Source organism: Anaerococcus kampingae (assembly GCF_046365475.1).
Classification (GTDB): Bacteria; Bacillota; Clostridia; order Tissierellales; family Peptoniphilaceae; genus Anaerococcus; species Anaerococcus kampingae.
Genome location: NZ_JBGMEF010000018.1, coordinates 173,014 through 230,684 on the forward strand (window position 1 = coordinate 173,014; position 57,671 = coordinate 230,684).

General features: G+C 31.7%; 59 protein-coding genes and 1 tRNA gene (2 of these 60 only partly in view). 9 read left to right on the forward strand and 51 right to left on the reverse strand.

The features are described 5' to 3' along the window. The 4 genes in view from priA to gmk are tightly spaced (at most 4 nt apart) and all read right to left on the reverse strand, a layout consistent with a single transcriptional unit that may run on beyond the window. On the reverse strand, positions 1 to 406 hold the 5' end (the start) of the coding sequence (gene priA / locus ACCQ42_RS04670) for a primosomal protein N' (protein WP_410035506.1). It extends 1,964 nt beyond the left edge of the window; only the first 406 of its 2,370 coding nucleotides appear in the window; the start codon lies at positions 404 to 406; the stop codon falls past the left edge of the window. A gap of 4 nt (positions 407 to 410) precedes the next feature. Then, the gene (gene coaBC, locus ACCQ42_RS04675) at positions 411 to 1,583 is read right to left on the reverse strand and encodes a bifunctional phosphopantothenoylcysteine decarboxylase/phosphopantothenate--cysteine ligase CoaBC (RefSeq protein WP_410035596.1); all 1,173 of its coding nucleotides are present in this window, start codon (positions 1,581 to 1,583) and stop codon (positions 411 to 413) included. Between the two features lies 1 nt (position 1,584). Continuing rightward, positions 1,585 to 1,776 (reverse strand): DNA-directed RNA polymerase subunit omega, encoded by a 192-nt coding sequence (rpoZ, locus tag ACCQ42_RS04680; RefSeq protein ID WP_296128444.1) that lies wholly within the window; start codon positions 1,774 to 1,776, stop codon positions 1,585 to 1,587. After that, positions 1,776 to 2,375 (reverse strand): guanylate kinase, encoded by a 600-nt coding sequence (gmk, locus tag ACCQ42_RS04685; protein WP_106460270.1) that lies wholly within the window; start codon positions 2,373 to 2,375, stop codon positions 1,776 to 1,778. The genes rpoZ and gmk overlap by 1 nt, the downstream gene beginning before the upstream one ends. Before the next feature lie 90 nt (positions 2,376 to 2,465). On the opposite strand from gmk, the gene ACCQ42_RS04690 reads away from it, so the two are divergent. Next, positions 2,466 to 4,211: an Rqc2 family fibronectin-binding protein gene (locus tag ACCQ42_RS04690; protein ID WP_410035507.1), complete on the forward strand. Its 1,746-nt coding sequence runs from the start codon at positions 2,466 to 2,468 to the stop codon at positions 4,209 to 4,211. 49 nt (positions 4,212 to 4,260) lie between these two features. On the opposite strand, the gene ACCQ42_RS04695 is transcribed toward ACCQ42_RS04690, so the two are convergent. From ACCQ42_RS04695 to rpiB, 9 genes are all read right to left on the reverse strand, one after another. Beyond that, entirely contained in the window at positions 4,261 to 4,536 is a 276-nt protein-coding gene (locus ACCQ42_RS04695; protein WP_106460272.1) for an HU family DNA-binding protein, read from the reverse strand. 82 nt (positions 4,537 to 4,618) lie between these two features. Beyond that, positions 4,619 to 5,527, reverse strand: a complete 909-nt coding sequence (locus ACCQ42_RS04700; protein ID WP_106460273.1) for a SurA N-terminal domain-containing protein — start codon at positions 5,525 to 5,527, stop codon at positions 4,619 to 4,621. Continuing rightward, entirely contained in the window at positions 5,499 to 6,581 is a 1,083-nt protein-coding gene (locus ACCQ42_RS04705) for a peptidylprolyl isomerase (protein ID WP_106460274.1), read from the reverse strand. Before ACCQ42_RS04705 ends, ACCQ42_RS04700 begins: the two co-directional genes overlap by 29 nt. Next, on the reverse strand, positions 6,582 to 10,073 hold the full coding sequence (gene mfd / locus ACCQ42_RS04710; RefSeq protein ID WP_410035508.1) for a transcription-repair coupling factor: 3,492 nt from the start codon (positions 10,071 to 10,073) through the stop codon (positions 6,582 to 6,584). Continuing rightward, entirely contained in the window at positions 10,066 to 10,653 is a 588-nt protein-coding gene (gene pth / locus ACCQ42_RS04715; RefSeq protein ID WP_106460276.1) for an aminoacyl-tRNA hydrolase, read from the reverse strand. The genes mfd and pth overlap by 8 nt, the downstream gene beginning before the upstream one ends. Next, on the reverse strand, positions 10,653 to 11,636 hold the full coding sequence (locus ACCQ42_RS04720; RefSeq protein ID WP_106460277.1) for a ribose-phosphate diphosphokinase: 984 nt from the start codon (positions 11,634 to 11,636) through the stop codon (positions 10,653 to 10,655). Before ACCQ42_RS04720 ends, pth begins: the two co-directional genes overlap by 1 nt. Before the next feature lie 2 nt (positions 11,637 to 11,638). Next, complete coding sequence (gene glmU / locus ACCQ42_RS04725) at positions 11,639 to 13,024, reverse strand: bifunctional UDP-N-acetylglucosamine diphosphorylase/glucosamine-1-phosphate N-acetyltransferase GlmU (RefSeq protein ID WP_410035509.1); 1,386 nt, start codon at positions 13,022 to 13,024, stop codon at positions 11,639 to 11,641. A 2-nt stretch (positions 13,025 to 13,026) separates the two neighbouring features. Then, entirely contained in the window at positions 13,027 to 13,746 is a 720-nt protein-coding gene (gene deoD, locus ACCQ42_RS04730; protein ID WP_265213241.1) for a purine-nucleoside phosphorylase, read from the reverse strand. A gap of 41 nt (positions 13,747 to 13,787) precedes the next feature. Beyond that, the gene (gene rpiB, locus ACCQ42_RS04735) at positions 13,788 to 14,231 is read right to left on the reverse strand and encodes a ribose 5-phosphate isomerase B (RefSeq protein WP_410035510.1); all 444 of its coding nucleotides are present in this window, start codon (positions 14,229 to 14,231) and stop codon (positions 13,788 to 13,790) included. Between the two features lie 144 nt (positions 14,232 to 14,375). Between rpiB and murC the strand changes: the two genes are divergently transcribed. Then, complete coding sequence (murC, locus tag ACCQ42_RS04740; protein ID WP_410035511.1) at positions 14,376 to 15,773, forward strand: UDP-N-acetylmuramate--L-alanine ligase; 1,398 nt, start codon at positions 14,376 to 14,378, stop codon at positions 15,771 to 15,773. Positions 15,774 to 15,847: 74 nt separating this feature from the next. Here the strand turns inward: murC and ACCQ42_RS04745 are convergent, their stop codons facing one another. Genes ACCQ42_RS04745 through ACCQ42_RS04805 form a run of 13 tightly spaced genes read right to left on the reverse strand, consistent with a single transcriptional unit; the run spans position 15,848 to position 29,725 of the window. Beyond that, positions 15,848 to 16,198 carry a type II toxin-antitoxin system PemK/MazF family toxin gene (locus ACCQ42_RS04745; protein WP_106460282.1) on the reverse strand — a complete coding sequence of 117 codons (351 nt, stop codon included), beginning with the start codon at positions 16,196 to 16,198 and terminating at the stop codon, positions 15,848 to 15,850. After that, positions 16,188 to 17,297, reverse strand: a complete 1,110-nt coding sequence (gene alr / locus ACCQ42_RS04750; protein ID WP_106460283.1) for an alanine racemase — start codon at positions 17,295 to 17,297, stop codon at positions 16,188 to 16,190. Before alr ends, ACCQ42_RS04745 begins: the two co-directional genes overlap by 11 nt. Positions 17,298 to 17,299: 2 nt before the next feature. Further along, positions 17,300 to 18,478, reverse strand: coding sequence for an NAD(P)H-hydrate dehydratase (locus ACCQ42_RS04755; protein WP_106460284.1), 1,179 nt, complete (start codon positions 18,476 to 18,478; stop codon positions 17,300 to 17,302). After that, entirely contained in the window at positions 18,478 to 19,740 is a 1,263-nt protein-coding gene (locus tag ACCQ42_RS04760) for an amidohydrolase family protein (protein WP_106460285.1), read from the reverse strand. The genes ACCQ42_RS04755 and ACCQ42_RS04760 overlap by 1 nt, the downstream gene beginning before the upstream one ends. 29 nt (positions 19,741 to 19,769) lie before the next feature. Then, complete coding sequence (gene gatB, locus ACCQ42_RS04765) at positions 19,770 to 21,188, reverse strand: Asp-tRNA(Asn)/Glu-tRNA(Gln) amidotransferase subunit GatB (RefSeq protein WP_106460286.1); 1,419 nt, start codon at positions 21,186 to 21,188, stop codon at positions 19,770 to 19,772. Beyond that, positions 21,178 to 22,590: an amidase family protein gene (locus ACCQ42_RS04770; RefSeq protein ID WP_410035512.1), complete on the reverse strand. Its 1,413-nt coding sequence runs from the start codon at positions 22,588 to 22,590 to the stop codon at positions 21,178 to 21,180. Before ACCQ42_RS04770 ends, gatB begins: the two co-directional genes overlap by 11 nt. A gap of 8 nt (positions 22,591 to 22,598) precedes the next feature. Next, positions 22,599 to 22,877, reverse strand: a complete 279-nt coding sequence (gatC, locus tag ACCQ42_RS04775) for an Asp-tRNA(Asn)/Glu-tRNA(Gln) amidotransferase subunit GatC (protein ID WP_265213255.1) — start codon at positions 22,875 to 22,877, stop codon at positions 22,599 to 22,601. A gap of 1 nt (position 22,878) precedes the next feature. Further along, positions 22,879 to 24,879, reverse strand: a complete 2,001-nt coding sequence (gene ligA, locus ACCQ42_RS04780) for an NAD-dependent DNA ligase LigA (protein WP_410035513.1) — start codon at positions 24,877 to 24,879, stop codon at positions 22,879 to 22,881. A 2-nt stretch (positions 24,880 to 24,881) separates the two neighbouring features. Next, on the reverse strand, positions 24,882 to 27,077 hold the full coding sequence (locus ACCQ42_RS04785) for an ATP-dependent helicase (RefSeq protein ID WP_410035514.1): 2,196 nt from the start codon (positions 27,075 to 27,077) through the stop codon (positions 24,882 to 24,884). A gap of 53 nt (positions 27,078 to 27,130) precedes the next feature. Continuing rightward, positions 27,131 to 27,445 carry a YerC/YecD family TrpR-related protein gene (locus ACCQ42_RS04790; RefSeq protein ID WP_106461115.1) on the reverse strand — a complete coding sequence of 105 codons (315 nt, stop codon included), beginning with the start codon at positions 27,443 to 27,445 and terminating at the stop codon, positions 27,131 to 27,133. Then, positions 27,420 to 28,085 carry a type 1 glutamine amidotransferase gene (locus ACCQ42_RS04795; RefSeq protein ID WP_410035597.1) on the reverse strand — a complete coding sequence of 222 codons (666 nt, stop codon included), beginning with the start codon at positions 28,083 to 28,085 and terminating at the stop codon, positions 27,420 to 27,422. Before ACCQ42_RS04795 ends, ACCQ42_RS04790 begins: the two co-directional genes overlap by 26 nt. 11 nt (positions 28,086 to 28,096) lie before the next feature. Continuing rightward, entirely contained in the window at positions 28,097 to 29,419 is a 1,323-nt protein-coding gene (locus tag ACCQ42_RS04800) for a MurT ligase domain-containing protein (protein WP_410035515.1), read from the reverse strand. Positions 29,420 to 29,455: 36 nt separating this feature from the next. Beyond that, the gene (locus ACCQ42_RS04805; RefSeq protein WP_106460293.1) at positions 29,456 to 29,725 is read right to left on the reverse strand and encodes an acylphosphatase; all 270 of its coding nucleotides are present in this window, start codon (positions 29,723 to 29,725) and stop codon (positions 29,456 to 29,458) included. 89 nt (positions 29,726 to 29,814) lie between these two features. Here ACCQ42_RS04805 and ACCQ42_RS04810 point away from each other — a divergent pair, with 89 nt between their 5' ends. The 3 genes from ACCQ42_RS04810 to ACCQ42_RS04820 are packed head-to-tail and all read left to right on the forward strand — an operon-like array spanning position 29,815 to position 33,090. Next, positions 29,815 to 32,346, forward strand: coding sequence for a heavy metal translocating P-type ATPase (locus ACCQ42_RS04810; protein ID WP_410035516.1), 2,532 nt, complete (start codon positions 29,815 to 29,817; stop codon positions 32,344 to 32,346). Then, positions 32,347 to 32,622 carry a metal-sensing transcriptional repressor gene (locus ACCQ42_RS04815; RefSeq protein WP_106460295.1) on the forward strand — a complete coding sequence of 92 codons (276 nt, stop codon included), beginning with the start codon at positions 32,347 to 32,349 and terminating at the stop codon, positions 32,620 to 32,622. 54 nt (positions 32,623 to 32,676) lie between these two features. Further along, positions 32,677 to 33,090: an Asp23/Gls24 family envelope stress response protein gene (locus tag ACCQ42_RS04820; RefSeq protein ID WP_199792145.1), complete on the forward strand. Its 414-nt coding sequence runs from the start codon at positions 32,677 to 32,679 to the stop codon at positions 33,088 to 33,090. A 42-nt stretch (positions 33,091 to 33,132) separates the two neighbouring features. Here the strand turns inward: ACCQ42_RS04820 and ACCQ42_RS04825 are convergent, their stop codons facing one another. Next, complete coding sequence (locus tag ACCQ42_RS04825) at positions 33,133 to 33,633, reverse strand: QueT transporter family protein (protein WP_410035517.1); 501 nt, start codon at positions 33,631 to 33,633, stop codon at positions 33,133 to 33,135. Between the two features lie 268 nt (positions 33,634 to 33,901). Here ACCQ42_RS04825 and ACCQ42_RS04830 point away from each other — a divergent pair, with 268 nt between their 5' ends. The 3 genes from ACCQ42_RS04830 (at position 33,902) to ACCQ42_RS04840 (ending at position 35,767) form a co-directional block, all read left to right on the forward strand. After that, positions 33,902 to 34,777, forward strand: a complete 876-nt coding sequence (locus tag ACCQ42_RS04830) for a C39 family peptidase (RefSeq protein ID WP_265213910.1) — start codon at positions 33,902 to 33,904, stop codon at positions 34,775 to 34,777. Between the two features lie 49 nt (positions 34,778 to 34,826). Further along, positions 34,827 to 34,902, forward strand: a tRNA-Lys gene (locus ACCQ42_RS04835). Positions 34,903 to 35,029: 127 nt separating this feature from the next. Further along, a complete protein-coding gene (locus ACCQ42_RS04840; RefSeq protein ID WP_106460299.1) occupies positions 35,030 to 35,767 on the forward strand; it encodes an ECF transporter S component in 738 nt (245 codons plus the stop codon). A gap of 72 nt (positions 35,768 to 35,839) precedes the next feature. Here ACCQ42_RS04840 and ACCQ42_RS04845 read toward each other — a convergent pair whose 3' ends face one another. The 14 genes from ACCQ42_RS04845 to nth all read right to left on the reverse strand — a co-directional run bounded on the left by ACCQ42_RS04845 (position 35,840) and on the right by nth (position 47,853). Further along, positions 35,840 to 36,142 (reverse strand): DUF4298 domain-containing protein, encoded by a 303-nt coding sequence (locus ACCQ42_RS04845; protein ID WP_106460300.1) that lies wholly within the window; start codon positions 36,140 to 36,142, stop codon positions 35,840 to 35,842. After that, positions 36,132 to 37,061 carry a serine hydrolase domain-containing protein gene (locus tag ACCQ42_RS04850; RefSeq protein WP_106460301.1) on the reverse strand — a complete coding sequence of 310 codons (930 nt, stop codon included), beginning with the start codon at positions 37,059 to 37,061 and terminating at the stop codon, positions 36,132 to 36,134. Before ACCQ42_RS04850 ends, ACCQ42_RS04845 begins: the two co-directional genes overlap by 11 nt. A gap of 139 nt (positions 37,062 to 37,200) precedes the next feature. Beyond that, complete coding sequence (locus tag ACCQ42_RS04855) at positions 37,201 to 37,635, reverse strand: GNAT family N-acetyltransferase (protein WP_106460302.1); 435 nt, start codon at positions 37,633 to 37,635, stop codon at positions 37,201 to 37,203. Between the two features lie 7 nt (positions 37,636 to 37,642). Beyond that, positions 37,643 to 38,086: an SsrA-binding protein SmpB gene (gene smpB, locus ACCQ42_RS04860; protein WP_106460303.1), complete on the reverse strand. Its 444-nt coding sequence runs from the start codon at positions 38,084 to 38,086 to the stop codon at positions 37,643 to 37,645. Next, positions 38,067 to 40,184 (reverse strand): ribonuclease R, encoded by a 2,118-nt coding sequence (rnr, locus tag ACCQ42_RS04865; protein ID WP_106460304.1) that lies wholly within the window; start codon positions 40,182 to 40,184, stop codon positions 38,067 to 38,069. Before rnr ends, smpB begins: the two co-directional genes overlap by 20 nt. Before the next feature lie 51 nt (positions 40,185 to 40,235). Beyond that, on the reverse strand, positions 40,236 to 40,463 hold the full coding sequence (secG, locus tag ACCQ42_RS04870) for a preprotein translocase subunit SecG (protein WP_106460305.1): 228 nt from the start codon (positions 40,461 to 40,463) through the stop codon (positions 40,236 to 40,238). A gap of 106 nt (positions 40,464 to 40,569) precedes the next feature. Beyond that, a complete protein-coding gene (gene eno / locus ACCQ42_RS04875; protein ID WP_265213896.1) occupies positions 40,570 to 41,862 on the reverse strand; it encodes a phosphopyruvate hydratase in 1,293 nt (430 codons plus the stop codon). Positions 41,863 to 41,904: 42 nt separating this feature from the next. After that, complete coding sequence (gene tpiA, locus ACCQ42_RS04880) at positions 41,905 to 42,657, reverse strand: triose-phosphate isomerase (protein WP_410035518.1); 753 nt, start codon at positions 42,655 to 42,657, stop codon at positions 41,905 to 41,907. Between the two features lie 10 nt (positions 42,658 to 42,667). Then, positions 42,668 to 43,864 (reverse strand): phosphoglycerate kinase, encoded by a 1,197-nt coding sequence (locus tag ACCQ42_RS04885; protein WP_106460308.1) that lies wholly within the window; start codon positions 43,862 to 43,864, stop codon positions 42,668 to 42,670. Positions 43,865 to 43,913: 49 nt separating this feature from the next. Then, the gene (gene gap, locus ACCQ42_RS04890) at positions 43,914 to 44,921 is read right to left on the reverse strand and encodes a type I glyceraldehyde-3-phosphate dehydrogenase (RefSeq protein ID WP_106460309.1); all 1,008 of its coding nucleotides are present in this window, start codon (positions 44,919 to 44,921) and stop codon (positions 43,914 to 43,916) included. Positions 44,922 to 44,986: 65 nt separating this feature from the next. Next, a complete protein-coding gene (gene trxB / locus ACCQ42_RS04895) occupies positions 44,987 to 45,913 on the reverse strand; it encodes a thioredoxin-disulfide reductase (protein WP_410035519.1) in 927 nt (308 codons plus the stop codon). Positions 45,914 to 45,922: 9 nt separating this feature from the next. Continuing rightward, positions 45,923 to 46,381 carry a tRNA (cytidine(34)-2'-O)-methyltransferase gene (locus tag ACCQ42_RS04900; RefSeq protein WP_106460311.1) on the reverse strand — a complete coding sequence of 153 codons (459 nt, stop codon included), beginning with the start codon at positions 46,379 to 46,381 and terminating at the stop codon, positions 45,923 to 45,925. Continuing rightward, positions 46,374 to 47,216 carry an HAD family hydrolase gene (locus ACCQ42_RS04905; RefSeq protein ID WP_410035520.1) on the reverse strand — a complete coding sequence of 281 codons (843 nt, stop codon included), beginning with the start codon at positions 47,214 to 47,216 and terminating at the stop codon, positions 46,374 to 46,376. Before ACCQ42_RS04905 ends, ACCQ42_RS04900 begins: the two co-directional genes overlap by 8 nt. Continuing rightward, positions 47,209 to 47,853 carry an endonuclease III gene (nth, locus tag ACCQ42_RS04910; protein ID WP_410035598.1) on the reverse strand — a complete coding sequence of 215 codons (645 nt, stop codon included), beginning with the start codon at positions 47,851 to 47,853 and terminating at the stop codon, positions 47,209 to 47,211. Before nth ends, ACCQ42_RS04905 begins: the two co-directional genes overlap by 8 nt. Before the next feature lie 102 nt (positions 47,854 to 47,955). Here nth and rodA point away from each other — a divergent pair, with 102 nt between their 5' ends. Continuing rightward, positions 47,956 to 49,122 carry a rod shape-determining protein RodA gene (rodA, locus tag ACCQ42_RS04915; RefSeq protein ID WP_410035521.1) on the forward strand — a complete coding sequence of 389 codons (1,167 nt, stop codon included), beginning with the start codon at positions 47,956 to 47,958 and terminating at the stop codon, positions 49,120 to 49,122. A gap of 25 nt (positions 49,123 to 49,147) precedes the next feature. Here rodA and ACCQ42_RS04920 read toward each other — a convergent pair whose 3' ends face one another. The 10 genes from ACCQ42_RS04920 to miaB form a co-directional block, all read right to left on the reverse strand. Then, positions 49,148 to 49,774: a V-type ATP synthase subunit D gene (locus tag ACCQ42_RS04920; RefSeq protein WP_410035522.1), complete on the reverse strand. Its 627-nt coding sequence runs from the start codon at positions 49,772 to 49,774 to the stop codon at positions 49,148 to 49,150. Beyond that, on the reverse strand, positions 49,764 to 51,140 hold the full coding sequence (locus ACCQ42_RS04925; RefSeq protein ID WP_410035523.1) for a V-type ATP synthase subunit B: 1,377 nt from the start codon (positions 51,138 to 51,140) through the stop codon (positions 49,764 to 49,766). Before ACCQ42_RS04925 ends, ACCQ42_RS04920 begins: the two co-directional genes overlap by 11 nt. A gap of 4 nt (positions 51,141 to 51,144) precedes the next feature. Next, entirely contained in the window at positions 51,145 to 52,887 is a 1,743-nt protein-coding gene (locus ACCQ42_RS04930; protein WP_410035524.1) for a V-type ATP synthase subunit A, read from the reverse strand. Then, complete coding sequence (locus tag ACCQ42_RS04935) at positions 52,871 to 53,476, reverse strand: ATPase (RefSeq protein ID WP_410035525.1); 606 nt, start codon at positions 53,474 to 53,476, stop codon at positions 52,871 to 52,873. The genes ACCQ42_RS04930 and ACCQ42_RS04935 overlap by 17 nt, the downstream gene beginning before the upstream one ends. 11 nt (positions 53,477 to 53,487) lie before the next feature. Beyond that, the gene (locus tag ACCQ42_RS04940) at positions 53,488 to 53,724 is read right to left on the reverse strand and encodes a V-type ATP synthase subunit F (protein ID WP_311531816.1); all 237 of its coding nucleotides are present in this window, start codon (positions 53,722 to 53,724) and stop codon (positions 53,488 to 53,490) included. A 1-nt stretch (position 53,725) separates the two neighbouring features. Then, positions 53,726 to 54,160: an ATP synthase subunit C gene (locus tag ACCQ42_RS04945; RefSeq protein ID WP_199792146.1), complete on the reverse strand. Its 435-nt coding sequence runs from the start codon at positions 54,158 to 54,160 to the stop codon at positions 53,726 to 53,728. Between the two features lie 17 nt (positions 54,161 to 54,177). After that, positions 54,178 to 55,542: a V-type ATP synthase subunit I gene (locus ACCQ42_RS04950; RefSeq protein WP_399525098.1), complete on the reverse strand. Its 1,365-nt coding sequence runs from the start codon at positions 55,540 to 55,542 to the stop codon at positions 54,178 to 54,180. Then, complete coding sequence (locus ACCQ42_RS04955) at positions 55,526 to 56,419, reverse strand: V-type ATP synthase subunit I domain-containing protein (protein ID WP_410035526.1); 894 nt, start codon at positions 56,417 to 56,419, stop codon at positions 55,526 to 55,528. The genes ACCQ42_RS04950 and ACCQ42_RS04955 overlap by 17 nt, the downstream gene beginning before the upstream one ends. 2 nt (positions 56,420 to 56,421) lie before the next feature. After that, on the reverse strand, positions 56,422 to 57,402 hold the full coding sequence (locus ACCQ42_RS04960) for a V0D/AC39 family V-type ATPase subunit (RefSeq protein WP_106460322.1): 981 nt from the start codon (positions 57,400 to 57,402) through the stop codon (positions 56,422 to 56,424). A gap of 121 nt (positions 57,403 to 57,523) precedes the next feature. Then, a protein-coding gene (gene miaB / locus ACCQ42_RS04965) for a tRNA (N6-isopentenyl adenosine(37)-C2)-methylthiotransferase MiaB (protein ID WP_410035527.1) crosses the window boundary here: on the reverse strand, positions 57,524 to 57,671 show its final stretch. The gene runs 1,205 nt beyond the window's last position; 148 of the gene's 1,353 nt are visible here — the last part of the coding sequence; its start codon lies off the right edge, out of view; its stop codon occupies positions 57,524 to 57,526.

The following is a 57,671-nucleotide window of genomic DNA, read 5'->3' on the forward strand; positions in this document are numbered from 1 at the left end:
ATTTTTTGTAAGTTAAGAATCTGAGAACTTCATCCTCTCCATTACTAACCTTGCTTTGGTAATAAGTATCGATCTTATCAATGTTAGTTGGTGGTAAAACCTGTTTTAAGGATAACTGTATCGGAGAAAGATATGTTTTTGACATATAAAAAGCTAGGTCGATCAATTCATCATCAATTAACTTATTTTCATCGATGATGGATATAATATCTTTTGTTTTAAATTCCTCATCAAGTTCATCAATTATTTCATAAACAAAAGCAACGCTAGTCTTATTACCCTTGCCGAATGGCACTAAAACTCTCATTGCTCTTTGTAATTTATTATTTAATTTTTCTGGAATATGATAGGTAAAAGACCTATTTAAAAATCGGCTCTTGCTATCAATAATTACTTTTGCGTACAATATATCACCTTAACAAGTCTAAAATTTTATTTGCTAGTTCACTTTTTGGCATTAAATCTAGATTTCTAATTTCATCCTTTGATATTATTGATGCAACATTTGTATCTACATCAAATCCTGCTCCCCATTTTGTTAAGTCATTAGCTATTATATAATCAAGGTTTTTTTCATTTAATTTTTTGTTGGCATTTTCAATTAAATTATCTGTTTCTGCAGCAAAACCAATTATTGTTTGCTTATCTTTTATTGAGCCAAAATATTTTATGATATCAGGATTTTCTATTAATTCAAGATTAAGGCCTTTTCCTGTTTTCTTTAGCTTTCTATCGCTTACATACTTAGAGCTATAATCTACAGGAGCGGCTGACATTATTAGAGCATCTGAATCAGCAAATTCTCTTTCAATTGCACTTTTTAACTCCAAATTAGTTTTTATTTCAATTCTCTTTATATCATTGACTTTAAAAGGATTGACAGGGCCAGATATGAGGACAACCTCAGCTCCACGCTTTCTTGCTTCATTTGCTATATTATAGCCCATTTTGCCGCTAGAGTTATTTGATATGTACCTTACATAATCTATAGGCTCAACTGTAGGACCAGCAGTAACTATTATTTTTTTACCTGCTAAATCTTTTTCTGTAAAATAAGAATCTAAGTAGTCGACGATTTCGGATGGTTCTTCCATCCTTCCATCTCCTACGGTATTACAAGCTAGAAGTCCTGGCTCAGGTTTTATTATCTTTACACCATCATCTTCTAGAGTTTTAAGATTTCTCTGTGTAGCTTTTGCCTTAAGCATATTGGTGTTCATAGCTGGAGCAATTATTACATCCTTATAACAAGCTAAATATGATGAGGTGAGAAAATTATCAGCAATGCCATTTGCCATTTTTGCTATTGTATTTGCACTTGCAGGGGCTATGAGCATTAAATCAGCCCATTTTACTAATTCGATATGGTGGACATTTTCGTGGTGGCCTTCAAATAGATCGGAATATACCAAGCATCTACCCATTGTTTCAAAGGATAAGGGACTTACAAACTCAGTAGCTGACTTTGTCATTATTATTTTAAGATTTACATCTTTCTTTTTTAATCTTGAGCAGAGGTCTAAAACTTTATAGGCTGCAATACCCCCGCTTATTCCTAAAAGTATATTTTTGCCCTTAAGCATCTTATCTATTTTTCTTAGTAACTTTGCCTTCAATTATCTCATGAAGTGCTTGGGTAACTGGTTTTGCTTCAACTTCTTTTGTAAGTGGAGCAGATCCATTTACTATTCTTCTTGCTCTTTTGGAGCACATCATACAAATTTCATATCTACTTGGGCTTACTTCTGATAATGTTTTAAATGATGGGTTTTTCATTAATTCTCCTCAAATTCTATATTTTCTTCTCTAAAAACTTTATGTTTTTCTGCATTAATTATTTCGTTTACCGATGTAATTGCTGAGTTTAAGTGATCGTTTACTACTAAGTAGTCGTAATCTTTGATATGTTCAAGTTCTTTTCTTGCATTAGTCATTCTGATATTTATATCTTCGTCTGTCTCTGTACCCCTACCTACAATTCTTCTTTTAAGTTCTTGCAAGCTAGGCGGTGCCAAAAAAATAAAGACTCCATTATCAGTATTCTTCTTGACATTAAGAGCTCCCTGGACATCTATTTCTAATATTACTATTTTTCCTTCGTTAATTTTATTTTCCACAAATTCTCTGGGAGTACCATAGTAATTGTTATGGACATGAGCGTATTCAAGGAAAGCACCTTTTGAAATCATATCTTCGAATTCTTCATGCGTCTTGTAAAAGTAGCTGACTCCTTCAATTTCACCATCTCTTTTTTTTCTTGTGGTTGCTGATACTGAATAAACTAAGTTACTTTGTGTATTCATCAAGTCATGAAGGACAGTTCCCTTTCCTACTCCTGACGGACCTGATATTACCAATAAAAATCCCTTTTTCATCGCTCCCCCTTGTTTAAATTATTTTACTTTTATATAGATTTACTTCAAGTATGATGTTATCTTAGTGTATAATATAAATGAGGTGAAAATATGAGTTTTGATGGAATAGTTACAAGAAAAATTGTAAACGAATTAAAAAAAGAGATTCTTGGAGGAAAGATTCAAAAAATTTCTCAGCCTTCTAGATATGATTTAGTCTTAGATATATATTCTATGGGTAAATCTTATAAACTATTGATAAGCGCTAATAATAATGAAGCAAGAATTAATTTTACAAATAAAAAATATGAGAATCCCGAAGTTCCTGATAATTTTTGCATGGTTTTAAGGAAACACCTAAAACAAGGCAAGATTCTAGATGTTAAACAAATAGGTATGGATAGAATTGTGGAAATATCTGTAGGATCTATTGATGAAATGGGATTTGACACTAGCAAGAAGATTATTGTTGAAATTATGGATAGACACTCAAATATTATTTTGACTAACGAATCCTATAAGATAATTGATGCAATAAAAAGAGTAAACCAGGAAATGTCTTCTATTAGAGAAATATTTCCGTCTTTAGAATATCAAAGAATACCTAGTGACAAGATTGATATAACCGATGATAACTTTAATCTAGATATCCTTAGCCTAGATAAAAATATTCCTGATAGCCAGGTGCCTTTTAAATTATTTTATCAAAACTACGAGGGTTTTTCTCCTATAGTTGGAAAAGAATTAATTTATAGGGCTGGTATTGACCCTAGAATAAATTGGGGTCTTGTAAGTGAAGATGAGAAAAGTAGGCTAAACACATTGTTTTTAGAGCTTAGAGACGATATTATTAGGGGAAATTTGTTAGCTTTTGATTATAGGGATGATAAAAAAATTAAAGAATTTCATTGCCTGAAATTAACACAATTAAATTTTAAAGAAAATGAATATGAATTTATGAGCCAAGCTATAGATGATTTTTATTCTTTAAATAAAGCGAATGATAGGTTAGATCAGATGAAGTCTGAATTGTTAAAGAAAGTTTCTAGTCATAAAAAATCAGTCAATAAAAAAATTAATATTCTGAATAATAATATCTCAAAGTTACAAAGTGCTGATGAAGCTAGGAAAAAAGCTGACTTACTAGCAGCTAACCAATATAGGATTGAAGAAAAATCTAAAGAAGTAGTCTTGGAGGATTTTTATAACGATAATAAAGCTATTAAAATTAGTTTAGATCCTATGAGATCTCCATGGGATAATATTAATGATTATTATAATAGGGCTAAGAAAATAAAATCGTCTGTAAGCTATGCAAAAAAAGATTTACCAAAACAAGAAGAATTATTAAATTATCTAGAACAACTTTATGATTTCATTAATAGAACTAGCTCAATATCTGACTTAAATGAAATCAGAGAAGAAATGATTGATAATAAACTTATTAAAAGAAAGACTAAAAAGAAGAACAAAGTTAAGTTGTCAAAACCTATGCATTTTAAGACTATAAATGGATCTGATATATATGTTGGTAAAAACTCTAAACAAAATGATTATATAACTCTTAAACTTGCTAGAAAAGATGACTTATGGTTCCACGTAAAAGACCTTCCAGGTTCTCATGTAATTTTAAAAGCTGATAAGATCAATCAAGAGGATATAATAGTTGCTTCCTACCTAGCTGCACTAAACTCCTCGGTTGCTAGTGAAAATAAGGTGGATGTAGACTATACTGAGAAGAAAAATGTTAATAAAGCTAAAGGTGCTAAAGAAGGAATGGTTTATTATGAAAACTTTAAAACTATAACAGTAGACATGAGTTTTGACATAAGTCAAAAAGTTGAAAAATTGGCATAAAAAAAGCGGTTCTTTATTTCAAGGACCGCTTTTTTAATATTAGATTTAATTAATTAACTGCTTCTTTAAGAGTTTTACCAGCTTTGAAAACTGGAGCTTTTGAAGCTGGGATTTGAATTACTTCATCAGGTTTTCTTGGGTTTCTACCTTCTCTAGCTTTTCTGTCTCTTACTTCGAATGTACCAAAACCAACTAATTGAACTTTGTCTCCTGCTACTAAAGCTTCTTGAACTGATTCTAAGAATGCGTTAAGTGCTTTTTCAGCTTCGACTTTTTTAAGCCCACTTTTTTCTGATATACTATTTAATAATTCTGATTTATTCATATTTCCTCCTATAAATCAACATGATATCTGTTTAACTCTAAGAATGATTATACATAACAAATTAAATAATTTCAAGCATTCATCAAATAAAAAGCTTTATTTTACTAGATTTAATTAATTTGTTTAGATATTTTCTGTATGCATCTTTTAAATAAATTTCTTTTGCTTGCATCAAGAGTTCATTTTCGTTCTCATTATATGAGTTAACCATTAAAATATTGTATTTTCCGTCATATTCAAATATTTCACTTACTTTATCTTTTTCTTTTACTTTGGATGCTAAAAGAATGGGATCATCTTCATATACAAAATCTGAGTTAAAAACATCGTAGGATTTTATAGAGTTTGTAAGAAGCTTTCTAAAATCTAACTGTGATTTTATTATAGATTTTATCCTTTCAGCTTCGATTTTATCATCAAATTTAAGCATATTATACTTATACATTTTGTGAAGTTGTTCATTCTCTTTGTAATGTTTAAGAATCTCAGAATCTTTAATACCGCTATTTGAAAGAAAGAAATCATAATGCATCCTTCTAATTGAATCATTAAAGATAATGTCAGAAAACTCACTATCACTCACATTTAAAGCTTTAATATTAGCTTTTAGTGAATCCTTATCTCCAAGTTTTTTCTCCATTTCACTTCTTATTTTATTTGCGGTATTATCATCTATTTCAATTTTATGTTTTTCAAGATCATTTAGCATTACCTGATCTTTAATCATTGATTCCAGAAGCTTTTCTTGAAGTGATTCCTTTTTTGTTTTACCAGCTTTATCTTTACTTTCAAGATAATTTGGACCGTATTTGTTGCTATAGTAATTTAAATAAAACTCAAGTTCACTATTATAAGTATCTTTATCAATAGCCTTATTATCAACAAGGGCAACTGCACTTGAAGTATCAGGGCCCTTGTTGCAAGAAGCTAATAAAAATGATATACAAGTTAGGTATAAAAAACTAGTTATTATCTTTCTTATCGGCTTCATCTTCTTTTGTTTCAGCTTCTTTTTCGTCTGATTTTGAGTCTTCTTTATTACCTTTTTCTGTAGCTTCTTCAGTATCTTTCTTATCTTCTTTGTTGGCCTCATTTAGCTTTTCTTCTGTAGATTTATCTTTAGCTAGGCTTGTCTCTGTTACAACATTTGCCTTTTCATTTAACTCTTTGATGTAATCGGAATACTTTTTATCTTCAAGGGTTTTCTTAATAGCTTCTTTATTATCTTCTAGAGAATCTGCAATTTTGTTTAGTTTTATTATGTGATATCCAAATTGAGTCTTTACTGGATCAGAAATCTCACCTTCTTTTAGTGCAAAAACAGCGTCTTCAAATTCTTTTACCATTTGACCTTTAGAAAAAGTTCCAAGTTCTCCGCCATTTGCTGCATTAGCAGTATCTGTTGAGTATTCTTTAGCAAGAGCTGCGAAATCTTCACCATTGTTTAGTTTTTCTTTGATTTCTTTGGCTGTGTTTTCATCTGCTACTAGGATATGAGCGGCATCTCTTTTTGCAAATTGATCCTTATTATCTTCATAATATTTCTTAATTTCATCATCTGTAACAGGGTGTTCTTTATTAAACCATTCTCTATGTTTTTGGTACATTAAATCTTTTTTTACAGTTTCTTTGAATTTTTCAACGTCCATATTATAGTCATCGAGCATTTTATCAAATTGTTCTTGACCACCAAATTGTTTTACAGAGTTCATAAATGAGTCATTTACATCTTTATCAGCAACTTCAATTTTATTTTTCTTCATATCGTCCGCTATAAGTTTATCTTGAACCATCATCTGAACTATTGAATTTTTAAGGTTTTGTCTGCTTGCTAGCATTGCTCCATAAAATTGCATTTCTTTTTTATAGTCGTCTTTGCTAATTTTTTCGCCATTTACGATAGCTATGTTATCTTTACCTAATTCTTTAGCTGCTTCTTGGCTACTTACTTTTTGATCTGCATTCTTTTCATTACTTGCTTGATTTCCGCAAGCTCCTAGCACCATTGTTGATGCTAACATAATTGTTAATAATTTCTTTTTCATTTAATTTCTCCTTATTTTGTTAATTGTATCTAAAAGTTCATATGTGTCAAGTAATTTACTTCTGCTTGATGGAATTTTGAAGGCTGGCTTATTTGATAAATCAAGACTCATTTTACCCTTATATCCTTCGTTAATTAACTTCAATTCATCAAAACTATAGTAATCTCTTGATTGGAAATACAAATTGATTTCGTTATTAACTTCCCTAATCTCTGTTATACCATTGTATGATGCTAAAGATTTAATCAAAGATACATACATTATATTATCCACTATTAATGGAATATCTCCATATACATCTATTAATTCTTCAACTAAAAGTTCATAATCTTCCTTATCAGAAATATTTGCTATTCTGTTATAAATTTCAATTTTTTGGCTGGGATCGCTTATATAGGAATTAGGTAGGTAAGCGTCGATTTTTATGTCTATATAAGTTTGGTTTATTTCTTTGATTTTTACTTCTTTACCACTTGCTTTTTCTACAGCTTCTTGTAAAAATTTAACGTATAGGTCATAACCAACCGCTTCAACATGACCTGATTGGCTTTCCCCTAGTAGGTTTCCAGCACCTCTTAGTTCTAGGTCTTTCATTGCAATTTTATAACCAGAACCAAAATCAGAAAAGTCTTTAATTGATTTGAGACGCTTTTCACCAATTTCTGTTAAGACTTTCCCCTGCCTATAAGTAAAATAAGCGTAGGATGACCTATATCCCCTACCTATTCTCCCCTTTAGCTGATAAAGCTGAGATAGACCCATTAGGTCAGAATCATATATTATTATGGTATTTACATTTTTTATATCCATACCAGTCTCAATTATTGTAGTTGAGAGCAATATATCAGTTTTACCCTCTAAGAAATCAAGCATAATATTTTCAATTTGTCTTGGACTCATTTGTCCATGGATGATGTCAATACTTGCTTCAGGAACTAAGTCCTTGAGCATTAAGTAAATTTTTTCTATATCATATACTCTATTGTATACGAAAAATACTTGACCATCTCTATTGATTTCTCTCAAAATTGAGTCTCTTATGATACTAGGGTCAAATTCTAAAACATAGGTATTGACTGGTAGCCTTTCCTCTGGAGGTTCATCAAGGGTCGATAAATCTCTAATTCCAGATAAAGACATTTGCAGGGTTCTTGGGATTGGGGTTGCTGATAAGGTTAAGACATCTATAGATGATTTAAACTTCTTAAATTGTTCCTTGTGCTTGACACCAAACCTCTGCTCCTCATCTATTATTAAAAGACCTAATTTTTTGAATTTAATGTCTTTTGACAAAAGCCTATGGGTACCGACAACTATATCAATTTTTCCAGTTTTTATACCCTTTAAGATTTCCTCATCTTTCGTTTTTGTATTAAATCTTGATAGGACTGCAGATGTGACTGGAAAGTCTTTGAACCTCTCGATCATTGTATGGTAGTGTTGGTTGGCAAGTATTGTAGTTGGGACTAAGAATGCTACTTGATAGCCATCCATAATAGCCTTAAATGCAGCTCTTAAAGCAACTTCAGTTTTTCCATAGCCTACATCACCGCATAATAGTCTATCCATCGGTAAGTCGCTTTCCATATCGGCCTTTATTTCATCTATACTTCTTAATTGAGAATAGGTTTCATCATAGGCAAATGAATTTTCAAATTCCTCTTGCCAGGTTGTATCCTTAGAAAAAGCATGTCCTTTTTGCTTAGCTCTTTCAGCGTATAATTTAACTAAGTCATCAGCTATCTCGTCAACAGCTTTCTTGGCTTTTAGCTTTGACTTCTGCCACTGGGTAGATCCAAGAGCGGATAATTTAGGTTTTTCTCCCCTATTTCCTATATATTTGCTAACAAGGTTCATCTGATCGACTGGGATATATAGCTTATCATTACCCCTATACTCTATTAGAATGAAGTCTTTTTCAACATCATTTCTTTCGATTTTTGTAAGACCCTTATAAATCCCTATACCGTTATTTTCATGGACAACATAATCCCCTATTTCAAGATCTGAGTAATTTATAATACTTTTAGAAGTGGTCTTTTTATTTGCTTTCTTCTTAGATAGGTTTGATTTGCCGAATATTTCCTTGCTAGTAAATACGTTTAGATTTATATCTTTAACGTAATATCCTTCACTAGCCTTTTTTTCTGATACTATAATCGGAATAGTATCAAAGTTAGGTTTGTTATTTTCATCACCAACTAGAGCGAATGAGTTTTCAATAAATGCTTTTAAAATATTATCTTTTTTAGTTTCAGATCCAGAAAATATGAAGACTTTGTTATCCATATTGACAAGCTCAATACAAGTATCTATAAAAGATTTAATATTTTTATTGAAACTTTCTGCTTCGATTGACTTCAATTCTATAATTTTTCGTGGTGAAAAAAGTTTTGATCTTTTTAAAATTGATGTGAAGTTAACTATTTCAAAATCTTCAATTTGCTTGTAAATGTCATTTGTGCTAATTGAATACTTTTCAAAAGTTCTAAAAACTTCACCATTTTCCATTTGATAGGCAAGATCGTAATCAAATTTTTCATCTAACTTTAATGTAGATTCATATACTCTTGATACATCATCAAAGATAAAAACTGTGTCCTTATCTAAATAATCAAGCATAGAAGAATAACTATTATCTCTATAGGCAGTGATTAAATCTTTATTTGCGATATACATGCTTTGATCTAGATATGAGATAATTTGTTTATATTTATCTACAAGCTTTTGATCTCTACTATCTTTTATTTTTTTCTTTTTGATATCGGAATTGATAAGATTTATTACTGATTTATAGTCGTCTTTATCATAAAGAAGCTCACTAGCTGGATAAATTTTTACTGATTCTAGCTTATTTATTGTCCTTTGGCTGTCATTATCAAAAACTCTTATAGAATCAATCTCATCGTCGAATAGCTCAATTCTAACTGGTTTTTCATAATTTATTGGCCATAAATCTATAATCGAGCCCCTTTTTGCAAAATCTCCCTTATCCTCAACAAAATCACTAGGATTATAGTTGAGCTTTATAAGTTTATTTATTAAATCATTTACACCAATTATAGATTCCTCGTTAATTATAACAAATGACTCATTAAATTTGTCTAAAGGTGTTAGTTTATTTTTTAAAGCTTCAATTGTTGTTGCAGTGATAAATTTTTCTTTATTAGCTAAGCTAATTAAGACATCAAGTCTTTTGTCTAGCTTTGAATCATCAATACTTTTTATATTATAAAAGTTAGTTTCAAGTCCTGGGTAGTTTTTAGCTATATCTTTTATTTCATTGATACTTGAGACAAATTTTTCGCTTGTTTTGTTATTTTCGCATATGATTACTATATTTTTATCTAATAATTCAAACAAAGCTAGGGCCAGGTGAGTTTTTATACCTTCACTTAGGCCCTGAATATATATTGGACTATTAAATCCTATATTGTCTTTTATGTTTTTTACTTGATCGAGATTAATTAATTTTTCAATTAATTTATTCATTATCTTCTTCCAATAGTTTAATAGAATTGAATTTATTCATTGACTTGTCAATGCTGTCAGCTAAGATAGTTTCGATTGCATCAGATGCAAGTCTTATCTCATCTTCTATTACACTTACTTCTTTTTGGCTAAATCCTGATAGGACAAAATTAGCCAGATTCATATACTCAGGTTTTTTACCAACTGCTATCTTAATTCTTGGAAAATTATCATCTTGAATTTGGTAAATTATAGATTTCATTCCATTATGGGTACCTGCAGAACCTTTTTTTCTAATTCTAATCGTGCCAAACTCTATATCAATATCATCATATATTACAATTAGCTTGTCACTATCAAATTTATAAAAGTTTTTAATTTCTCTTACGGCTTCCCCAGAGTTGTTCATGAAAGTTTGGGGCTTAATGAGCATAACTTTTTGGCCAGAGATTTCTCCCTGACCATATAAAGATTTAAATTTAGACCTTCTTACGTCTATATTGTATTTAGATGCGATATAATCTATTGTTAAAAATCCTGCATTATGCCTGGTATTTTCATATTGTAAACCTGGATTGCCTAGTCCTACTATAAAATACATTATTCAAGAACCGAAAATAGTCCGCTTATAGATTCGTAGGTGTTTATCCTATGAATGGCTTCTGCAAGCAAAGGCGCTATTGATAATTGAACTATTTTATCTATTTTCTTCTCTTCAGGCAATTCTATTGTATCTGTTATTATTACCTCTTTGACTGATGGTTTTTGAAGCTTCTTGATTGCATCTCCTGAAAATACCCCGTGAGTTGCAACTAAGTATACATCTTTTGCACCATGCTCAACTAAGAAGTCTGCAGCGTTTGTAATTGTTCCTGCTGTATCAATCATATCGTCGACAATTATAGCATGCTTTCCTTCAAAGTCACCGATTACTGACATTACTTCAGAAACATTTGGCATTGGTCTTCTTTTTTCTATAATTGCTATAGGAAGTTTTAGATAATCAGCAAATTCTCTTGCACGTCTTACTCCACCTAAGTCAGGACTTACTACAACAAATTCTTCTGGTTTATCATAGGCAAATGATTTAAAGTGAGTAGATAGGAGCCTGATTGCTGAAAAATGGTCTACTGGTATATCAAAGTATCCTTGGATTTGTCCAGCGTGAAGATCCATTGTTATTACCCTGTTAGCACCAGCTACTGTTAATAAATTTGCTACTAGTTTAGCTGTTATCGGCTCTCTTCCTCTGGTTTTTCTATCTTGTCTTGCATATCCATAGTATGGTATTACAGCGTTTATATAACCGGCTGAGGCCCTCCTACAAGCATCAATCATTATTAACAATTCCATGATATTATCGTTAGTTGGAGCTGAGGTTGGTTGCATTATAAATACATCTTTTCCCCTTATAGATTCGTTGATTTTGATGCTTATTTCTCCATCCTTGAATTTGTTAATATCTGCTTCAGTTAAATTTATTCCAAGATTTTTTGCAACACTTTGTGCAAGTTTAATATTAGAATTTCCAGATAATAGCTTTAGTTCTCCCCTTTGAACGTAAGTGTTTCTTGTTAGTGTCATTTCTACTCCTTATGATTTTTATCCCTTTGTTTCTTTTTTTCGACGTAGCCTTTTACATGCTTTTGTTCAGCTCTTTCAATTATTAATTCTCCAGAATCAACATCTTCAGTTATTGTAGAACCAGCCGCTACAAAGCCTTCTTTTTTGACATGAACAGGTGCTACAATGTTTGCATTAGATCCTATAAAAGCATCATCTTCTATTATTGACCTATGTTTATATTTACCGTCATAATTAACAAATACAACCCCACAGCCAATATTTATATTTGATCCTAAATCACTATCACCTATGTAAGCTAAGTGTCCAGCTTTTGTGCCCTTACCAAGGCTTGAATTTTTAACTTCTACGAAATTACCAATGTGTACGGCTTCCCCTATATGAGCATTTGGTCTTAATCTTGCAAATGGTCCGATGTTGCTATCTTTTTCCATATAAGCATCATCTAATATGGCATTATCAATTCTAACATTGTCTTCAATGATAGAATTAGTAATTCTTGAAGTTCCGTCTATATAGCAATTTTCACCGATTTTACTTTTGCCATATATTTTTACAAAACCAGATATTATAGTGTCCTTACCAATTTCAACTCCTGGCTCGATAAAAGTTGTTTCTGGAGATTCAATTATTACCCCATCAAGCATATAGGCCGTGTTAATTCTTCTTTGAAGGATTTTGTTTGCCTGATTTAGCTCAAATTTGTTATTTATGCCATAAAATTGATCGGTATCAGAATTTACATATGCACTTACTTTTTTTCCAGCTGATTTTAAAATCCCTATACAATCTGTTAAGTATAGCTCATTTTGATCGTTGTTTGAATCTATTTTTGCTAGAGATTCTTTTAAATCTTTTGCATTAAAGATGTATATACCAACATTTATTTCTTTGATATCTCTTTGCTTATCTTCAAGGTCCCTATCTTCTATAATTGCAGTAAACTCATTATTATAATTTCTAATTATACGACCATAACCTTTTGGATTATCTATGGTTGTAGATAGGATAGTACAAGCACTTTTATTTTGCTTGTGATATGAAATAAATTCTTCTAAAGAATCTTTTTTGATTAAGGGGATGTCACCATTAAGTATTAATACTTGGTCATTATCCTCTATTAGGTTCATAGCTAGGCCTACAGCATAGCCTGTGCCATAAGGTATGCCAGGACCGATTTTTTGTTCAACAATTTTAAAATCTGGAAAGAGACTTTCTAGTTTGGGCTTATTTTTACCTGCTATCAATATTGTTTCTGAGTCTTCAAAACTACTAGCATCAGTTACATATTTTATTATTTCTTTATTGAGCAGTTTGTGAAGTACCTTAGAAGTATTTGACTTCATCCTGGTACCTTCTCCTGCTGCCATTATTATTGTTTTAATCATTATTAATCTTCTGCTACTTCTAGGGCTAGTTCCATCATATTTGTATAAGATTTTTGTCTATTTTCTGCACTATCTGCTACATTTTCTATTAAGGAGTCAGATATTGTAAATATTCCAAGACCTTTTTTGCCATGTTTTCTAGCGGCCATAAACAAACCATATGATTCCATTTCTACACAAAGAATACCGTATTTTCTAAGGTTTTCAAAAACTTTTGGTTCCATTTCAGAATAGAATTGGTCTGAAGAATGTACTTGACCACAATGGGTTGTGTATCCAAGATCGATTGATTTATTATAAGCTTTCATTAGAAGCTCAAAATCAGGGGTTGATGAAAAATGTATGTTGCCAAATAAGTTATCATTTATGGATGATTCTGAACAAGCAGAGGTAGCAATTACAATGTCATGTAGTTTTACATCTTCTTGCATAGAACCAGCAGTTCCTACCCTAATGATGCAATCTACATCATAGAAATTGAATAATTCGTTGTAATAAATCATTGATGATGGTATACCCATACCTGAGCCCATCACAGAAACTCTTTTTCCCTTATAATAGCCAGTATATCCTAGCATCCCACGAGTTTCATTAAACTGTTCAACATTTTCTAAGAAGTTATCAGCTATAAACTTGGCTCTTAGAGGATCTCCAGGCATAAGTACAGTTTTTGCAATTTGGTCTTTGCTTGTTGCTGAAATATGAGGTGTTGGTATTGTCATTAATCTCTCCTTTATTAATAAAAATAGAGACTTCAAAAGTCTCAGTTATTCTCTTCTATTTTACTTATTTTATCTATACGTCTTTGGTGGCGATCGCCCTCAAAATCTGTAGTAGCAAATTCTTCTACTATCATCTTACATAATTCAGAACCTATTACTCTAGCACCTAAGCATAATATGTTTGCATTATTGTGTGCTCTAGACATTTTAGCTGAAAATGGTTCAGAAACACATGCAGCTCTTATTCCTTTGATTTTATTGGCAGAAATACTCATTCCTAGACCTGTTCCACATATAAGTACGCCAAAATCAGCCTCGCCGGCTTTGATTTTTTCGCAAGCTTTTACAGCAAAGTCACTGTAATCACAAGAATTTTTATCGAAAGTTCCAACATGAATGACTTCATGGCCTAGATCTTCAAGCTTTTCTTTAACCACTGGCTCTAAATCAATTCCCCCATGGTCATTGGCTAAAACAAATTTCATGAACCCTCCTTTTTTACTTTATATTCTATAATAAATATACGTCATCCTTTGATATATTCAAAGTATTACTTGACAAGATATCAAGATTAAATATGGTATAATATGATAAAATTACTTATGATTAGACTACTATAAGGAGAATATATGTTTGAATTTAATTTAAATGAACATGATTATAATCGTGTTCATTTTATCGGTATAGGTGGAATATCAATGAGTGGACTAGCTCACTTACTACTTGAAAAAGGATATGAAGTCACTGGTTCTGATAGAAGCCTTTCTGATTCTGTAAAGGGTCTCATTAAACTTGGAATAGAGGTTTATATAGGACAAAAAAAAGAAAATATCCAAAACCCTGATTTAGTTGTATACACTGATGCTATCGCAGATGATAACGAGGAATTAATAGCGGCAAAAAAGCTTGATGTTCCGGTAGTTACTAGAGGAGTTTTCCTTGGAGCTCTAATGAGAAATTACAAAAACTCTATAGCTGTATCTGGTTCGCATGGCAAGTCAACAACAACTTCTATGATTTCTAAGATCTTGCTTCATTCTGATGAAGATGCCACAATTTTATTAGGTGGAAATTTGGATGAAATGAAGGGTAATGTTAAAGTTGGTAGTGAAGATTATCTAGTAACAGAAGCTTGTGAATATAAGGGTAATATTAGATACTACTTTCCTCAAACTGTTATAATTTTAAATATAGATGAAGATCATTTAGATTATTATGAAGATTTGGATGATATAGTAAATACATTTAAGGAATATCTTAGAAATCAAGACAAAAACTCTAAAACAATACTCAACTTAAATGAAGAGAATAATAAGCTTATCCTAGATGCTGTTCAAGGTCAGCTTATAACTTATGGTCAAGAAAATCCAAACGCAGATTATAATGCAACAAATATAGTATTTGATGATATAGGAAGACCAAGCTTTGATCTTAAGCTAAGAAATGGTTCTGTTGAACATTTCTCCTTAGGTGTAATAGGTAGACATAACATAAACAATGCAATGGCAGCTATAATTTCAACATATGAAAATGGAATTGATATAGAGACTATTAAAGAAAATATTAAAAAATACAAGGGCCTTGATAGAAGGATGCAGATAATTGGACATGTAAATAATGTTACCATCATGACTGATTACGGTCACCACCCTTCTGAAATTCTAGTAACCCTAAATGCTATAGCAGAGCATACAAAAGGAAGGTTGATTTGTGTGTGGCAGCCTCACACTTATTCAAGAACAAAAACTTTATTTAATGATTTTTTAAATAGTTTTGATGCAGCAGATGAAGTTATTGTCACAGATATTTACGCTGCAAGGGAAAAATTTGATCCTAGTATACATTCAAAGGATGTCGTAGATGCCATGGTAAAAAAAGGCTTAAATGCTAAATATCTATCTACATTTGAAGAAGCAAGAGATTATATTTATGAGATTATAAGAGATGATGATCTAGTTATAACAACAGGATGCGGTAATCCAGACGAACTTGCTAAGATGATAGTGAATGACTTTCAAAATAAATAAGAGATAAAAAAGGACTTATGTTAATATAGCTATAAATTCTTTATAGCGTCATTTACAAAAGTCCTTTTTATGTATTAATCATTTTCTAAAGCTAAAGAAATAGATATCGCTTCATTTATTTTATTCATTATGTCATTTGAGAAGCTTCCAATTTTTTCCCTTAGTCTTTTCTTATCTATGGTCCTTAATTGCTCCATAAGGGCTACAGAATTTTTAGGAAGCCCATATTTATTTCCCTTAATTTTAACATGGGTTGGAAGTTTAGCCTTATTCATTTGACTTGTAACTGGTGCAACAATAATTGTCGGAGAATACTTATTACCAACATCATTTTGCACTACAATAACAGGTCTAACGCCACCCTGCTCACTTCCTACGACAGGAGATAAGTCAGCGTAATATAGATCACCTCTTCTAACTTTCATAAATTTCTCCTAAATCAATGTGCGTATTTAACTCTTTACCATTCCTAATATAGATTCTATTAACTCTTAGAGAGATATTAGTCATAAGCTCATAAGAAATTGTAGATGCCTTACTTGCTTCAAGGTCTATATCTTTGTATATTTCTACCCTATCACCAATCTTAACATCCAAACCACTTACATCAACCATAATTTGGTCCATACAAACTCTACCAAGAACCCTACATGGCTTACCATTAATATAAACTTCTCCTACATTGGAAAATGATCTTAAATATCCATCTGCATAACCAATAGTGACAGTAGCAATTTCCATATCCTTATCTGCTATGAAGGTTCTACCATAGCTTACACCAGTCCCTTTTTTTATCTTTTTGACAAAGGATACAGTTGAATAAAGATTAAATGATCTAGATAATTTTATAGTAGTATCTTTTTTCACAACATCCGATGGATATAAGCCATACATGGCAAGACCTACCCTTATCATATTCTTATAGATATGATGTTTAATAGCTCCTGCAGAATTTGAAATATGTACAAAATCGAAATTTAAATCAATAGCATCCAGCATTTGATTAAATACCTTATATTGTTCATCTGTATAGTTGGTGTCTTCTTCATCTGCTGTGGAGAAATGACTGAAGGCAGCTATTATATTAAGATTTTTTAAGTATTTTAGCTTATTAATTTTATCGATTTCAAACTCTCTAAATCCAAGCCTACTATGACCTGTATCTAGAGCTAGATGGCAATTGACTTTATAATCTAAGTTGTTAATTTCCTTAGCAAAATCTAAGTCATATATCGTTATATCAATATTGTAGTCATGGCAAAGTTTAATATCATCAATTCCTACATAGCCTAGAACTAGTATTGGTTTAGTAATATTGTTTTTTCTTAATTTTAAAGCTTCTTGTAATCTTGCGACAGCAAAATAATCAACAATATCTTCGATATTTTGGCTAATTTCAACAGAACCTAATCCATAAGCATTAGCCTTTACAACTGCGCAAAACAAAGAACCAGACTCATTTTTTATGTTAATTATATTTTCTCTTATTTTATCTATGTTAACAACTAAATAATTTTCTAGCATAACTACCTCATAAGCCTTATAGCTCTGGCTAAATAAGCTATTATATCGCTAGCAATAAGAGAATCTTCACATAAATCTGCTACTGCCAAATCTCCTGCTAGGGAATGAATATAAACACCAAGTTTTGCGGCATCAAATGGTTCTAATTTATGTAAAATGCCGCTAATGACACCAGTTAGGACATCTCCGCTTCCGGCTGTAGCCATGCCTGGGTTTCCTATTTCGTTTATATATAGTTTATTACCATCAGTTACAAGGGTATTTTCAGACTTAAGAACCAATATAACTTTATGTTCTTTGGCAAAGTTTTTTGCAATATTGACTCTGTCTTCATTTATTTTATTTATTGTTAGCCCAGTAAGTCTAGAAAATTCCTTTAAATGAGGAGTTAGTATAATATTTTTCTTATTCTTCAAAATACTCAAATCCTTGCTTAAGGCATTTAAACCATCTGCATCGATTATTATTTTCCCATTGAAATTATCTATCACTTCTGAAATTAATTTATTAAGAGACTCATCTCTTCCCATACCTGGGCCAATAGCAAGTACATCCTTATCTTCAAGTGAAGATAAGATTTGCTTAATTATGTTTTTATTATACTTTAATATATTAGAATCAATAGTTTTTATTATTTGCTCAACCGATTTTATCTCTAAGATATTAGAAATAGATTGTGGGACTAAAAGATAAACAAGTCCTGCTCCTGCTCTTAAACATGCAAGGGATGTAAGATAGCAAGAGCCAGCCATGCCGGGAGATCCTCCTAAAATTGCTATTTTTCCATAGTCTCCCTTATGACTTTGGTGGGGTCTATTTGGTAATAAGTTCTTCATTTTATTATCTATAGATATCATATTTTCTTTTTTATAGCAGACTCCAATTGCATATTCACCGTCGTGTGATATCGATAAACCTGAATTAAGTTTATTTCCATCAAGGTATGCAATTGGATTATTATTGCTTACAATTTCTATTCTTTTTTTAATAATATAGGACAATTTTAGGTCGTAAGCCTTGATAATTGCTTCTTTCAGAGCAAAAATACCTGCAAGGGTTTGGTAGGGATTTTCCTTACTATAAGCATAGGTAATTTCATTTTCTGTAAAAACTTTCCTTAGGAAATTACTTCTACTTTTATTTTTTATTTTTTTTATTGAAAGAATATCTATCCCAATCATTAGTCCATAATCCTTTGGGAAGTTTTTAATATATCATTTGATATTGTAGCTTGATCAATATTTAATATCTTTCCATCTCTTGCTACTATGTTTCCATTTACAATAGTACATTTAATGTCTTTTTCATAGGTTGAATATATTAGAGATGACAAAATATTGTTTGTAGGTGTGTGATTTACATTAGATAAATCTATTAGTATTAGATCAGCTTCTTTACCCACTTTTATACTTCCAATTTTATCATCTAAGCCTAGGGCCTTTGCACCATTTATAGTTGCCATCTCCAGTATTTCTCTTGCTGTAACTATCCTAGATGAATATAGCTTTGATACTAGTGCCGCAAGCTCCATCTCTCTAAGGATAGAAAGTTTGTTGTTACTAGCGGATGAATCAGTACCTAGACATACATTTATCCCCTTATCAAGTAATCTAGATAAGTTCATGAATCCTGATTTTAATTTTAGATTGGAAGAAGGGTTGTGAACTACTGATACCTTGTTTTCTTTTATTATATCTAGGTCATTATCTGTTAGGTAAATGCCATGGGCTGCAATGGTTTTATGCTTAAATATCCCAGCTTTTTCAAAGACTTCAGTTGGTGTCATACCAAAGCGCTCTATACAATCCTCATTTTCTTTTTTAGTTTCTGATAGGTGGATGTGGATAGGCATCTTATACTTATAGGCTAGATCAGATATCTTTTTAAGGTAGTCAAGATTTGATGTGTAGATGGCGTGTGGCCCAAGTCCAATATCTATTAGATCATAATCTTTATATTTCTTATATAGGTATATATTTTCTTTTAACCTATAATCATCATCATCTGGTACAGATAAGCCTCTTGAGATCTGGGCCCTAAGTCCAATTTCCTTGCAAGCTTTGATAGTTGCTTCAGAGAAAAAGTACATGTCAGCAAAGGTTCCTATGCCATTATTAGCCATTTCAATTAGAGAAAGCATTGATGCAAGATAGGTTTGTCTATTATCAAGCCTTTCTTCTAGTGGCCATATATAATCATTTAACCAGGTATAAAGGTCTACCTCTTCTCCATAATTTCTAAATAGACTCATTCCAACATGACTATGGCTGTTGATAAAGGCAGGCATAAGAACCATGTTACTTGCATCTATTGTTTGGTCGGCTTCATCGCTTATATTTTTTTCTATTTTTTTTATGTATTTACCTTCAATGAATAAGTCTGATGTAAATATATCAGCCCCATCCATTGGAAGTATTTTCGCATTTTTAATTAATATAGTCATTTGAAAAAAAGAAAGTGCTTTAACACTTTCTATTCTCCTATCTTTTCTTTTAGTAATTTGTTGATTTCTTGAGGATTACCCTTACCCTTGGTTTTTTTCATAGCTTGACCTACTAAAAATCCAAAGGCTCTATCTTTACCATTTTTGATATCTTCGATAGATTCTGGGTTTTCACTAAGAACCTCATCTACTATTTCTTCTAGGTATGAAGAATCAGATATCTGTAATAGATTTCTTTCTTGGGCAAGAACTTCAGGATCTTCATTAGAAAGGTAGATTTCACGCAACAATTTTTTTGCTACGTTGTTATTTATCTTATTGTCTTTAGCAAGATTTATTAATTTTGCAAAGTTTTCTACAGACAATTTCATTTGATCAGCAGTTTCTTCTGCCTCATTAAGTCTTCTTGAAAGTTCTGTTAATATCCAATTTGCACTGGTATTTGCATCTTTTACTAGTATGTTAGTTTCTTCAAATAATTTAGCTAAGTTTCTATCATGGCTTAGAAGGTTTGCATCATAAGCTGATAGACCATACTCAGCTATATATCTTTTTTCTTTATCTTTTGGAAGTTCAGGAAGCTTTTTTGCTACATCGTTTATATATTCGTCTGATAAATAGATGTCAGGTATATCGCCATCAGCAGAAAATCTATAATCATTTCCTACTTCTTTATTTCTCATATGAATTGTTTCAAGCTTTATATCATCCCATCTTCTTGTTTCTTTATCACCAGTTTGATTATTTTCAAGAAGGTCTCTTTGTCTTTTTACTTCAAATTCTAGGGCGTTTTCTATAGCTTTAATTGAGTTGATATTTTTAATTTCTGCAATTTCTGTTCTAAGGCCTGTATCTTCGTCTTTTAAGTTGACATTTACATCGACTCGCATTGAACCTTCAGCCATAATACAGTCACTTACCTTTAGGAATTTTAGAGTTGAAGCTAATGTTTCTACAAACTCTCTTGCTTCTTCTGGTGAAGAAATATCAGGATCTGTTACTATTTCTATTAGTGGAACTCCAGCTCTGTTGTAGTCCATTAGTACTGTGTCATCATCATTGTGGTTAGATTTTCCAGTATCTTCCTCCATGTGGATTTCCCTAATATTTATATGCTTACCGCTAGTTAGTTCAAGATAGCCTTCATAAGCGTATGGCTTATCAAATTGTGTTAGTTGGTAGCCCTTTACAAGGTCTGGGTAGAAATATTTCTTTCTATCTACTTTTTGATTGTTTCTAATCTTACAATTAAAAGCAAGGCCTGCCATTACAGCTAATTCTACAGCTCTTTCATTCATTGCTGGTAGGGTGCCTGGATGGCCAAGACATATTGGGCATACATTTGTATTTGGAATTGCTCCGAATTCATTTTTACAGGAGCAAAACATCTTTGTTTCAGTTGATAATTCAACGTGAATCTCAAGTCCTATTATTGTTTTAGTTTTCATTGATTCTCCTTAAAAATTCTTCGCTAGCATTTAGTAATTTTTTATCTTCATAACTATTAGCAATGAATTGACAAGCACCGGAGATACCTTTCCTTACTGGAAGGGATATACCACACATGCCTGCTAGATTAACTAATACGTTAAATCCGTCTGACTTAAAATCAGAAAGTGGGTCACTATAATCATCTTCTAAAAATGGTGGTAGATTTATTGTTGTTGGTGTAATTATTAGATCAAAGTCTTCAAATACACTCTCAAGCTCCTTCTTAATTAAGTTTCTTAATTTTAGACCTTGTCTATAAACTCTTTGATCATCATCAGCTGAGAGATACATGGTACCTAGTGCAATCCTTCTTTGAACCTCTTCTCCTAAGCCTTCTGACCTTGAATTTATAAATAATTCATCAACTGATGTATAAGTTTTACTTTGGTGGCCAAATCTTATTCCATCAAATCTTGACATGTTTGAAGAAACTTCTGAACTCATTACGACATTGTATACTTGGTTTGCATATTTAGAATATTTTAAACTTATTTCTGTAAGCTCAGCACCCATATTTTTAAGCATATCTAGACCAATCTTGTAGTCATTTTTAACTTCTTCTTCTATTCCTTTATTTAAGAAATCACTGGTACTGATATAGGCAATCTTCTTTCCCTCGAAATCATAATCTTCTCTACTGTAGTCATAATCATCTAACCTAACTGTCATGTCATTTTCATCAGGTCCAGCGATTATACTTGCTATATTTCTAAGGTCTTCGATGTTTTCTGCAAAAACAGATACTTGATCTAGGGTATTTGCCATCGATACTACACCATTTCTGCTTACCATACCATAGCTTGGTTTATAACCAAGAATATTACAATAACTAGCAGGTCCTCTTACAGAACCACCAGTATCTGTTCCAAGTGAAACTAAGACATCGCCCTTGCTTACTGCAGCCGCTGATCCTGATGATGATCCACCGGTTACTCTTTCTGGATCGATTGGATTTTTTACTGGACCAAAAACTGAGGTTTTACCTCTAGCTCCCATAGCAAATTCATCCATGTTTGTTTTTGCGATGATGATTGCATCTTCTTTGAGAAGATTTTCTATAACTTTTGCATCAAACATTGGTCTAAATCCTTTTAGCATATTGGAGGCGCAGGTCATATCCATATTTTTATATGATATATTATCTTTAACTGCTACAGCTATACCAAAAAGCTTGCCAAGTTTTTCATTATTTGCTAATTTTTTATCTAGATATTCCGCTCTTTTGATAGAGTCTTCTTCATCAAAAGCTATATATGCATTTGTTGTATCATTTTTTATCTTTTCTAGGACTTGTTTAGTGTTTTCAACAACGCTAACCTTACCCTCTTTATAAGCTTCTATTGATTTTTGTATATCCATTATTGCTCCTATAATTTCCAGTCTAATCTAAAGTAGCCATATTCAGTATCTTTAGCATTTTCAAGTGCCTTTTCCCTATCAAGCGATTTTCTTGGCTCGTCTTTCCTAAAAACCGCCTTGTGTCTACTGATATATTCACACATATCTACATCTGTAGTATCTTCATCAAAGATTACCTCAATAAAATCTAAGACTTTATTGAATTTTTGAGCTATAAGCTCTTTATCAGAATTTTCTAGGCTTAGATTACTGAGGTTATATATCCTTTCTACTTCTTTTATATTCATTTTATTCTCCTTTTAATTCAGATAAGAATTTGTTTAGCTTCTCACCTTCATATATCTCGATTTCAAGCTCTAGGGCTTTTTTCTTTTTTGAACCAGCCTTGTCACCAGCAAGAACAACATCAGTATTTTTTGAAACAGAACCTTTTACACTAGCTCCATTTTTTTCTAAAAGTTCCTTAATATCTTCTCTATTAAATCCGTCAATACTTCCTGTGATAACAAAGCTTAAATCTTTAAGCTTATCAGATTTATCGTTTGTTTGTGGATTATTGATGCTAATTCCTTTTGCCAGCAACCTATCAATTGATGAAGTTATATTTTCATCTGAGAAAAACTCTACGATGTTTTCTGCGGTTATTTCACCTATATCTTCAACTTCTATAAGTTCACTAGCTTTGGCCAATCTTAATTTCTCAAAACTTCTAAACTTATTAGCTAAGTCTCGTGCTGTTCTCTCACCAACATTGGGTATACCAATTGCATAGATGAAGCTATTAAGATCACAATTTTTACTAGCTTCTATTGCTGTTAACAAGTTGTTAGTTTTCTTTGGCCCAAATCTATCTAGGTTTATTAAATCATCATACTTTAAATCATATATATCATCTATTTCATTAATGCCTAATTCTTCTATTAGCTGGCCAATTGTTTTTTCTGAAAGACCTTCTATATCCATTGCATTTCTTGATGCAAAATGCTCCATTCTAGCAAGTAGTTGTGGTTTGCAGGAAATGGAATTAGGACAAATTATGTGGACATTTCCTTGTATCAGTTCGCTGTGACAATAAGGACACTTAGTAGGTTTTTCTATTTCTGTAGTTCCTTCTTGGTTTTCATCTACTACGCCGAGTATTTCAGGGATAACGTCATTTGACCTTCTAATGAATACTTCAGAACCAATTTTTACCTTTTTTCTTAGGATATCATCATAGTTATTTAAAGTTGCTCTAGAAACTGTTACTCCAGAAAAATCTACAGGCTCAAGTATGGCGGATGGTGTGACCTTACCTGTCCTTCCTACATTCCAAACTACATCTAATAGTTTTGTTGTAAACTCTTCTGCTTCAAATTTATAAGCTATCGACCATCTTGGGAATTTATTTGTGTATCCAAGGACTTCTTGAGTTTTTTTGTCATTAATTTTTATTACAACCCCATCAGTTAGGATATCTAATGTTTTTCTTTCTTTTTCTATTCTTTCAAGTTCTTCTATAATCTGATTAATGTTTTTGACTTTTTTATGATAAGGGTGTACATTTAGTTTCATTTCCCTTAAGAAATCTAGCATTTCTTCTTCAGTTTTAAAATCTAAAGAATTTGTAGGCACTGCATAGAAAAATGCAGTCAATCTTCTTTTAGCAGTTTCGCTAGTATCTAGGTTTCTGATTGCGCCAGCAGCAGCATTTCTTGCATTTTTAAGTTGTAGAGAGTTTTCTTTATTATATCTTTCTAGCTCTGATAAAGGCATCAGAGCTTCTCCCTGTATTTCTATTAGGGACTCTTCCTTAATTCTTAGTGGAATTGATCTTATCGTCTCTACCTGGGCCTTAACTTCTTCACCTACAGAACCGTTTCCCCTTGTTGCTGCAGTCTGTAGTAGGCCATTTTCATAGGTTAAATTTATGGTTAGTCCATCAAATTTATATTCCATGATGAATTCTAGTTCAGCTAATTTAACTGAGTTTTCTATTTCGTAATTTTCTTTAAGACGTTTACACCTATCTATCCAGTCCCTGAGTTGGTCATATGATTGGGCCTTATCTTGGCTTAAAAGTCTTGTAAGGTGGTAGTGCTTTTCAAACTTATCAAGAACTGCTCCTCCGACCCTATTTGTTGGTGAATCATCTGGTGTATAATCCAGTTCTTCTTGAAGACTTACAAGCCTATCATATAGCTTATCATATTCTCCATCAGATACTGAAGGCTTATCTAATGTATAATACCTATAGTCTAGTGTATTTATTTGCTCTATTAAATTTTCAAGTTCTTGTCTTCTATCCATATTTATACCTTTGTTATTGGTGCATAATCTTGGTTCAATTTCTTAAGGCCTTTTTTATCAAAAGCTATTACTAATTCATTGCCATCTTCGCTCTCTTTGATTTGAACGACCATTCCCTTTCCCCATTTGCTATGCATAACTGTATCTCCTACTTGATAGGTTGAATCATCCTTTTTGTAAGCCTTAGCCTTTAGGTTTAGGACAGATTGTCTAGCCTTTTCTCGCATGTAATCTTCATTTAAAGATCTTTCGTAAGTTCTAGAGTTAAAGTCAATAAATTCCTTATTTGTTTGCTTTTTTATTTGATCATCTATTTCTTCTATAAATCTTGATGGCTTATAATATGTTACTTTACCATAATTTCTTCTTACTTGAGAGCTGGTTAGGTAAAGTTTTTCCTTTGCACGGGTGATTCCTACATAAAAGAGCCTTCTTTCTTCTTCTAGATTACCCTCATCTAAACTTCTTTTGCTAGGAAACAGTCCTTCATCTAGGCCAACTATAAAAACTACTGGATATTCAAGACCCTTAGCCTGGTGCATTGTCATAAGAGATATTGAATTTTCTGAATCTTCGGTCTTATCTATATCAGATAATAGAGAAAGATTTTCTAAATAATCTCTTAAATTATCATCTGGATTATTTTCTTGGTATTCAGCAGCAGATGATATAAATTCGTTTATATTATCGATCCTTGCCCTATCTTCTACTGCTATAGATTTTTCGAGATTTTTAAGATAGTTGGATTTTTCAAGGACTTCATTGATTAAATCGACAATCTTATATTTATCTACATTTTCAAAAATATCTTTAAGTGGTAGGTAGAACTTATCAGCTAATTTTCTATACCTATCAGTTAGAAGAAGTGAAAAATTAGGATCTATTATCAAATCAAGCATTGAAATTCCATGACTTCTGGCTATATTTTCAATATTTTCTACTGATTTAGCACCGATTCCTCTTTTTGGTTCATTTATAATTCTCTTTAGACTTATATCATCCTGGTGGTTGACTAATATATTTAAATAGGATATTAAGTCTTTAATTTCTTTTCTATCATAGAATTTTAAACCACCTATAACTTTGTAAGCCATTAAATTTTTCAAAAGAATTTCCTCAAAAGGTCTTGATTGAGCATTTGTCCTATAGAGAATTACTATATCATTTTCCTTATATCCCTCGGATATGAGGTCTTTAATTGTTTCAATTACAAATTGGCTTTCTTCACTTTCTACAGAGGTTTCTTTATAAATTACATCTGCTCCCTCATTTTGATCAGTCCAAAGATTCTTTTCTTTTCTCTCGAGGTTATTAGCGATTAATTTATTTGCGGTATTTAAAATTTTTGAAGTAGACCTATAATTTTGCTCAAGTTTTATGGTTTTTGTTGCTGGAAAGTCTTTTTCAAAATTTAAGATATTTCTAATATCTGCTCCCCTAAATGAATAGATAGATTGGTCTGCATCTCCTACTGCAACAACGTTTTGATTTGCCCCTGCTATGAATTTTATTAGTTCATATTGAGAGTTGTTTGTATCTTGAAATTCATCTACAAATATATAATCAAATTTATTTTGGTAATAGGCAAGGGTTTCCTTATCTTTTGAAAATAAGTCCAAGACTTTTTCTATCAAATCATCAAAATCTAGCGCATTGTAATCAAATTTCTTTTTCTCATATTCTTTATAAATCTCAGCAATGGCATCTGCATCTTGCATATAGAAATTTAGCTTTAAGAACTCATCGGGTCCTATAGATTTATTTTTAGCATTTGATATTACATTTTGAGCAAGCCTGTAATTTATCTCATCTTTTAGGCCAAGGTCATTTATTATTTCTTTGATTAGGGTTCTCTGATCTGTAGTATCATATATTGTAAAATTACTAGAATATCCAATTTTTTCTATGTTCATCCTTAATATTCTAGCACAGATTGAGTGAAAGGTTCCTATCCATAAATAAGAAACATCCATATCTAGCAAATCAGCTATTCTTTCTTTCATTTCTCCAGCTGCCTTGTTGGTAAAGGTTATAGCTAAAATATGGCTAGGATTTATAGATTGCTCCTTGATTTTATAGGCTATACTTGTGGTTAAAACGGAGGTTTTTCCACTTCCAGCTCCTGCTAAGACTAATAAAGGGCCATCCTTATGTAAAACCGCTTCTTTTTGCCTATCATTTAACCTATCTAAGTTCATAAGACCTCACTTTCTCGACCTATATATTATACCACAAAAAAAGAGTAAGTAACTTACTCTTTTGATTCTTTAAGGTCTTTTTCAATTAGTTTTTCAAGAACTAAATCGTAACCACCTTCTCCATAGTTAAGTGATCTATTAACTCTAGAAATAGTAGCTGTAGAAGCGCCTGTTTCTTCTTCAATAACTGAATAGGTTTTTCTAATCTTTAATAATTTAGCCACATGTAATCTTTGTGAAATTGATTGAATTTCCCTTGCTGTACAGATGTCTGTAAAAAATTGATAGCATTCCTCAACATCTTTTAGCATTAAAATCGCTTCGAAAAGTTCATCTGCTTCTTTAGTTCTTAGTTTTGATTCTGACATCATAATTATTCTCCTTAAATATTTTTTCTATAATTTTTTTGCACAGGTTCTCGTTCCTAGCAAGAATTGGACCATGCAAATAAGTCCCTATGGTATTTTTATAAATAAAGCCTTCGCTATTATCTTCACCGTTATTACCGTTACCTTCCAAAACTTTTCCAAAAGCGTTTTGCTTGTCTGACAAAAATGTTCTACCGCCGTGATTTTCAAAACCTAGGCATATTTCATCAAAGCTTTCCACTTGTATTTTTATTTGGCCGGTAAACCTATTTTTAGAATCCTGATTGACTGTATAGTGATCGAAGATAGACAGACCATCTATTTTGTTTCCATAAGCGTCATTATAGTACTTGCCTAGCAGTTGATAACCACCGCAAATTGCTAAAAATAAGCCGTTATTTTCGATATATTTAACAATCTCATCTTTTTTCTTTATTAAATCATTTTTGACTATGGACTGTTCATAGTCCTGGCCACCACCAAAGAAAACAAAATCATAATCAGATTCTTTAAAATCATTACCTATAGAAACTATCTTCCTTTCTGTTTGTATACCCAACTTTTTAAGTTCATACTCAAAAGCCATTAAATTTCCTACATCGCCATAAGTATTCAATAGATTTCCATAAAGGTGGCATATTCTAAATTTTTCTATAAATCAAGCACCTCCCTTAGTCTTAGCATTGCTGTATATGTGGATAAAACATATATATCACTAGTATTAATCTTATCGATTACATCATAAATCTCATTTTCATAATCAAATTCGACTATTGGTTGATCAATAAGCTCTGCTATTTCAAGCCTTCTTTTCATATCCTTTGACCTCATACCAGATACATATATTTTTTTGATATTAAGATTTTTTAATTTCTCATAATTAGCATCATATATCCATGACACATCGAGTCCATCAGCATAATTATCATTGAGTAGACAAATTAAACTAATATCTTTATCTTCCAATAGCATAAGATCAATAACTTGATTGAGCCCTGTTGGATTTTTGACAAGGTTTATTATAAGATTCTTATCTTTGATTTTAATATTTTCTTGTCTACCAAATACATTCTTTTGTTTTTTTAGGCCTTCTTTTATCTTTTCTTGAGATACACCTAATTCTCTGGCTACAGATATAGCAGTAAGTGCGTTATAAATATTATATTTACCACCGACATTTACTTCATAATTGTAGCCATCAATAACAAATTCAGAATGATCCGGATTTTCCTCTGTTATTTTATCTATGCGATACTTTATCTTTGGTGACTTAAAGTCACAATTAGGACACGAAAAGTCTCCTAAAGATGAATAATTTACACTTTTGTACTTTAATACTGAATGACAATGAGGACACAAAATTCCATCAGAGTTAAATTCTGCATCTAAAACATAAGCACCTTCTTCATTTTCTCTAATAGCATAATATACTGGATAAAATCTACTTAAAGAATCATAGGAAAATAAGGGGAGATCACCATTTGCTATAATTTTTGAATCAGGCATCAGGTCAATTCCTTCTATTATCTTATCTAGGATATTATAAATCTCACCAAACCTATCCATTTGATCTCTAAAGATATTTGTAAGAGCTATATAATCAGCTTTTAGATAATTACCTATTCTTACTAAGTTAGCCTCATCCACCTCTAGGACAGCAATACTTTCTTTATCACTAGGATTATCAAGCAGGGATGTTATTATGCCCTGAACCATATTTGAACCAGATTCATTTGTAAGAACAATAGGGTACTCCTCTTTTAGGATACTTACAAGAAAGTGAGTAGTCATTGTTTTGCCATTTGTTCCGGTTACAAATATGAATTTAGTATTTTTTGATAATTCTTTAAGAATATCTTTATCTAATTTATAAGCAATATAGCCTGGTAGGCTCGTTGCATTTCTATTTAGTAATCTTAATGAAGACCTTATCGATTTTGCTAATACTTTAACTAGTTTGCTTTTTAAACTCATAATACTATTAAACCTTATTATGCTAATTTTTCAAAGTTAATAAATTATTTCAAATTCACTTTCATTGGGCTTAATATCAACTACTTCTACAAATTTATTCTCAATTCTTGCAAAATTAATATTTTCTAATCCCTCAAAAAATTTATATAAAGTAATTTTATCTGCTTGGATAAAGACTTCAACACTCCCATCGTATAAATTTTTAACTGTACCAGTAATATTTAGTGAGTCTGCAAGCATCTTTACCTGAAATCTAAAGCCTACTCCCTGAACCCTACCTTTAAAAATAATGTGATATCTTTTCATATATACTCCTTATGCCTTATTATACTTGACAATAACTCATGTAAAAATATAATGATTATACACCCCCTAGGGGTGGTAAAGGAGGTTTAATGAAACAAAGATTTGATATAGAAGGTATGACTTGTTCTTCATGCCAAGCAGCTGTCAGCAAGGCTGTAAGCAAGCTTGGTGTTACAGAAGTAAACGTCAATCTAATAAATGAATCGATGACCGTTGATTATGATCCTAGCAAATTAAATGATGAAAAAATTATAAAGGCTGTTGTAGATGCTGGTTATAATGCTAGGGTTAAGGGGAATAATGAGTCAGTATCAAAGGATTTGCTTAAAGAATCAGAAGAAGATAATACTAAGTTTAGGCTTAAGGTATCCTTTTTCTTTATGATAATACTCATGTATGTAGCAATGGGACCTATGGTAAATCTTCCCCTACCGAGGTTTTTAGAAGGAACTAGTGGAGCGATAAATAACGCTTTTGTTCAATTTTTATTAACAATTCCAGTTATATTTGTTAATAGAAAGTTTTTTATTTCAGGTTTTAAATCACTAAAAAATGGAAGCCCGAACATGGATACCCTAGTTGCTTTAGGTTCTTCGTCAGCTCTTATGTATGGTATCTTCGTGATAATGAGAATGGCCCATGCAGCAGGTCTATCAGAATTTGATGTGATTGATCATTATAGACATAACCTGTATTTTGAATCATCAGCAATGATTCTTACCCTAATTACTCTTGGCAAATTTTTTGAAGCAAGAAGTAAGGGCGAGACAAAAGCATCTCTTAAGTCTCTTATGGACTTATCACCAGATAAGGCAAATATCATAAGGGATGGTAAGGAAATAACTATAGATACTGCTGATATAAAAAAAGGTGATGTGGTAGTTATTAGGCCTGGTAACAGGATTCCGGTAGATGGTGTAATTATTGAAGGAAGCTCTCTTGTTGATGAGGCAGCTATTACTGGCGAGTCAATACCAATAACTAAAGAGGTTGGTGATGAAGTTATTTCTGCTACTATTAACAAACAAGGTTCTTTTAAGTTTGAAGCTACTAGGGTCGGTGAAGATACTACCCTATCCCAAATCATAAATCTTGTAAATGAAGCTAATGAAACTAAGGCTCCAATCGCACAATTAGCAGATAAGATATCAGCAATATTTGTGCCAGCAGTAATTATAATTTCAATCCTTACATTTATTGGTTGGTATTTTTATAGCAAAGACTTTGAATTTGCTTTAAATCTGATGATATCTGTACTTGTTATTTCTTGTCCTTGCGCACTAGGACTTGCTACTCCAATGGCAATAATGGTTGCAACAGGTAAAAGTGCTCAAATAGGCCTGTTATTTAAAAATGCAGAAAGTCTTGAAAACTTGCATAAGGTTGATACTATACTCCTTGATAAGACTGGAACAATCACAGAAGGAAAGCCTGTAGTAACAGATGTTATTACAGATATGGAATTAAATGAATTTTTACAGATAGCTTCTTCAATCGAGCACCTATCTGAACATCCTTTATCAGAAGCTATAATCAATAAAGCAAAAGAGAAAAATATAGAAAATATAGAAATTCATGATTTTACAGCTTATCCAGGTATGGGTATTGCAGCAAAAATTGATGGTCAAACTTATTTTGCTGGTAATCTTAGGTTGATGGATGAAAATAATATTTCTATTGGAAAATATGAAACAATTCATAAAGACCTATCAAAAGAAGGTAAGACTTCTATGTATTTTTCTGATTCTGATAAGGCCATAGGATTGATAGCTGTCCAAGATCAGGCAAAGGAATCATCTAAAATAGCAATTGACCTGCTAAAAAAAGATTCTTATAAGATAACCATGCTAACAGGTGATAATGAAAATACGGCTGAAGCTATAAGGGCAAAGCTAAATATAGATGAGAAATTTGCAGAAGTTTTGCCTCAAGATAAGGATAAAGTAGTTAAAAGACTACAAGCTGATGGCAAAAAAGTAGCTATGGTTGGAGATGGAATAAATGATGCTCCTGCCCTAGCCAGAGCAGATATAGGAATTGCTATAGGAAGCGGAGCAGATGTTGCTATAGATTCTGCAGATGTAATCTTAGTTAAAAATTCACTACTAGACATAGTCAAGGCCATAGAATTATCTAAGGCAACAATAAAAACTATAAAAGAAAATCTTTTTTGGGCTTTCTTTTATAATATATTATTAATACCTGTCGCAGCAGGTCTACTCTATCCAGGCTTAAATATAAGGCTTAATCCGATGTTTGCATCAGTTGCTATGAGTTTATCATCAGTATTTGTTTGTCTAAACTCTTTAAGGCTTAGAGGATTTAAGTCAAGTGCATCTGGATATGAAGAAAGTAAGAATGTCACTATCGAAGAAAATATTTTGGAGGATAAAATGAGTGAACTTAGAAAAGTAATCGTAAATGTTGATGGAATGAGCTGCAATAATTGTGCAAAACACGTTAATAAAGCTTTAAGTGAAATTGAAGGTGTAAAAGAAGTTGATGTAAACCTTGAAGGTAAACAAGCAGAAGTATCTTACGAAGGAAATATTGAAGAGGAAACTTTAAAGTCTGCAATCGATGAAGCAGGATATGAATACAAAGGAATCGAATATAAGTAAATGCATGCTGATAAAAGCAAAACTATAAGGAAGCTTAAAACAGTTGGTGGACAAATTGACGGTCTAATAAAAATGGTTGAAGATGATAGGTACTGTGTAGATATATCCACCCAACTAATGGCTTCAATTTCTATTCTTAAAAATATCAATAAGGATGTCTTAAGAGGCCATCTAGAACATTGTGTTTATGATAGTCTCAAGCAAAATAATGAAGAATCAATAAAAGAAAAAATTGATGAAATAGAGAAAATTATTGATAAACTTAACAAGTTATAGTTTCAATATTTACTAGCTGGGTATCTTTATAGTATAAAGATAAAGGAGATATATATGACAGAAAATAACATGAATCAACCATTTCAAGATGAAATTAGTGAATATACAGTATCAGATAAGGTTCTTGCAAAAATCACAAAGAAAGTTGTAGACAAGGTAGATGGTGTATTAGACCTTCAAGGTGGACTATTAAACTCAATTACATCAAGTTTTACTAACAAGGAAGAAGAATCTACATCTGGAATCTCTATTAATCAAGAAGAAAGACAATGCATTGTTGAAGCTTCATTAATATTAGAGTACGGAAAAAAAGCAGCGCTAGTTTTTAAAGAAATAGACTCTTTAATCAAGCAAGAAATATATGAACTTACAGGTATAAAAGTCGCAGCTGTAAAAGTTGATATAGTTGATGTTTTAACTAAAGAAGAATTTGCTAAAAAAAATCAAGATAAAAAAGAAGAAAGATAAATATTGAACTAAAAAGGGACTGCCCAGCAGTCCCTTTTAAAATTAAAAATTATTTATATATGACATGAATCCTTGGTTTTTTTCAAGAATTTTAAATATTCCTACACCAATGATTGATACCATGACAAATTCACTAAGCATAAATTGGAAAATCATTACAAGTAGGGCTTCGTTATTAGCAAGAATAAACCAGGTACCAAGTGCAGGAACGATCATTAAAAGCACTGGGAATAAGGAAGCTATAAATAAATTATTAGCTTTCTCCATTAGTTTAAATGCTACAAAAGATGCAAGAGTACCAAATATTACATCAAATGCAGCCATTGGGCTCATAACGTTAGCAAGGGCACATCCTAAAAGTAGACCTGGGATAAATCTCTTGTTATAAAATACTAATAAAACCAAGATTTCACTAAATCTAAATTGGATAGGTCCATAAGATGCCACAGGCATAAAGATTGTAAGCACTGCATAAAGGGCCGCTACTACTGCTGATTTCACTAAAAAGTTAGTGTCAGTAAAACTAAAATATTTCTCATTCATTTTTTCATCTCCTTGATTTTTTTATAATGGGTGCCAAGAAACATTACTTGTTTATTATAACATAAAATAAGGTTTTTTCAAGAAATATAAAAAGAGATATTCACATTATAATTAATCAGTCGATATTTTTATATAAAAATCCATTATATAGAAATAAATAATAGATATGACGATATTTAAAATGTTATAAAAATAAATCTACCCTTTTACATTTAGTTTTATATTTTATCATATTGAAGACTTAATCATAATCTAGTAAAATAGAGGTATGAAAAAGCTATGTATAATACTTCTATCAGCAATTGTTTTAAGTGCATGTCATAAAGAATCAGATAGTGACTTAAAAGGATTTATTGATGAAGAAAGTGTAAAAATAATTGAAGATTTAAAATCTTTGGCAAGTAATACCTTTAATACTAAAAGTTTACTAGATTTTAAATATGAAATAAAACCAAAATTAAAATCAGATGTAAAAGAGGATATCATAAAAAATGTGGAAGCTGAGGCAAAAAAAGACAAGAAAGCAGAATGGATATATAATAATTTTTACAATCTAAATAATGTTGATGCCTATCTTACCGGAAATGATCCAGACACCATAGAATTTATTTATAATATGAACCACGATATAAAAGATTTTGAATTTTATGAAGGAGAATCTGTTAATCTTAAAAGGGAAACCCCATATTTTTTACAATGGGACAATAGATGGGCATATGATAGCCTCTACCCTACAAACATTGGTATATCAGGATGTGGTCCTACTTCTGTGGCTATGGTCTTATCTAGATTTGAAAATAAACTAATATATCCAAAAGAAGTAGCCAAAGATGCCGCTAAATTTATGAATGATGGAGGAATGGATTGGGCTTTTATAGAGCATGAGGCGAAAAAATATAATTTGAAAGTAAAAGATATTGCTCTAGATAAGAAAAAAATGATTGAGGCTTTAAAAAATGGTCCTCTTATTGTATCAGTTAAAAAAGGATATTTTACACTCTATGGTCATATTTTGGTTATAGATTCTGTTAAGGGTGATAAATTTATAATAAATGATCCAAATAGTGTCAAAAACTCAGTTATAGAGTGGGATTTCGACCAGATTTCTAATCAAATTGCAAAAATTTGGGAAATTTCAAAATAAAATTTGACAAAAGCTATAAATGGTGTTATACTATAAAGGTAGTTAGCGAGCACCATTAGCTCAGTTGGTAGAGCACCTGACTCTTAATCAGGGTGTCCAGAGTTCGAGTCTCTGATGGTGCACCAAATTTTGAGGAGTATTTACTCCTCTTTTTTTATTACCTTTATCAAATCAATAAAATTTTAAATTTCTCCTTTACAATTTTCAAAAAGACGTATAATATCATAAAATATTTATTTCCAGGAGGAATATATGAAATTTGATACAAGAAACCTAACTAGTGTTGGAATTTTAGGAGCTATTGTAATAATGCTCGGTCTTACACCGCTAGGATTTCTACCCCTAGGAGTCCTTACCGTTACAACCTTACATATACCTGTAATAATAGCTGGTATTTTGGAGGGTCCTTTGGTTGGAGGCCTGGTTGGATTAATTTTTGGTTTATTTAGTATTTTTAATGCTATTACAAGACCAGGTCCTATATCATTTGTATTTTACAATCCACTAATATCTATCATACCAAGGATTTTAATTGGTGTAGTTACAGGACTTGTTTATAGGGCTTTAAAAAATAAGGATAACTCAAAATTAAGACTCTTTATGAATGTTTTTTGGTCAGTTGTTGCCATAGTTTTAGCGGTAGTGACTCTTAAATCTTTTGTTGGAGATGTTAAGCTTGTAAATAAGATATTCTCATTAGTATTTTTAATTCTTGCAATAGTTATGCTTTATTTATCTGTGAAGAATAAAAAAGCTAATTTTGCTATTGCTGTATCATCTTTTATGGGAACTTTGACAAATTCTGGACTTGTTTTGGGTTTGATATATCTCATCTATGCTAAATCATATGCAGAAGCTATTGGAATCAGCCCAGATTTAGCTATGAATGCTATATTCTCAGCCTTCATAACCAATGCTATTCCAGAAGCTATAGTTGCAATCTTAATAGCAAGTGCTGTTGTAACATCTTTATCAAAGAGAAGAAAGTAAGAAAATTAAAAATGCACACTCCCAAGATTTGGGAGTGTGCATTTTTAATTTGGAAAATATTATAATAATAAGTTATTTTTGTTGGATCATCCTGTTAGCTAAGTCTAAAAATCTTAAGGCAAGATAATAATCATCCCCCATAAGGTCATATATAGCATCTTCTGTCAATATTCCTTGATTTATTGATGGGTCAATCTTGCCTTCATTTGAGTCATCAAAATCTTTTTTAAACTGCTCGCTATAATAATATTCTACCAGTTTATCAAAATCTTCCCTATCCTTATCAAGCTGATCTAGGATTTCGTTAATCTTTCCTAAGAGCTCTTTATAGTTTTCATAAGTTTGAGTGTATTTTTCAATGTGTTTATAGTCCATTTTCTTCCTCTTTCAAATTTTTAATTATTTCATCTAATTCATTCTTAATTAGATATGCCTTGTTTACATTGCTTTTATTTGTACTTATTATTATTATACCCAAATCTTTTAGAAAAATAATGTATTGTCCACCAGTTCCGCTGGCATATTTTATATTATCCTTTCCAGTCCAAAGGCTATAGCCATAATAGTCATCTGATAATAAATTTGTACTTTCATAATCTTTGTTTGATTTATATAAATTTGCCTGCATCTTTTCTATCCAAGAATTTGATACTATTTTTTGGTTCCTGTAATATCCATCATTAATTATTATTTTCCCTAATTTAAGCATATCATCAGCAGATAGATATAGCTTAGTAGCTCCTGCCAAGTACTTTCCATAATAGTCCCATCTTGGAATTTTTATATCAATTTTGTTAAAGATATTTTCATCGATAAAAGTGTATAAGTCATAGCCTAGGTATTCTTGCATAGCAGCAGCTAGGACATAATAACCAGCATTGGAATACAAAAATTTTTGACCAGGATTAAAATATATGGGATATGATAAGGCATAATCAAGGAGATTATCCTTATTAAGTTCAGCTATATCTTTACTCATTAAAATTATATCCCTATAGCCCATGGTGTGGGTTAAACAATCTCTTACCCTAATTTTCTTAAGTTTTTCTATATTTTTTGTATTAAAAATTCTTATCTTATCTTTTAAAATATCATATATTAAAGTATCTTCATTAAAATTCCCATTCGATTTATCAATCAGTATCCCACAAGAAAGGCTTGTTACAAATTTTGCAATAGATCTTATATTTATAATATCATCACTAGCATCTTTATATAAAATCCCCCTTTCCATTGAATATATTATCAAAGAATCAATATTGTTTTTTTTAATATTTAGTAATTTATCAATCATATCCACCCTCAATTTTACTATACAAGTCTACCTTAAGAAATAAAGATTAGTTCATATGATAATATTAAAATGTTGTATTTTAATGATTTGTTTATATAAGAAAATTCCTCTTTTTAGATTAACTAAGAAGAGGAATTATTTATATAAACTTACTCATAATTCTTAAATTAGAAGAATTTTTAAATTCTAGGTCGCCATAAAACTTATCGTGTTTTTTATCATTTATAGAGAGTAATTCTATAAGGCTAACATTTTTATATAATAATTGTTCTTCTAATTTTTTTATAAACAATTTTCCAAGCCCATTATTTTGAAATTCTTTAAAGATAACTATTTCTTCTAGCATATATGATTTTAAGTCGTCATATTCTTTTATATATCCCATTAAAAAACCTGTATACTCATTTCCATTATTTTGTATAAGGCAAAGAGAATCGGGGGTTATGAAAACTTGCCTAATCCTCTTATAGGCTTTTTCATAAGTCCAAGATCCATCTTCATTTTCGTTATAATATTTAACATAAAGACTTGTAATTATATCCAAATCTTTTTCAGTCATACTTATATAATTCATAAGCTTACTAATAATTTTTAAGAGCTCTTTCGATTTTTCTCTTATCTTCTTTCTTCTTCAAGCTATCTCTTTTATCATATAATTTCTTACCTTTAGCAAGGCCTATTTCAAGCTTAATTAGCCCGTCACGCTCATAAACTCTAAGGGGTACTATTGTATAGCCTGTCATGGTTTTCTTGCCTATGAGCTTATTTATTTCCTTTTTATGAAGGAGTAGTTTCCTAGTTCGTGTTGGATCTATATTTTGATCTGTTGCTTGGCTATAAGGGGTAACGTGCATGCCATATACGAACATTTCCCCTTTCTTGTCGGAAATAAATGATTCTTTAATTGATACATTACCAGCCTTTATGGATTTTACTTCGCTACCTATTAGGGCCAGTCCTGCTTCGTATTTTTCTTCTATAAAATAATCATGGTAAGCCTTCTTATTATTGGCTAAAAGTTTCATCTCTTTCCTCCAAATAAAAATCTATATCTTTCTTGTATAGGTCTACATTAGTCACCATTACCCTTACTTCTTGACCTATTTGGTAATATTTTTTAGTATCGACATTAAAAGTTTGTAGGCTATCTTCTATATATTCGTATCTATCATCAGAAAACTTGTACATAAATAGACCTTCAACTGTATTTTCAAGCTCTATGAACATACCGAATTCTGTAATTGAAGATATTCTACCTGTAAATATTTCTCCAATATATTTTTTCATGTATTTACATTTATAGAAATCTTCTACTTCTCTTTCAGTTTGCTCACTTCTTCTTTCTGTTATGGAAAGGTGGTCTGCAGCATCTTCTAACCTATTTGTTAATGATATTTGATTTTTACCCATAAGTTTGTTTTCTATATAAGCCTTTAATAGTCTGTGGACTATTAGGTCAGGGTATCTCCTAATAGGGGCTGTAAAGTGGGTGTAAAAGCTCGTAGATAGTCCAAAGTGTATGTCGCTATAGTTTGCATACTTAGCTTTTTTCATGGTCCTTAGCATCAAAATATTGACAATTTGCTCTTCTTTTTTACCTTCTACTTCTTTTAAGATATTTTGAAAGTCTTTTGGGTGAAGTTCTGAGCCTCTGATATTATAGCCCATAGCATTTAATGCTTTTTTAAAAGCTTCTATTTTTTCATCAGCAGGCTTTTCGTGAATTCTGTATATAAATGGAAAATCCATGTAGGCAAAAAGTGTGGCGACAGTTTCATTTGCTATAAGCATGAACTCTTCTATCATCTTATTGCCTGGACCCCTATCTAGGGCTTCTATATTTAAAACCTTGCCTGTATCTGACACATCTATTTGACTTTCTTCAAAATTAAAATCTATGGAACCTCTTTTATCTCTAGATTTTTTTAAGATTTTGTGAAGCTTATTAAAGTCCTTTAGTTTTTCTTTTAATAGATCATCATCATATACTCCATCATCACCTTCTAAGAAGTTATTTACATCATCATAAACTAGCCTCTTATCAGACTTAATATATGATTTATAAAATTCGTAATCTAAAACCTTGCCTTTAGGATCTATGGTCATCCTTGCTGTTAGTGTTAGTCTAACTTCTCCTGGATTGAGTGAGCAAATTCCATTTGATAATTTCTCTGGGAGCATTGGAATTACAATATTATAAAGGTAGGTAGAATTTCCTCTATCGTAGGCATCTTTATCAAGGGCTGTACCTTCTTTTACATAATGACTTACATCTGCTATATGCACATATAGGTCATAATTATCGTCAGATTTTTCTATTGAGATAGCATCGTCAAAATCTTTAGAATCCCTACCGTCAATTGTGACTGTGTAAAGCTCAGACAAATCTTTTCTATCCTTAAGTTCATTTTCACTAACTTGATCAGCTATATATAAGATTTCTTTTTTTGTTTGCTTTGAAAATTCTGTAGGAATTTTATTTTGCCTGATTATTGATAAGACATCAATATTTTTATCATTTTTGCTGCCGATTATTTCTGTAATTCTTCCCTCAGGGTTGTTATTTTTAGGATAGGAAATAATTTCAACAACTACCTTATCCTTATCTTTTGCACCCTTGGAATATTTTTGATCTACATATATATCATCAGAAAATCCCTTATCTGCAACAACAAAACCAAAGCCTTTGTTGGCCTGATAGGTCCCTATGATTTCCTCATTGGCTCTTTCTAAGATTTCTATAACCTGGCCTTCAGCATTCTTGTCATCTTCCTTATCTCTTAGGATTTTGATTTTTACCTTATCATTATTATGAGCACCACTTAGTTTATCTTTTGCAATATATACATCATCAAAGTCTTTATTGTCGGATATAAAAAATCCATATCCACCAGAGGCTAGTGAGATTGTACCTTTAAGATTTATTTCTTCTTCAGTTAAAGGCATTATCCTTTTTTTATTTGATATACGAATCTTGTCATTTTTTTCTAGCTCGTCTACTATGTCCTTTATTCCCTTTTTAGTATACTTATCTGCTTTAAGATAGGTTTCAAGTTCTTTTAAGGTCATTGGTATATAGTCTTCATCATATACTAAATTTAGGATTAATTCTTTTATATTCATAAAATCTCCTTAGGATTTAATAAAAAAAGAGTCAAATTTCTTTGACCCCTCTTAGTTTAATGCTATAAATACTATACTTCCTAAAAATAAAAGTACTCCTCCAAAAATTACAACTTTGTCAAGCATTTCATTTTTTGATTTATGTGCACTTTTACCAAAAACATTAGTCTGTGTACCAGATAATGCTCCTAGTCCGTCAGTTTTAGGATCTTGTAGTGTTACTGCAACTATTACAATTGCAGATGCAATCATCATTATTACTGCAAGAAAATTAGACATATAGACACCTCCGTTCATACTTTTTTATAATACCGCAAATGGGCTATTTTTTCAATATTTATTATAAAAAGACTTGCTCATTATATAAGCAAGTCTTTTAAAGATATTATTTTAAGTTGTATAGTGCGTCAAGACCTTTAAATCTTGCATCTTCCCAAAGCTCATCTTCTATTCTTAGAAGTTGGTTATATTTAGCAACTCTATCTGTTCTTGAAGGTGCACCTGTTTTGATTTGTCCTGCATTTACAGCTACTACAAGGTCAGCTATTGTAACATCTTCTGTTTCACCAGATCTGTGAGAAACTATTGCTGTGTAACCAGCTTCTTTTGCCATTTCTATAGCATTTAGTGTTTCTGTTAGGGTACCGATTTGGTTAACTTTGATTAGGATTGAGTTTGCAACGCCTTCAGCTATACCTTTTTCAAGTTTGCTTGTATTTGTTACAAATAGGTCATCACCTACAAGTTGTACTTTCTTGCCAAGTCTTTCTGTAAGTTTTGCCCAACCTTCCCAGTCATTTTCATCTAGACCATCTTCAATTGAGATAATTGGATATTTGTTAACTAGTTCTTCTAACCAGTCGATCATTTCATCTTCTGTTTTAACTGTTCCTTCTCCGTCAAGGTGGTATTTACCATCTTCCTTGTTGTAGAATTCAGATGAAGCACAGTCCATTGCTATATAAACGTCTTTTCCTGGTTCATATCCAGCTTTTTTGATTGCTTCACAGATGATTTCAAGAGCTTCTTCGTTTGATTTTAGGTTTGGCGCAAATCCACCTTCATCACCTACAGCTGTGTTGTAGCCTTTGCTTGAAAGTACTGATTTAAGGCTGTGGAATACTTCTGTACCCATTTGTAGAGCGTGTGCAAAGCTTTCAGCTCCTAATGGGAAAATCATGAATTCTTGGATATCTACTGAGTTATCAGCGTGTTCTCCACCATTAAGGATGTTCATCATTGGTGTTGGAAGAAGTTTAGCGTTTGTTCCACCGATGTAGTTATATAGTGGCATACCTAGTTCATCTGCTGCTGCTTTTGCTGCTGCTAGTGATACACCTAGGATTGCGTTAGCTCCGAAGTTTCCTTTGTTTTCTGTTCCATCAAGTTCGATCATTCTGTTATCAATACCGATTTGATCTGTTACATCATAGATGCCTACAAGTTCATCAGCTATTTTATCATTTACATTTTCAACAGCTTTAAGAACTGATTTTCCAAGATAATAATCTTTATCTCCATCTCTAAGTTCTACTGCTTCCCATTCACCTGTAGATGCACCTGATGGTACTGCTGCACGACCGAAGCCGCCTAGTTCTGTTTCTACTTCAACTTCTACAGTTGGGTTTCCTCTTGAGTCAAGGATTTGTCTTGCATATACACTTGTAATTAAACTCATAAATATCTCCTTTTTATTTATAATATTTTTAAATAATTTAAACTATTTTGCGAAGTTTACTAAAGCAGCAAAGTCGCTTGCTTTTAGGCTCGCTCCGCCTACTAGGGCTCCGTCTATATTTTCTTTAGCCATAAGCTCAACAACATTATTTGGTTTTACTGATCCACCATATTGGATTCTTACTTTTTCAGAAGCTTCTTTTCCAAACATATCAGCTATTAGGCTTCTAATATAGCCGCACATTGCATCAGCATCATCACTAGATGCAGTTTTGCCTGTTCCTATTGCCCAGATTGGTTCATATGCTATGATTACTTTTTCTATATCTTCAGCTGAAACATCTTTTAAATCTTTTTCTATTTGAGATTTAACTTTTACTTCGTGTTCATTTGCTTCTCTTTCTTCTAAAGTTTCACCACAACAAAGAATTGGTACTAGGTCATGAGCGAGAGCAGATTTAACCTTTTTGTTAATTAGGCAATCACATTCTTTAAAATATTCACGTCTTTCTGAGTGACCTAAGATTACATATCTTGCTCCGATATCTATAAGCATTAGTGGAGAAATTTCTCCAGTATATGCACCACTTTCTTCGTAGTACATATTTTGTGCACCGAAAGCAACATTAGTACCTGCAAGTTTTTCTTTTGCAATTACTAAGTCTATAGCAGGTGTACAAACTCCAGCTTCTACATTTTCATCTAGGTCTAAATTTTTGATTTCTTCAAGTAGCTTTTCTGCTTCAGAAACTGTCATATTCATTTTCCAGTTTCCTACTATAACTGGTTTGCGCATTTAAGACTCCTTATTTGTTTTCTATTGCTGTTATACCTGGTAGGTCTTTACCTTCTAGGAATTCTAAGCTTGCTCCACCACCAGTAGATACGTGTGTAATCTTATCTTTTAGGCCAGCCATCTCTATAGCTAGAGCACTGTCTCCACCACCTACAATTGTTATTGCATCTGATTCAGCTAGAGCTTGGGCAACTTTGTTTGTACCATCTGCGAATTCTTTTATTTCAAATACTCCCATTGGTCCGTTCCATACTACTGTCTTTGCTTCTTTAATTTTTGATGCAAATAGTTCAGCTGTCTTTGGCCCTATATCTAGGGCTTCTTTATCTGCTGGAATATTATCTATATCAACAACTTCTGTATCTACGCCTGCTTCTATCTTATCTGCTATTACAACATCAACTGGTAGTAGGATTTCTACGCCATTTGCTTCAGCTTTTTTGATTAATTCTAGAGATAGATCCATCTTATCTTCTTCAAGAAGTGATTTTCCTATTTCTTTACCTTGAGCTTTAAGGAAGGTGTAAGCCATACCACCACCGATTAGGATTGTATCAACTTTTGTTATAAGATTTTCTATAACACCAATCTTATCTGATACTTTAGCTCCACCAAGGATTGATACAAATGGATGTTCTGGTGCTTCTAGAGCCTTGCCCATTATGTCAATTTCTTTTTCTATTAGAAGACCTACAGCTGATGGTAGGATGTTTGCAACTCCAACATTTGAAGCGTGTGCTCTGTGGCTTGTACCAAAGGCGTCATTTACATATAAATCTGCAAGTGAAGCTAATTCTTTTGCAAAATCTTCACCATTTTTTGTTTCTTCTTTTCTATATCTAGTGTTTTCTAGTAAGGCAATTTGTCCATCTTCGAGTTTATTAACTTCTTCTTTTACTTTTTCATCAACTACTACTGGTGATGGTAAAAATTTAAATTTATCGCCATAGACATTTTCTAAGTAATCTGCTACTGGTTTTAATGCGAATTCAGGATTTGCCTCTCCCTTTGGCCTACCTAAGTGGCTCATAAGTATAACTTTTGCACCATTTTCTGAGAGGTAATCTATAGTAGGCATAGCTGCTTTTATTCTTGCATCATCTGCTATTTTACCTTTTTCTTCTTTTGATAAAGGTACGTTGAAGTCTACTCTTACTAAAACTTTTTTTCCCTTTACATCTAAGTCTTTTACTGTTTTTTTATTCATTATTCACCTCGAAAAAAAGGCGAGATTGTATCCCGCCTATTTAATAATCTTAAAGATTTGCTAGATAATCAAGTGTTCTAACTAGGTTAGATACGTATCCCATTTCGTTATCATACCAAGCAACTGTTTTAACTACTTGTGTGCCATTTGCACCTTCAACTATTTTTGTAAGTTGTGAGTCAAATACAGATCCTGCTGGGTATCCAACTATATCACTTGATACTATATCATCTTCTGTATATGCAAATGCATCAGATTCGTATTTTTTCATTGCTGCATTTACTTCTTCAACTGTTACTTTCTTTTCAAGTACAGAATAAAGTTCTGTTATAGATCCTGTTATTGTTGGAACTCTTAGAGCTGAACCATCGATTTTACCTTCTACTTCAGGAAGTACTTTACCTACAGCTTTTGCTGCACCTGTTGAAGCTGGAATTGTGTTTTGAGCTGCTGCTCTTCCGCCTCTAAGGTCTTTTTTAGAAGCTGGTGTATCTTGGATAGCTTGAGTTGCTGTATATGCGTGGATTGTTGACATTTGTCCAGAAACAAAGCCAAATTCTTTAGCTAATACATTTACCATTGGTGCAAGGCAGTTTGTTGTACAGCTTGCGCCTGAAACTACTGTTTCTGATCCATCAAGTATGTCGTGGTTTACACCAAAAACGATAGTTTTCATATCACCTTTACCAGGTGCTGAAATAAGAACTTTCTTAGCTCCGGCTTTAAGGTGAGCTTCTGCTTTTTCTTTTTCTGTAAAGAATCCTGTACATTCAAGTACGATATCTACGTTTAATTCTCCCCAAGGAAGATCTTCAGGATTTCTTTCTGCAAAAACTTTGATGTCTTTACCATTGATTTTGAAGCCTTCGTCTGTTAATTCAGCTTCTCCATTGAATCTGCCTTGTGCAGTATCATATTTGAAAGCATATAGTAGACCTGCTTTATCAATAAGGTCATTGATTGCTACAACTTCGATGTTGTCTTCTACTTCTGCGATTCTTCTTAAGGTAAGACGTCCTATTCTACCAAATCCGTTAATTGCTACTCTTGTTGTCATTATTTCCTCCTAAATTCTTTCTACATATTAAATATACTGACTTGTTATTTGCTTGTCAATATTATTTACCAGCTTTTGCTTTCAATATACCTATTTGCCATTACAGCAGCTATACATCCGTCGCTTGCAGCAGTCACTGCCTGTCTAACTGATTTCTTTCTTGTATCGCCTACTGCAAAGACACCTTCTATATTGGTTTTCATGTCTTCATCTGTTATAATATAGCCCTTTTCCATATCAAGTTTACCTTCAAATATTTCTGTTGAAGCTACATTACCTACAAATATAAATACCCCAATTGGTGAATTATTATCACCTTTTATGATTTTTTCTTCATTTGTTTTAACATTTTCTAAAACTAATTCTTCGACTTCCTTAGAACCACGGATTTCCTTTAGTACAGAATTTAATTCAAATTTAATTTTAGGATTTTTCTTAACATTTTCTATTACTACACCGCTAGCTCTAAATTCATCTCTTCTATGCACAATTGTTACAGATTTACCATATTTTGTTAGGAAATTTGCCTCTTCTAGGGCACTATCTCCCCCGCCTATAACGTATATATCAAGACCTTGGTAAAATGGTCCATCACAAGTAGCGCAATATGACACTCCCCTATTTGCAAACTCTTCTTCACCAGGCACACCAAGGTGTCTATGTCTTGCACCAGTTGAAATTATAATAGTCTTTGCCTCATAGGTGTTAGAATCAGTTGTTACTTTTTTTATTTTACCTTCAAGCTCAACTTCTTTAACATTTTCAAAGACAATCTCAGCATATTCCTTTGCTTGTTCTTCCATTCTTTCTGATAGAGCCATTCCTGTTGGATCTTCAATTGATCCTGGATAATTTTCTACAAAAGCTGTTCCAGAAATTTGGCCGCCAGCTATATCTTTTTCAATTATTAGTGTCTTTAGCATACTTCTACCTGCATAAAGACCAGCAGTAAGTCCAGCTGGACCTCCACCTATTATTATTAAATCGTACATATATCTCCTTTAAAAATTAAAATCTACTTGTCTTAAGGCTTCATAGACCACTATTGAAACTGAATTAGCAAGATTAAGCGATCTATTAAGCTTTTTTGTCATCGGTATAGTTATGATTTTGTCCTGATATCTCTCAAGTAAGTTAGAATCAATCCCTTCCTTTTCCCTTCCAAATATCAAAAAATCACCATCCTTAAAATTTATATCGGTATATTTTTGCTTACTTGGTGTTTCAACTAAATAAAAGTTTTTTCCATCAAGATAGGATAAAAATTCTTCCAAACTGTCATGAATAACTAAATCTACCTTATCCCAATAATCTATACCAGCCTTTTTAAGGTATTTATCTGATAAGTTGAATTTGAATGGCCTTACTAAATGCAATCGTGACTCTGTTAAGACACAAGTTCTTGCTATGTTACCAACATTACCAGGATGCTCTGGCATTAATAAAACGACATTATACATTTTTATTTAACCTCAGAACATAATCACAAGCCTCTACAATTCCTGAGGAGTCATTATCTCCTACAATTATATCAGAATATTTTTTTAGAGTTTCATTGGCATTGCCCATAGCAAAACCAAGCTTAGCATTTTTTACCATAGGAATATCGTTGTATGAATCGCCTATGGCAGCTACCTCTTCTATACTTATACCCAAGATCTCACAAATCTCACTTATTGAATTCCATTTGCTAGAATTTTTATTTGATAGCTCGAGAAGGTTTGAACCGGAAGATGTTATATAAAGTTTATCAGCAAACTTCTCATTCACCTTTGAAACGATTTCTTCTTTACTAAGTTTATTTTTATCTATACCTGAAATTTGGAATTTATTAGCAGACTTACCTTGAGATAATAGATAAGAAACTGGGTCTTCTTTTATTATCAAATCCACTTGGTAATTCATTCCATAATCATTATCAATTTTAAGATGTTTGATTCTATCCAAATTTACCCTATTTGTATAATAATTTTCTTCATCATAAAAATGAAATTCAAGTTTTAGTTCTTTGCAAAATTCGAATAATTCTTTTAAAATATCGTCATCAATATAATATGTTTTATAAATATTGTTAGATGCAAGAGCAATCATAGAGCCATTTGTAGCAACAATTGGATTATCATAACCTATTATCTTTTGATAATATCTTATAGATGATAAGACTCTTCCACTAGCAAAAATTGTCTTGATACCTGAATCATTTAATTTTCTAAGGGCTTTTATATTATTATCTGGCATTTTAATAGAGGAATCTAGCAAGGTTCCATCTATATCGAAAGCAAATAATTTAATCATTTTGCCTCCTGTAATATTCGCATAATTTATTTAATTGGCATTCTTCACATAGTGGATTTCTAGCCTTGCATAAGGCCCTACCATGAGTAATTATTTGATGGTGAGTTTTTGTCCACCTTGACTGATCTATATTTTTTTCTAATTGGTCTTCTGTATTATCAACATTATTAGCATTAGCAAGACCAATCCTATTAGAAACCCTAAATACATGTGTATCTACTGCAATAGCTGGAATTCCATAAGCATTTGATACAACAACATTAGCTGTCTTTCTACCTACTCCAGGTAGTTTTTGTAATTCTTTTTTATCTTTTGGTACTATTGAATTATAATCATTAATAAGAATTTTGCTTGCAGCTTGTATATTTTTCGCTTTATTTCTGTATATACCAATAGATCTAATATAATTTTCTAGTTTCTTTATATCCATGTTTGCAAAATCTTCTGGTGTATTTGCCTCTTTAAACATTTCCTTTGTCACTTTATTTACACTAACGTCTGTTGCTTGGGCAGAAAGTATCGTTGCCACCAAAAGCTCAAAGGGTGTTGTAAAGTCAAGCATCGAATGATCCACATCTGGATACATTATATCTAGAAGATCTAATACTTTTTTTATGTCATTTTTAGATAAAATAATATCACCAACTTTCCCAATTATTATACTTTACTTATTTTTGCCTGCTAAGAATTGTTTTTGTTCATCATCTGCTATATAATAAATAAGAATTGGAGTGATAATATGTTTAATTTAAAAAAGAAAAATTTTAAAGACTTTGATATAATTTTACTATTGGTAACGATTTGTCTTTCTGTCTACGGATTAGTAGTTTTGTACTCAGCTTATGGCGGCAATCTGAGCGCTATTAAAACTCAGATTTTTGCTACAATATTGGGATTTTTGATTATAGGTGCACTTTGTACAATTGATTTAGATGTTATTAAGAAGCCCTATATGATTATGTATGCTGGAATGATTATAATGCTAATATCAACGCTATTTTTAGGTAGAGGACTTGATGAATGGGGAGCTAGAAGCTGGATATATATTGGATCTTTTTCCTTTCAGCCAGCTGAAATAGCTAAAATTATTTTGATATTTTGCCTAGCAGCCTTTCTAGATAAATATAAATATTCGATAAACTCTATAAAGACTCTAGTTTTGACTATCTTATTTGCCGGCTTTCCAATATTCCTTATACTTTTGCAGCCAGATTTTGGAACATCCATGGTATATTTGTTTTTTATAGCTGCAATGATATTTATAGTAGGAATCTCTTGGAAGTGGATTGGAATTTTACTTGCTATTGGTCTTGTGGTAGGAATAATACTTCTTACAAATCTGAGTGGCTTTAGGGCTGATAGGATTGAAAACTTCCTAAATCCTAATAGAGATACATCAGGATCGAACTGGCAGCAACAACAAGGTATGATAGCTATAGGATCTGGTATGATTGGTGGAAGAGGATACCTTAACGGAAGCCAATCTCAATATGGTTATATACCCGAGAAGGAAACAGACTTTATTTTTTCAGTCTTAGCTGAAGAACTTGGTTTTGTTGGATCAATTATCATGCTAGTCCTTTTTACAATCTTGATACTTAGACTTGTATTAATCGCAAAAACTTCAAATAATACTTTTATAAGCCTGCTTGTAACAGGAATTGCTGGATTAATCTTCATACACGTTTTTGAAAATATCGGAATGACTATAGGACTTATGCCTGTTACGGGTATACCTCTTCCATTCTTTTCAAATGGAGGTACCTTCCAGTTAATTATCTTATCTTGTGTGGGACTGGCGCTTTCATCATCTATGCAAAAGACCCAGTATGATGATGGTATTGTTGATAATAATCGAGTTTCACCTCTTGAAGTTACAATGGTTAGACCATCTAAAAGAAAATAATAAAGTAAAAAGCCATCGTAATATTTTACGATGGCTTTTTTTCTTTATTTCTTTTAACAATTTTTGTTTTAGAGAATTCTTCTCTTTCTTTTTCTTCAATACTTTGAGAAATATTTTTGATAAGTTCTGACTTTTGTGGTATCTGTATTTTTTCCAAAGAATTAACTTTTTTATTTGATTTTCTTATTTCTATTTCCAAGTTATTTATTGTACTATCAAGCTCTGCTAATTTAAAAATATCTGCTTTTAATTTATTAAAAGCTATTAAAGCTTCATCAAATAGAGAATTTGTCTGATAAAATGAATAAGATAAAGATAATTTCTTAGGAGTAAATCTTATTTCTGCTATGTCAGTCTGCATGAATTTTGTATTTTTTGTTTCTATTGAATTATCAATCGGTATAAGACCGGCTAAATTTTCTAGCTTAGCCTGGCCTATACTTGTCATAGCTTTATTGAAATTATGACTTACTTCATTCATTGTTTGGTTTACTTTTTTATTTAAAGCATCCCTATCCTTAATTTTACTCTCATGAGCATTCATTAAGGCCTTTCTTTTTTTATCTAGAATATCAAGACCAACATCTAATAGCTTAAGTTCTTCCTTAGCTTTTATTAGATTGGCTTTACTTGCTATTTGTTCATTGTTCATCAGTCTTACCTATAAATTTATCAAGATTTTTCTCAGATACCCTGTGAAGTTCGTTTCTTGGTAATATTTTTAATATATCCCAAGCTAAATCTAAACTTTCTTCAAGTTCTCTATTTTCACTTTGATCTTGTGATAGAAATTTGCTTTCAAATACATCACCGAATTCTAGGTATTTCTTATCAACTTCTGACAAATCATCCTCACCGACAATTTGTGCAATGTTTCTAACATCTATGACCTTGGAATATGATTCATATAATTGGTTCATTACATCTTCATGATCACTTCTTGTATAGCCCTCACCAATGCCATCTTTCATAAGTCTTGATAAAGAAGGCAAGACATTTATTGGTGGGTAGACTCCCTTACTTGAAAGGTTCCTATCTATTACTATTTGTCCTTCTGTAATATAACCAGTCAAGTCTGGAACTGGGTGAGTGATATCATCATTAGGCATGGTTAGGATTGGAATAAGGGTTACAGAACCTTTCACTCCCTCAATCATACCTGCCCTTTCATAAAGACTAGCTAGATTTGAATAAAGGTAACCTGGATAGCCCTTTCTTGATGGAATCTCTCCTCTTATAGAAGATACTTCACGTAGGGCCTCACAATAACTTGTCATATCGGTTATGATTACAAGCACGTGGTAGCCTTTCTTGTAGGCAAGGTATTCAGCAGCTGTAAGGGCACATTTTGGAGCAAGAAGTCTTTCCATTATTGGTGAATCGGCTAAGTTTTGATACATTACTAGCTTGTCCTTTACTCCAGCTTTAGAAAAAGCATCTTCGAAGAACATTGCCTCATCTTTTTTAATACCCATAGCAGCAAAGACAAAGGCAAAGTCTTCATAAGTTTTTAGTTTAGCTTGTCTAATAATTTGAGCTGCAATTTCGTTATGTGGTAGACCCGATCCTGAAAAAATCGGCAATTTTTGGCCACGAATTAGGGTGGTCAAGGTATCAATAGCAGAAATTCCTGTTTGTATGAAGTCTCTTGGATATTCCCTTGCAACTGGATTTAGTGCAAGACCTTCGACAGGATAAGTTTCTTCTGAATAAATGTCTCCACCATTATCAATAGGTTGACCTATACCATTGAAAGTCCTACCTAGAATACTCTCATTGAGAGGTAATTCTAATGGTTTTTCGTAGAAACTAACAACAATATCTTCTACAGAAAAATTATCTGTATTTGCATAAACCTCAATTGTTACAGTATCATCATCAACCATTACAACTGATCCTACAAACTCCATTCCTGCTGCATGAACAGAAACTAGGGCATTGTAGGCTATGTCGCTTACTTTTTCAATTTCTATGATAGAAGATTCTATTTTTTTAATTTTTGTATATTCTTTTCTCAACAGCTTACCCCCTCAAACTAGCAAAATAATTCTCAATTTTAGAGCCTAGCTGGTTAAGCTTTTCTAATTTATCATTTTCAACATTGTATTTCATCTGGCTTATTTCATTTAATAAGTTAGAATCATAAATCTGTTTATATGAAATGCCATCTTTAAGAGCTTTGTTACTTAGATTATTGTATTTATCTATTATATCAAGCATCATAATTTGCTTATCAACAGGCACATACTTATCTATAGCGTTATAAGCATTTTGTTGTAGGAAACCATTTCTAATTAGGGCAGCCACATCTAGAGTATTTTTTTGTTCATCTGATAAAGCATCTGATCCAACTAACATCATTATTGATTTAACTTCTTCTTCAGAAATCAATACATTCATAAGTTTATTTCTTATAGCGATAATATCAGAATTGTAATGCTCTTTGTAGTAGTCTTGCATCTTTTCTAAGTAGTTAGTATATGAAGTTAGCCAGTTTATAGCTGGGTAATGTCTTGAATAAGCAAGTTTCCTATCAAGACCTAAAAACACATTTACAGAACGTCTGGTTGCTTCAGTTACAGGTTCTGAAAAGTCTCCACCCGATGGAGATACAGCCCCTATTAAGGTTACTGAACCTTTTGTTCCATTTAGGTTTTCGAAATATCCAGCTCTTTCATAAAATTTAGAAAGTCTTGATGCAAGATAGGCAGGATAGCCCTCTTCTGCAGGTATCTCTTCTAGCCTTGCGGAAATTTCCCTTAATGCCTCTGCCCATCTAGAAGTAGAATCTGCCATTAGAGCCACATCATAGCCCATATCCTTATAGTATTCTGCGATAGTTATACCTGTATATATACTTGCCTCTCTTGCAGCAACTGGCATGTTTGAAGTGTTAGCAATCAGGATTGTCCTTTGCATAAGGTCCTTACCTGTATTTGGGTCGATCAGGTCTGGGAATTCCTCAAGTACCTGAGTCATCTCATTACCCCTTTCACCGCAACCAATATATACTATGATGTCAACATCAGAATATTGGGCAAGCTGATGTTGGAGCATTGTCTTACCTGTACCAAATCCTCCAGGAATTGCAACTGTACCTCCCTTTGCTATTGGGAAAAATACATCTAATACCCTTTGGCCAGTAACTAAAATATTTTGTAAGGTTAAGGCTTTTTTAACTGGCCTAGGATTTCTTACAGGCCAATATTGGTAAAGTTTAAGGTCAAAAACACCTTCATCATTTTCTACCTTTAGTATGGTATCTTCAAGCTTATATTTACCATCTTCCTTAGCTTCAACTATTACACCAGTAAAGCTAGACATTAGTCTATGCTCTATTACTTCTGTCTCTTTTATAGTGGCGTAAATATCTGCTTTTTTAATCTTGTCACCTTTTTTAAATTTAATTTTAACATCCCATTCTTTTTCAAGATCAAGGTTGTCAAAACCAATACCGGATGGTATAAAGGCTCCGTGTTTATCCATTATATCTTTAAGAGGTCTTTCTATACCATCAAACATATTTCCTAATAGACCAGGACCTAGTCTGACTGATAAAGGCATTGATGTAGAGATGATATCCTCTCCTACTTTTAAACCTGATGTATCCTCGTATACCTGAATAGTTGCAAGGTCACCTTCAACGGAAATAACTTCCCCAATTAGTTTTAAATTACCAACTGAAACCATCTCTCTAATTTTAAGGCTTCTTGCGTTTTGAGCATAAACAACAGGTCCATTAATTGTTTTAATTATTGGATTCATTAAAACGCTCACTTTCAAGAACTTGGTATAATTTTTTACCAAATTCATATTTTTTATATCTAATTCTTTCTTTATAGCTAAAATTATATCTGAATTCATTATTGATATCTTTTAGTATAAAGCCACCTATATAAGTGTTATCCATCGCTTGCTTATTTTTAAAATCTATTAAAGCTAAGTCATCTTCTAACACACATACTACAATCTCATCTTCTGATAAAGAAAGTTCTTTCATAACCATTTTTATTTCAGTAGATAAAGATTTTTTATAAGCATCTGTTTGTTTATATGCCCTTAGTTTACTAATTAATCTATTATAAAAATCATCAAGCAATTCTTCCTTGTAAGCAAAAAAGTTATTTTTTTCTTCTTGCTTAATTTTTGATATTTCTTCGTTTTTTCTTATTTTTAGAAAGTTTTTACGATCTTTAAGTTTTTCTTCAAATTCTTGACTTCTTTGTTTATTCTTATTATCGATATAGGATGAATTCTTTTCGGTTGATAGGAATAATTCCTCATCCGTTTTTATCTTTTCTTCATCCCAAACCATCTTTCTAAAACTTGATAGTTTTGCTTCTAAGTCTAGCATAATCAATCCTTTCAGCCATCAATAATTACAATTAAAGGCATTGTGTAATCTCTTCTATAATTATCAATCCTATTATTATTTTTATTATAAACTGCTCTTGTAATTATCAATATAGCAAGATTCTCATCCTTGTATGAATTCCTAAATTCCTCTTCAAAATTATTCTCATCAACCAAGCTTGCTTCAATAGCTCCAAGACGAAACATTGTAAGCAAGTTGTTTGAATCAGTTAGAATCTTTGCCTTCATTTTATGCGTATAGGATTAGGATTGAAATAATTACACCAAAGATTGCAATACCTTCAGCAAGACCAACAAAGATGATTGTTCTACCAAGTATTGATTGGTCTTCAGAAATTGCGCCAAGTGCTGCAGATCCTACTGTACCAACTGCATAACCAGTACCGATTGTAGCAAGACCTGTTGAAAGGGCTGCACCTATATATTTAAGTCCATCGCTTGCTGTAGCTGTTGCAGCTGCAGCTTCTCCTGCTGCTTTTGATGTTGATGGAAGAATTAATACCATAATCATCAACATTAGTGGTACAAAGGTAAATAAATTTATCTTTAATGCTTTTTTTATTTTTGCTTTTGAGCTATCTTCGTTATTTTTTAGTAGGTATAAACCTGAATAAATTGTCATAATGACAACTGCTAGTGCAAGTAATGCTGTATATTTAATCATATTCTTCTCCTTTTAAATTAGTTTTCTTTAATTGGTCTAAATTTACGACCGTTTCCTTGATAATACTTACTAAACATTTCATAAAATTCTAGTCTTAGACCTTGGATAAAGACAATCATTCCTTCAAGGCCAATGATTAAAACATTACCAAATATTAATATTATTATTCCAAAAATCCCGCCACCAACAAGTTTGCTCATAACTTCAAAGGCCATGTATAGACCAACGTGGTTGATAGCAAAGGCTCCAACCCTAGTAAATGAAACAAGATTTGAAAATACTGAAAGCAAGGCTTCTATTATTGAAAATGAACTTTCAACATAATAATCTGAGGCACTTGATTCAAAGACCTCATCTCTTTTTTCAATTTTAGCTGATATTGGTTTAGAAAATACTATCATTATTATTGATAGAATCAACAGACAAAGAGCAAAAGGCATTGGAAGTGGATTTACATTTACAATGTTAAGTATTAATAAAACAAATGAAATCATCATCAAGAGTCCTGCAAGGCCTTCCTTACCAAAGATTCCTTCTTCGATATTTTTTTGTTTTACTAATTTGTTATAAATACCTAGACAATATGCAATTACAAGTAGCATTATACCAAAGGCTACTGATGCTATAAGGACTTTCATGATATTATCAAATGGTTTAATCAATAATGTAGGAATCAATGTCTCTATTCCAAAAAATGATCCATACATCAAACCAAAGAAACAAGCAGAAAATCCAATTCTTCTTATTAGTGATCCGAAGGTTTTATTAATCTTATCTACAAAAAAGCTTAGAAGAATAAAAACTAAACCTTGTCCTAAATCACCAAACATCATTCCATAGAGGAGCATATAAGTTACTGCGAAAAATGGAGTTGGGTCAATTTCGTTATAATTAGGTGCTCCATACATATTTACTAGGAATTCGAAGGGTCTAAAGAGCTTGTTATTTCTTAACTTTGTTGGTGGCTCTTGATTATATTTTTTTTTTACTTCTACGTTTGTTTTGTCGTATTTTTTGGATAAAGATTCAAATTCTTTTACCTTAGAATTTGGAACCCAACCAGTTAAGTATAAATATTTTTCACCCTTGGCCATCTTACTAATGATATTTTCGCTTTTTTCATAGTATTCAACAGTACTTGGTAAAGATTCGAAAGTTTCTTCGTTATTATCCTTAAAATCTTTGATATCTTTTTCTAGATTATCTAATTCCTTTCCTATACTACTTAACTTAGCATTTATTGTATCAAGATTCTCATCAGGAAGTTCCATATCGATAAAGCCCATTGTGTTTACAGCCCTACCTATATCTTCACTAACCTGTTTTGGATAGACTAATAGATAATTTTCTTTAGAGTTTTTTATTTTATCTGTCATTGCCATCCTCCTTGATTATTTTTTCGAATGCTTCATCTACGAGCATGTCAACCTCATCCTTGTATAGGCTTTCAATGCTAGATTTCTTGTCAGAAAAAGATTTTTTAATTTCACTAGCTTCTTTGCTTATTTCTTCATCGTTGTTTTTATTTAACTCCGCAACTTCTCTTGTAATTTTTTCAAGATAGGTTTGATCAATCTTATTAGCAACTTTTAAGCTTTCAGCTTTTTCATTTTCAATTATAGCATCAACACTTCTTCTTCTTTCACTAGTTTTATTGTCTAGCTCAATCAAAGTGTTAATCGCATCAGCACTTTTAGTATCTTCATCGTTTAAGTGGATGATTAGTGATGGTATATTTTCGTAGTTATTTTTTAGAATAAATCTACCATCTTTTGTCACCTTGCCATATCTAAAATCGAAATAGTTTAAGTGCTTAATCTTATCAATATCAACATCTGCCCTATTTAGAATCTCCAAATTATTTTTATAAGTTAATAATTTTTCTTTTTCTTCAACAAGGCTTTCTCGTCTTTTAATCATCGGCTCAAGTCTAGTATAGAGTCTGTCAAGTTCATCTTTCTCAATAACTTTAGTTATTTTACCGATTTTTTCATCATCTTTAATATCAAAGAATTTCTTTAGATAATCAAGTTTTTCAAGTTCTTCTTTGCTAAGACCTTGAAAGCTTGTAATACTATTCATATCCTCAGTCAGTTCGACATTTTCGCTACTAGCCTTGACAGAGAAAGCTCTACTAGCCACTTGACCAAAAGCATCAATTGGTTCGATTTGACCTATATTTATTACATCCTTTAATAAATCGGTAAGATTTTCTAGTCTGGATGTAATATTAACTAGGTTCATTTTTTCTACTGCCATATCTACCTTCCTATTAACAATTCTCTTTTCTGATTGTAATCATATCGTCCATCCATCTCTAGTATGGAAATAATATTTTTAATATCCAAGTATAAAAGATTTATTGCAGAAATAACATAAAGGATGTCACAATTCTCACTGATTATTTCATCTCTAGAATTCTTCCATCTTCTATCTTGTATTCTTTTATAAACCAAATCTTCATTTTCAAAAATATTTTTATACCTACTATCAGAAAAATACTCTATAAATTCGTCCTTATTGAGATTAGATATCTCTCTAAGTCTGTCTGCATTAAACAGATATCCACCCTCTATAAGATAGTTAAAAACTTCGTTATTATTTATTTCAAAAAAAGATTTTAACCTGTAAAGCATTTCAAAATTCAACAAGTTGATTTCTTCTGCTATATATCTGTTGATGTACTTATAATCATTGCTAGGGAACTTTTCGCTCATTTTTAGTAAGTCTCTATAATACAATTTTATAAGAGCATTAGAAGATAAAAATATCAATTGGTCTTGATCCATATTTTCATTTAAAAACGGCTCCAAGACCCTTTTTATATGTTTATCTTTAATAGATTCAACAAAATCATGTAAAGAAAAACTAGCTGATAGCTCCATTCCTTCAAAAAACGGGCTGTTTACGAAGTATTTATAGTTATCTGATAAAGAATCATTTAATATACTTGTAATTATTTCTTGTATCAAATAAATTTTGTAAATTGAGAAATATAATTCATAAAATTTTTTATCTAAGCCTCTTAAAAAGAAGTCAATTGACCTTACTTGCTTAAAAAAATAATTATTTAATTTTTCTTCAACAATTAGTTTATCATCATCAGCTGATAGAAATTCATAATTTTTCTTTAAATATGAGATTTTTCTATCAAAATCATTCTCATTTATAGTTCTTTCTAGCAAATAATCATCTAAAAGTTTCCCCAATTTAGCCTTAGCTTTTACAGAAACATCTTTCATAAAACCTCCTTTCCTGACATTAACATATTGTACCTTAAATTCTTTTATAAAAAAAGCTTTTTAAATAACTAATATCATTTATATATATCTGGAAAAGGACTTAAGCCCAGCTAAGGCTGGGCTATTCAACTAAGTCTCCTGATATTGTAAAGGATGTATTGTCATTTATTTTTACTTTTACAAATTCTCCAATTAAACTCTTATCGGCTTTCACATGAACTAACTTGAAATCATCAGTTCTACCTGTAAGAACTTCAGGATTATTTTTA

What these genes read in the sequence shown, in the direction of transcription:
- coaBC (WP_410035596.1), bottom strand. Translation starts at nt 1,583, where the DNA reads ATGCTTAAGGGCAAAAATATACTTTTAGGAATAAGCGGGGGTATTGCA.
- rpoZ (WP_296128444.1), bottom strand. Translation starts at nt 1,776, where the DNA reads ATGAAAAACCCATCATTTAAAACATTATCAGAAGTAAGCCCAAGTAGA.
- gmk (WP_106460270.1), bottom strand. Translation starts at nt 2,375, where the DNA reads ATGAAAAAGGGATTTTTATTGGTAATATCAGGTCCGTCAGGAGTAGGA.
- ACCQ42_RS04690 (WP_410035507.1), top strand. Translation starts at nt 2,466, where the DNA reads ATGAGTTTTGATGGAATAGTTACAAGAAAAATTGTAAACGAATTAAAA.
- ACCQ42_RS04695 (WP_106460272.1), bottom strand. Translation starts at nt 4,536, where the DNA reads ATGAATAAATCAGAATTATTAAATAGTATATCAGAAAAAAGTGGGCTT.
- ACCQ42_RS04700 (WP_106460273.1), bottom strand. Translation starts at nt 5,527, where the DNA reads ATGAAGCCGATAAGAAAGATAATAACTAGTTTTTTATACCTAACTTGT.
- ACCQ42_RS04705 (WP_106460274.1), bottom strand. Translation starts at nt 6,581, where the DNA reads ATGAAAAAGAAATTATTAACAATTATGTTAGCATCAACAATGGTGCTA.
- mfd (WP_410035508.1), bottom strand. Translation starts at nt 10,073, where the DNA reads ATGAATAAATTAATTGAAAAATTAATTAATCTCGATCAAGTAAAAAAC.
- pth (WP_106460276.1), bottom strand. Translation starts at nt 10,653, where the DNA reads ATGTATTTTATAGTAGGACTAGGCAATCCAGGTTTACAATATGAAAAT.
- ACCQ42_RS04720 (WP_106460277.1), bottom strand. Translation starts at nt 11,636, where the DNA reads ATGACACTAACAAGAAACACTTACGTTCAAAGGGGAGAACTAAAGCTA.
- glmU (WP_410035509.1), bottom strand. Translation starts at nt 13,024, where the DNA reads ATGATTAAAACAATAATAATGGCAGCAGGAGAAGGTACCAGGATGAAG.
- deoD (WP_265213241.1), bottom strand. Translation starts at nt 13,746, where the DNA reads ATGACAATACCAACACCTCATATTTCAGCAACAAGCAAAGACCAAATT.
- rpiB (WP_410035510.1), bottom strand. Translation starts at nt 14,231, where the DNA reads ATGAAATTTGTTTTAGCCAATGACCATGGGGGAATTGATTTAGAGCCA.
- murC (WP_410035511.1), top strand. Translation starts at nt 14,376, where the DNA reads ATGTTTGAATTTAATTTAAATGAACATGATTATAATCGTGTTCATTTT.
- ACCQ42_RS04745 (WP_106460282.1), bottom strand. Translation starts at nt 16,198, where the DNA reads ATGAAAGTTAGAAGAGGTGATCTATATTACGCTGACTTATCTCCTGTC.
- alr (WP_106460283.1), bottom strand. Translation starts at nt 17,297, where the DNA reads ATGCTAGAAAATTATTTAGTTGTTAACATAGATAAAATAAGAGAAAAT.
- ACCQ42_RS04755 (WP_106460284.1), bottom strand. Translation starts at nt 18,478, where the DNA reads ATGATTGGGATAGATATTCTTTCAATAAAAAAAATAAAAAATAAAAGT.
- ACCQ42_RS04760 (WP_106460285.1), bottom strand. Translation starts at nt 19,740, where the DNA reads ATGACTATATTAATTAAAAATGCGAAAATACTTCCAATGGATGGGGCT.
- gatB (WP_106460286.1), bottom strand. Translation starts at nt 21,188, where the DNA reads ATGAAAACTAAAACAATAATAGGACTTGAGATTCACGTTGAATTATCA.
- ACCQ42_RS04770 (WP_410035512.1), bottom strand. Translation starts at nt 22,590, where the DNA reads ATGGATATACAAAAATCAATAGAAGCTTATAAAGAGGGTAAGGTTAGC.
- gatC (WP_265213255.1), bottom strand. Translation starts at nt 22,877, where the DNA reads ATGAATATAAAAGAAGTAGAAAGGATATATAACCTCAGTAATCTAAGC.
- ligA (WP_410035513.1), bottom strand. Translation starts at nt 24,879, where the DNA reads ATGGATAGAAGACAAGAACTTGAAAATTTAATAGAGCAAATAAATACA.
- ACCQ42_RS04785 (WP_410035514.1), bottom strand. Translation starts at nt 27,077, where the DNA reads ATGAACTTAGATAGGTTAAATGATAGGCAAAAAGAAGCGGTTTTACAT.
- ACCQ42_RS04790 (WP_106461115.1), bottom strand. Translation starts at nt 27,445, where the DNA reads ATGTCAGAATCAAAACTAAGAACTAAAGAAGCAGATGAACTTTTCGAA.
- ACCQ42_RS04800 (WP_410035515.1), bottom strand. Translation starts at nt 29,419, where the DNA reads ATGAGTTTAAAAAGCAAACTAGTTAAAGTATTAGCAAAATCGATAAGG.
- ACCQ42_RS04805 (WP_106460293.1), bottom strand. Translation starts at nt 29,725, where the DNA reads ATGAAAAGATATCACATTATTTTTAAAGGTAGGGTTCAGGGAGTAGGC.
- ACCQ42_RS04810 (WP_410035516.1), top strand. Translation starts at nt 29,815, where the DNA reads ATGAAACAAAGATTTGATATAGAAGGTATGACTTGTTCTTCATGCCAA.
- ACCQ42_RS04815 (WP_106460295.1), top strand. Translation starts at nt 32,347, where the DNA reads ATGCATGCTGATAAAAGCAAAACTATAAGGAAGCTTAAAACAGTTGGT.
- ACCQ42_RS04820 (WP_199792145.1), top strand. Translation starts at nt 32,677, where the DNA reads ATGACAGAAAATAACATGAATCAACCATTTCAAGATGAAATTAGTGAA.
- ACCQ42_RS04825 (WP_410035517.1), bottom strand. Translation starts at nt 33,633, where the DNA reads ATGAATGAGAAATATTTTAGTTTTACTGACACTAACTTTTTAGTGAAA.
- ACCQ42_RS04830 (WP_265213910.1), top strand. Translation starts at nt 33,902, where the DNA reads ATGAAAAAGCTATGTATAATACTTCTATCAGCAATTGTTTTAAGTGCA.
- ACCQ42_RS04840 (WP_106460299.1), top strand. Translation starts at nt 35,030, where the DNA reads ATGAAATTTGATACAAGAAACCTAACTAGTGTTGGAATTTTAGGAGCT.
- ACCQ42_RS04845 (WP_106460300.1), bottom strand. Translation starts at nt 36,142, where the DNA reads ATGGACTATAAACACATTGAAAAATACACTCAAACTTATGAAAACTAT.
- ACCQ42_RS04850 (WP_106460301.1), bottom strand. Translation starts at nt 37,061, where the DNA reads ATGATTGATAAATTACTAAATATTAAAAAAAACAATATTGATTCTTTG.
- ACCQ42_RS04855 (WP_106460302.1), bottom strand. Translation starts at nt 37,635, where the DNA reads ATGAATTATATAAGTATGACTGAAAAAGATTTGGATATAATTACAAGT.
- smpB (WP_106460303.1), bottom strand. Translation starts at nt 38,086, where the DNA reads ATGAAACTTTTAGCCAATAATAAGAAGGCTTACCATGATTATTTTATA.
- rnr (WP_106460304.1), bottom strand. Translation starts at nt 40,184, where the DNA reads ATGAATATAAAAGAATTAATCCTAAATTTAGTATATGATGAAGACTAT.
- secG (WP_106460305.1), bottom strand. Translation starts at nt 40,463, where the DNA reads ATGTCTAATTTTCTTGCAGTAATAATGATGATTGCATCTGCAATTGTA.
- eno (WP_265213896.1), bottom strand. Translation starts at nt 41,862, where the DNA reads ATGAGTTTAATTACAAGTGTATATGCAAGACAAATCCTTGACTCAAGA.
- tpiA (WP_410035518.1), bottom strand. Translation starts at nt 42,657, where the DNA reads ATGCGCAAACCAGTTATAGTAGGAAACTGGAAAATGAATATGACAGTT.
- ACCQ42_RS04885 (WP_106460308.1), bottom strand. Translation starts at nt 43,864, where the DNA reads ATGAATAAAAAAACAGTAAAAGACTTAGATGTAAAGGGAAAAAAAGTT.
- gap (WP_106460309.1), bottom strand. Translation starts at nt 44,921, where the DNA reads ATGACAACAAGAGTAGCAATTAACGGATTTGGTAGAATAGGACGTCTT.
- trxB (WP_410035519.1), bottom strand. Translation starts at nt 45,913, where the DNA reads ATGTACGATTTAATAATAATAGGTGGAGGTCCAGCTGGACTTACTGCT.
- ACCQ42_RS04900 (WP_106460311.1), bottom strand. Translation starts at nt 46,381, where the DNA reads ATGTATAATGTCGTTTTATTAATGCCAGAGCATCCTGGTAATGTTGGT.
- ACCQ42_RS04905 (WP_410035520.1), bottom strand. Translation starts at nt 47,216, where the DNA reads ATGATTAAATTATTTGCTTTCGATATAGATGGAACCTTGCTAGATTCC.
- rodA (WP_410035521.1), top strand. Translation starts at nt 47,956, where the DNA reads ATGTTTAATTTAAAAAAGAAAAATTTTAAAGACTTTGATATAATTTTA.
- ACCQ42_RS04920 (WP_410035522.1), bottom strand. Translation starts at nt 49,774, where the DNA reads ATGAACAATGAACAAATAGCAAGTAAAGCCAATCTAATAAAAGCTAAG.
- ACCQ42_RS04930 (WP_410035524.1), bottom strand. Translation starts at nt 52,887, where the DNA reads ATGAATCCAATAATTAAAACAATTAATGGACCTGTTGTTTATGCTCAA.
- ACCQ42_RS04935 (WP_410035525.1), bottom strand. Translation starts at nt 53,476, where the DNA reads ATGCTAGACTTAGAAGCAAAACTATCAAGTTTTAGAAAGATGGTTTGG.
- ACCQ42_RS04940 (WP_311531816.1), bottom strand. Translation starts at nt 53,724, where the DNA reads ATGAAGGCAAAGATTCTAACTGATTCAAACAACTTGCTTACAATGTTT.
- ACCQ42_RS04945 (WP_199792146.1), bottom strand. Translation starts at nt 54,160, where the DNA reads ATGATTAAATATACAGCATTACTTGCACTAGCAGTTGTCATTATGACA.
- ACCQ42_RS04950 (WP_399525098.1), bottom strand. Translation starts at nt 55,542, where the DNA reads ATGGCAATGACAGATAAAATAAAAAACTCTAAAGAAAATTATCTATTA.
- ACCQ42_RS04955 (WP_410035526.1), bottom strand. Translation starts at nt 56,419, where the DNA reads ATGGCAGTAGAAAAAATGAACCTAGTTAATATTACATCCAGACTAGAA.
- ACCQ42_RS04960 (WP_106460322.1), bottom strand. Translation starts at nt 57,402, where the DNA reads ATGAAAGATGTTTCTGTAAAAGCTAAGGCTAAATTGGGGAAACTTTTA.